Annotated in this window: 47 protein-coding genes, 1 tRNA gene and 1 riboswitch (1 of these 49 running past the window's edge); of the genes, 24 read left to right on the top strand and 24 right to left on the bottom strand. The window is 43.1% G+C overall.

Annotated features, from left to right (window positions below):
• The 14 genes from N3A72_07920 to ispH all read right to left on the bottom strand — a co-directional run.
• A protein-coding gene (locus N3A72_07920; GenBank protein ID MCX7919522.1) for a methyltransferase domain-containing protein crosses the window boundary here: on the bottom strand, window positions 1-1361 show its 5' portion. Its footprint begins 1183 nt before the window's first position; the window shows 1361 of its 2544 coding nt (coding positions 1-1361); the start codon lies at window positions 1359-1361; its stop codon lies beyond the left edge, outside the window.
• An 85-nt stretch (window positions 1362-1446) separates the two neighbouring features.
• Window positions 1447-2523 (bottom strand): glycosyltransferase family 4 protein, encoded by a 1077-nt coding sequence (locus tag N3A72_07915; protein MCX7919521.1) that lies wholly within the window; start codon window positions 2521-2523, stop codon window positions 1447-1449.
• A gap of 107 nt (window positions 2524-2630) precedes the next feature.
• Window positions 2631-4073, bottom strand: coding sequence for a class I SAM-dependent methyltransferase (locus tag N3A72_07910; protein MCX7919520.1), 1443 nt, complete (start codon window positions 4071-4073; stop codon window positions 2631-2633).
• 84 nt (window positions 4074-4157) lie between these two features.
• On the bottom strand, window positions 4158-5477 hold the full coding sequence (locus N3A72_07905; protein MCX7919519.1) for an ABC transporter ATP-binding protein: 1320 nt from the start codon (window positions 5475-5477) through the stop codon (window positions 4158-4160).
• Between the two features lie 93 nt (window positions 5478-5570).
• Entirely contained in the window at window positions 5571-6350 is a 780-nt protein-coding gene (locus N3A72_07900) for an ABC transporter permease (GenBank protein ID MCX7919518.1), read from the bottom strand.
• Between the two features lie 294 nt (window positions 6351-6644).
• Window positions 6645-8129, bottom strand: a complete 1485-nt coding sequence (locus tag N3A72_07895) for a 4Fe-4S binding protein (GenBank protein MCX7919517.1) — start codon at window positions 8127-8129, stop codon at window positions 6645-6647.
• 228 nt (window positions 8130-8357) lie between these two features.
• Window positions 8358-9473 (bottom strand): glycosyltransferase, encoded by a 1116-nt coding sequence (locus tag N3A72_07890; GenBank protein ID MCX7919516.1) that lies wholly within the window; start codon window positions 9471-9473, stop codon window positions 8358-8360.
• 26 nt (window positions 9474-9499) lie between these two features.
• Window positions 9500-10468, bottom strand: a complete 969-nt coding sequence (locus N3A72_07885) for a bifunctional riboflavin kinase/FAD synthetase (GenBank protein MCX7919515.1) — start codon at window positions 10466-10468, stop codon at window positions 9500-9502.
• Window positions 10469-10488: 20 nt separating this feature from the next.
• Complete coding sequence (locus tag N3A72_07880; GenBank protein MCX7919514.1) at window positions 10489-10764, bottom strand: acylphosphatase; 276 nt, start codon at window positions 10762-10764, stop codon at window positions 10489-10491.
• 166 nt (window positions 10765-10930) lie between these two features.
• Window positions 10931-11007, bottom strand: a tRNA-Pro gene (locus N3A72_07875).
• Window positions 11008-11033: 26 nt separating this feature from the next.
• Window positions 11034-11627, bottom strand: coding sequence for a DedA family protein (locus N3A72_07870; protein ID MCX7919513.1), 594 nt, complete (start codon window positions 11625-11627; stop codon window positions 11034-11036).
• 20 nt (window positions 11628-11647) lie between these two features.
• Window positions 11648-12310: a protein-L-isoaspartate(D-aspartate) O-methyltransferase gene (locus tag N3A72_07865; GenBank protein ID MCX7919512.1), complete on the bottom strand. Its 663-nt coding sequence runs from the start codon at window positions 12308-12310 to the stop codon at window positions 11648-11650.
• 42 nt (window positions 12311-12352) lie between these two features.
• Window positions 12353-13108: a 5'/3'-nucleotidase SurE gene (gene surE / locus N3A72_07860; protein ID MCX7919511.1), complete on the bottom strand. Its 756-nt coding sequence runs from the start codon at window positions 13106-13108 to the stop codon at window positions 12353-12355.
• Window positions 13109-13120: 12 nt separating this feature from the next.
• On the bottom strand, window positions 13121-14869 hold the full coding sequence (gene ispH, locus N3A72_07855; GenBank protein ID MCX7919510.1) for a 4-hydroxy-3-methylbut-2-enyl diphosphate reductase: 1749 nt from the start codon (window positions 14867-14869) through the stop codon (window positions 13121-13123).
• A 511-nt stretch (window positions 14870-15380) separates the two neighbouring features.
• Here ispH and accB point away from each other — a divergent pair.
• A complete protein-coding gene (gene accB, locus N3A72_07850; GenBank protein MCX7919509.1) occupies window positions 15381-15854 on the top strand; it encodes an acetyl-CoA carboxylase biotin carboxyl carrier protein in 474 nt (157 codons plus the stop codon).
• 90 nt (window positions 15855-15944) lie between these two features.
• Window positions 15945-17294 carry an acetyl-CoA carboxylase biotin carboxylase subunit gene (gene accC, locus N3A72_07845; GenBank protein MCX7919508.1) on the top strand — a complete coding sequence of 450 codons (1350 nt, stop codon included), beginning with the start codon at window positions 15945-15947 and terminating at the stop codon, window positions 17292-17294.
• Here the strand turns inward: accC and N3A72_07840 are convergent.
• The 3 genes from N3A72_07840 to N3A72_07830 all read right to left on the bottom strand — a co-directional run bounded on the left by N3A72_07840 (window position 17291) and on the right by N3A72_07830 (window position 21068).
• Window positions 17291-18685 carry an undecaprenyl-phosphate glucose phosphotransferase gene (locus tag N3A72_07840; GenBank protein MCX7919507.1) on the bottom strand — a complete coding sequence of 465 codons (1395 nt, stop codon included), beginning with the start codon at window positions 18683-18685 and terminating at the stop codon, window positions 17291-17293. The genes accC and N3A72_07840 overlap by 4 nt on opposite strands.
• Before the next feature lie 76 nt (window positions 18686-18761).
• Window positions 18762-19871: a glycosyltransferase gene (locus N3A72_07835; GenBank protein ID MCX7919506.1), complete on the bottom strand. Its 1110-nt coding sequence runs from the start codon at window positions 19869-19871 to the stop codon at window positions 18762-18764.
• A gap of 90 nt (window positions 19872-19961) precedes the next feature.
• Entirely contained in the window at window positions 19962-21068 is a 1107-nt protein-coding gene (locus tag N3A72_07830; GenBank protein MCX7919505.1) for a glycosyltransferase family 4 protein, read from the bottom strand.
• A 205-nt stretch (window positions 21069-21273) separates the two neighbouring features.
• Window positions 21274-21405, top strand: a riboswitch (FMN riboswitch).
• A 170-nt stretch (window positions 21406-21575) separates the two neighbouring features.
• Between N3A72_07830 and ribD the strand changes: the two genes are divergently transcribed.
• From ribD to pstB, 13 genes are all read left to right on the top strand, one after another.
• Complete coding sequence (gene ribD, locus N3A72_07825; GenBank protein MCX7919504.1) at window positions 21576-22730, top strand: bifunctional diaminohydroxyphosphoribosylaminopyrimidine deaminase/5-amino-6-(5-phosphoribosylamino)uracil reductase RibD; 1155 nt, start codon at window positions 21576-21578, stop codon at window positions 22728-22730.
• A 7-nt stretch (window positions 22731-22737) separates the two neighbouring features.
• Entirely contained in the window at window positions 22738-23382 is a 645-nt protein-coding gene (locus N3A72_07820; GenBank protein MCX7919503.1) for a riboflavin synthase, read from the top strand.
• Window positions 23383-23401: 19 nt separating this feature from the next.
• A complete protein-coding gene (locus tag N3A72_07815) occupies window positions 23402-24598 on the top strand; it encodes a bifunctional 3,4-dihydroxy-2-butanone-4-phosphate synthase/GTP cyclohydrolase II (GenBank protein MCX7919502.1) in 1197 nt (398 codons plus the stop codon).
• Window positions 24599-24673: 75 nt separating this feature from the next.
• The gene (ribE, locus tag N3A72_07810; GenBank protein ID MCX7919501.1) at window positions 24674-25144 is read left to right on the top strand and encodes a 6,7-dimethyl-8-ribityllumazine synthase; all 471 of its coding nucleotides are present in this window, start codon (window positions 24674-24676) and stop codon (window positions 25142-25144) included.
• 181 nt (window positions 25145-25325) lie between these two features.
• Window positions 25326-25745 carry a transcription antitermination factor NusB gene (gene nusB, locus N3A72_07805; GenBank protein ID MCX7919500.1) on the top strand — a complete coding sequence of 140 codons (420 nt, stop codon included), beginning with the start codon at window positions 25326-25328 and terminating at the stop codon, window positions 25743-25745.
• Between the two features lie 2 nt (window positions 25746-25747).
• A complete protein-coding gene (locus N3A72_07800) occupies window positions 25748-26647 on the top strand; it encodes a hypothetical protein (GenBank protein ID MCX7919499.1) in 900 nt (299 codons plus the stop codon).
• A gap of 160 nt (window positions 26648-26807) precedes the next feature.
• Complete coding sequence (locus N3A72_07795; protein ID MCX7919498.1) at window positions 26808-31001, top strand: protein kinase; 4194 nt, start codon at window positions 26808-26810, stop codon at window positions 30999-31001.
• Window positions 30955-31530 (top strand): LPS assembly lipoprotein LptE, encoded by a 576-nt coding sequence (gene lptE, locus N3A72_07790; protein MCX7919497.1) that lies wholly within the window; start codon window positions 30955-30957, stop codon window positions 31528-31530. Before N3A72_07795 ends, lptE begins: the two co-directional genes overlap by 47 nt.
• A gap of 301 nt (window positions 31531-31831) precedes the next feature.
• Window positions 31832-32290 (top strand): Rrf2 family transcriptional regulator, encoded by a 459-nt coding sequence (locus N3A72_07785; protein MCX7919496.1) that lies wholly within the window; start codon window positions 31832-31834, stop codon window positions 32288-32290.
• A 253-nt stretch (window positions 32291-32543) separates the two neighbouring features.
• A complete protein-coding gene (locus N3A72_07780; protein MCX7919495.1) occupies window positions 32544-33494 on the top strand; it encodes a substrate-binding domain-containing protein in 951 nt (316 codons plus the stop codon).
• 89 nt (window positions 33495-33583) lie between these two features.
• The gene (gene pstC, locus N3A72_07775) at window positions 33584-34507 is read left to right on the top strand and encodes a phosphate ABC transporter permease subunit PstC (protein MCX7919494.1); all 924 of its coding nucleotides are present in this window, start codon (window positions 33584-33586) and stop codon (window positions 34505-34507) included.
• Window positions 34508-34599: 92 nt separating this feature from the next.
• A complete protein-coding gene (gene pstA / locus N3A72_07770) occupies window positions 34600-35451 on the top strand; it encodes a phosphate ABC transporter permease PstA (protein ID MCX7919493.1) in 852 nt (283 codons plus the stop codon).
• A gap of 57 nt (window positions 35452-35508) precedes the next feature.
• Window positions 35509-36279, top strand: a complete 771-nt coding sequence (gene pstB, locus N3A72_07765) for a phosphate ABC transporter ATP-binding protein PstB (protein MCX7919492.1) — start codon at window positions 35509-35511, stop codon at window positions 36277-36279.
• 38 nt (window positions 36280-36317) lie between these two features.
• Here pstB and N3A72_07760 read toward each other — a convergent pair whose 3' ends face one another.
• A complete protein-coding gene (locus N3A72_07760; protein ID MCX7919491.1) occupies window positions 36318-37817 on the bottom strand; it encodes a GAF domain-containing protein in 1500 nt (499 codons plus the stop codon).
• A 513-nt stretch (window positions 37818-38330) separates the two neighbouring features.
• On the opposite strand from N3A72_07760, the gene N3A72_07755 reads away from it, so the two are divergent.
• From N3A72_07755 to N3A72_07745, 3 genes are all read left to right on the top strand, one after another.
• The gene (locus N3A72_07755) at window positions 38331-38669 is read left to right on the top strand and encodes a DUF6266 family protein (protein ID MCX7919490.1); all 339 of its coding nucleotides are present in this window, start codon (window positions 38331-38333) and stop codon (window positions 38667-38669) included.
• A 304-nt stretch (window positions 38670-38973) separates the two neighbouring features.
• Window positions 38974-40260 (top strand): acetylxylan esterase, encoded by a 1287-nt coding sequence (locus N3A72_07750; GenBank protein MCX7919489.1) that lies wholly within the window; start codon window positions 38974-38976, stop codon window positions 40258-40260.
• Window positions 40261-40340: 80 nt separating this feature from the next.
• Window positions 40341-42545 (top strand): M1 family metallopeptidase, encoded by a 2205-nt coding sequence (locus tag N3A72_07745; GenBank protein MCX7919488.1) that lies wholly within the window; start codon window positions 40341-40343, stop codon window positions 42543-42545.
• Window positions 42546-43104: 559 nt separating this feature from the next.
• Here N3A72_07745 and N3A72_07740 read toward each other — a convergent pair.
• On the bottom strand, window positions 43105-43992 hold the full coding sequence (locus tag N3A72_07740; protein MCX7919487.1) for a hypothetical protein: 888 nt from the start codon (window positions 43990-43992) through the stop codon (window positions 43105-43107).
• A 36-nt stretch (window positions 43993-44028) separates the two neighbouring features.
• Between N3A72_07740 and N3A72_07735 the strand changes: the two genes are divergently transcribed.
• From N3A72_07735 to N3A72_07715, 5 genes are all read left to right on the top strand, one after another.
• Window positions 44029-44229 carry a hypothetical protein gene (locus N3A72_07735; protein MCX7919486.1) on the top strand — a complete coding sequence of 67 codons (201 nt, stop codon included), beginning with the start codon at window positions 44029-44031 and terminating at the stop codon, window positions 44227-44229.
• Window positions 44230-44353: 124 nt separating this feature from the next.
• The gene (locus N3A72_07730) at window positions 44354-47689 is read left to right on the top strand and encodes a PAS domain S-box protein (protein MCX7919485.1); all 3336 of its coding nucleotides are present in this window, start codon (window positions 44354-44356) and stop codon (window positions 47687-47689) included.
• Between the two features lie 46 nt (window positions 47690-47735).
• Window positions 47736-48179 (top strand): GxxExxY protein, encoded by a 444-nt coding sequence (locus N3A72_07725; protein MCX7919484.1) that lies wholly within the window; start codon window positions 47736-47738, stop codon window positions 48177-48179.
• 73 nt (window positions 48180-48252) lie between these two features.
• Window positions 48253-48690, top strand: coding sequence for a response regulator (locus N3A72_07720; protein MCX7919483.1), 438 nt, complete (start codon window positions 48253-48255; stop codon window positions 48688-48690).
• A 105-nt stretch (window positions 48691-48795) separates the two neighbouring features.
• On the top strand, window positions 48796-50571 hold the full coding sequence (locus tag N3A72_07715; GenBank protein MCX7919482.1) for a PAS domain-containing protein: 1776 nt from the start codon (window positions 48796-48798) through the stop codon (window positions 50569-50571).
• A gap of 297 nt (window positions 50572-50868) precedes the next feature.
• On the opposite strand, the gene N3A72_07710 is transcribed toward N3A72_07715, so the two are convergent.
• The 4 genes from N3A72_07710 to N3A72_07695 form a co-directional block, all read right to left on the bottom strand.
• Window positions 50869-52362 (bottom strand): lectin like domain-containing protein, encoded by a 1494-nt coding sequence (locus tag N3A72_07710; GenBank protein ID MCX7919481.1) that lies wholly within the window; start codon window positions 52360-52362, stop codon window positions 50869-50871.
• Between the two features lie 139 nt (window positions 52363-52501).
• Window positions 52502-53521, bottom strand: a complete 1020-nt coding sequence (locus N3A72_07705; GenBank protein ID MCX7919480.1) for a LacI family transcriptional regulator — start codon at window positions 53519-53521, stop codon at window positions 52502-52504.
• Between the two features lie 281 nt (window positions 53522-53802).
• Window positions 53803-54102, bottom strand: coding sequence for a hypothetical protein (locus tag N3A72_07700; GenBank protein ID MCX7919479.1), 300 nt, complete (start codon window positions 54100-54102; stop codon window positions 53803-53805).
• 281 nt (window positions 54103-54383) lie between these two features.
• Window positions 54384-55901: a fucose isomerase gene (locus N3A72_07695; protein ID MCX7919478.1), complete on the bottom strand. Its 1518-nt coding sequence runs from the start codon at window positions 55899-55901 to the stop codon at window positions 54384-54386.
• Window positions 55902-56147: 246 nt separating this feature from the next.
• Here N3A72_07695 and N3A72_07690 point away from each other — a divergent pair, with 246 nt between their 5' ends.
• Entirely contained in the window at window positions 56148-57266 is a 1119-nt protein-coding gene (locus N3A72_07690; GenBank protein ID MCX7919477.1) for a hypothetical protein, read from the top strand.
• A 45-nt stretch (window positions 57267-57311) separates the two neighbouring features.
• On the opposite strand, the gene N3A72_07685 is transcribed toward N3A72_07690, so the two are convergent.
• Window positions 57312-57671 (bottom strand): hypothetical protein (locus tag N3A72_07685; GenBank protein ID MCX7919476.1); only part of this gene is annotated, 360 nt, incomplete at its 5' end.

Raw genomic sequence — 57671 nt, 5'->3', positions numbered from 1 at the left:
TCTGTGACACCACCTTTTATTTCTTTTTCATAACGATAAGGTATCAAAATTGATGCTTCGTGGAGAATCGAATTCTCCATCGGAGTTAGATCAAGGGTATCGATTTCTTGTTGAATGTTTTCTAATACAAGCGGGAGCATCTCTCGGTTCGTTTTTCCTGATTTCCGTGGTTGATGATGGATAATCTCTTCGATAAAATCAATATATTCTTTTGCGACGATTTCTAAAGTACAGTTTTCCAAAACATACTTCCGTGCATTGCTCCCGATTTCATGCCGTAACGTTTCATCGGTGATAAGCTGCCGTAATAATTGCACCAGATGTTCTTCTTCATTCGGGGCTAAATCTACTTTAAGACAACAGTTGTCCGGATATTCTGCATACTGCCGATAATTCGAAACCAGTGTCGGAATCCCTGCCGCAAAACTCTGATGTAACGTTAATGACGTTTCTCCCGCACTCGGATATCGCAAATTGATACTGATATCCGCAATATTCAGGTAATCATAATAGGTTTGGTCGTCAACAAATTCTGTTACCCGAACATACGGTTCAAGCGATAATTCTTTAATCTCGCGATAGATATCATAGGTTTTATTACTTTCCCCAACGAGAATATAACGGATATTGGGAAACTCGTTGGTTAATCGCGCTATCGCACGTAATGCGATATCAATATGTTTAATCGGACTGATGAACCCAAATGAAGCTATGAGAATTTCATCCGAGGTAAATCCATATTGTTTACGTAATTTCGTTTTAGTGTCCTGGTCGAGAATATCAAATTTTTCCCCGGTACTCATCGGAATCGTTACTACCGGTTTATGCGGATAATGTTCTTGAATATATTGTTGATAATACTCACTATGCACGACAACGCCATAACTCGATTCGATAATCGTTTTATTCATCGGGAACTGGAATTTATCTATTTCACTGAACGTACCAGCAATAAATCGTTCTGCTGCATAACGTCCTTGCAATCCGTGGTTGGTTTCCATATCAATGATAAACTCAGGAAAATTGTAGTTAACATAGGTTATTCCCGCAAGAAGATGAAACAGAATGAAATCATGTAAGACAATTATCCCCGGATGGGTTAGCGTGAAGGGATAGAGATACTGATGATACGCATTATTGCCGAGATGGTATAGTGCCATATCGTATCGAGACGCAAGTTCATAGTACCGGATATAGGGATGAATGGTAAATGCAGCGGTTATCGCCGGATTTGTTGGCTGATAAGCATCAATAAACAAGTCTACTTCCGCATGTTTCGCAAGATACGGGAGTATATCTTCGCTATATTTCGAGATGCCAGATTTTATCGGAGATATTGGACTGAAATAAGCGATTCGCATGCTGCGTATCTAAACCACGGAAGAACTGAACACCGTACCATTTAGTATTGCGTTCTTCCGTTCTTTCGTTCTTTCGTTTCTAGGTTTATGTTATTGTTTTCGTTAGTTCAGGGATAACGGTATCCCAGTTGATAGATTGAACTTTCTGAAATCCAGCGTGTCCTAATTCACGGCATTTCTGTTTATGTTCATATAACGCATCGATTTGTCTCGCGATATCTTCCGGTGTCGGTTCTGCAACTAAACCAGTTACCTCATGTTCCACAAATTCTAGAGTACCGCCAGCGTCGTTTGTAGTTATCACGGGTTTTTTAGCCCGGAACGATTCCACCGTAACATAGCCATAATCTTCGTCGATTGGTGCATAGAAGGTAGCGAAACACGTCGCATAAAGGTTACTTACCGTTGCATCGTCAACAAATCCGACTAATTTAACTCGATCGCCAATTTTATATTGAGCGATTTTCTGGTTGAATTCTTTTGTTAAGAAACCTGACCCGGCAATAATACATTTAGCGTTACTTTTTACATACCGGAATGCTTCAATCAAAAGATGGAATCTTTTCAACGATTCTAATCTACCTAAGGTGAAAATGAAATCTGCATATTCCGTTTTATTTGATAGCGGTAAATCTCGTGGTGGCGGATACAATACCGTGCCACGAATTCCGTTATATTTCTCTAGCCGATCGGCAACCCGCTTGGATATCGTATAGATCGCTTTGCATTCTTTAAATGCTGCATTATCCAGTTTAACTACAATTTCCTGCGCCTGATGGTCAGGTAACGTATACTGAAAATGTGTCTGGACTAACAGGGCATCATGCAGATTGGTATTTGTTCCGTATAAGTCGTACGCTGGTCGATGTTGATGCACCAACCAAACAATTTTGTTCGGATGTTTCACCAGATAGGAAGGGAATTTGGTGCCGATAACCAAATCTATTTTTTCTAAACAAGAATCCGTTATATCAATCAATCGCCACACAAACGCATCTTTAACCAGCTGTTCTTTCGGATACCATTTGAATGGTATCCGAATCTGTTCGACGGCGAAGCCACGTCGCGTTAATTCGCGACCTAATGAATCTGCTAATATTTCCGCACCACCCCAGAGAAACGGAATTTGCGCATTGCAAATACAAATTTTTTTCTTAGCCATAGTAGCAATTGAGTAACGAAAGAACAAAAGAACTAAAAACCGTTAGAACAGAAGCATTCATGATAACGATGGTTGTTTCGTTCTTCTTTCGTTTTCCTGTTGATTGGTTATTTTTTGGCGATAATCGCATACTCTTGCCATCCGTAGAAAAGTTCGTTGAGCCGACTGAATGCTAAATTGATTTTCTGCCAAGCAGTTTCCTCCTCTGGGGTTAACTCTTTAGGAAGTTCAATTCCTTCCAGCATTTCTTCTAACGGAACCGCAGAAGTAAACTTTATCTCAACTTCGCGAAAACCGTGGCAGTCAAATAAAAATTTTAACGCTTGCGGATGTAACGCCCGTTGATGGGTTAAATCGAGGAGATAATTCCGGCTATAACTATAGAATGAAAGCGGATTCAGCGTTTCAACCACCGCAATTCCGTCCGGTTGCAGTTTCTGGTAGATTAACCCAACTATCTGCCGAATATCCGGCAGTTTGAAATGTTCGATAACCTGTGCGGAAAAAATTCCGTCAAACGTAGCATCCGGTGTTTGCGCTAGGAACGTTAATAAATCCGCACATGTTACATTTAACCCGCGCTGTTTCGCTAGTTCGACTAGTTCCGGATTAATATCAATGCCTAATGCCGGCAGATTGTTTTCTTGTAACAATTCCAGAAATTCGCCTCGTCCGCATCCTAAATCAACGATATTTTTGCAATCCCGAAAATAATCGATATAAATCTGTTGCCGTTTTTTCACATGTTCAATCGTATCGCGAAATCGTTCATTGAACAAATGATATTGATGCGCATCAAGTCCTTCCTTTTCTTTATGATACCAATCGATAAGCTCGTTTACCGATTGATTGATATGTTGGAAGTTTGATTCGAGTGATTGAGTGTGCTGGTGTACCGCAGCGAGTTTCGCTTGTTCTTCCCAGAGCGCATTGCGGATAGTAAGCGTCAACTCATCTATCTGGTTGAGTTTGTCTAACGCATGGAGAATTTCGCTTAACGACTGATTGATGTATTGGATGCTCGATTCGAGCGATTGGGTTTGCTGGTGTACCTCAGCGAGTTTCGCTTGCTCTTCCCAGAGCGCATTGCGAATACTTAACGTCATATCGTTGAACTCCTGTTGGTTTTTTTGTGCAGCTTGGAATTTTGCCGCCAGTGTTTCGATTCTTTTATCCAGTTCGGTAAACAGGAAATCCGTTCGGGCAAGGAGATGCTGCAGATTAATTTGGTTAATCGTTTGCGCTAGATACATATTAAAATTGCGCTGGTCTTCAAGGACATTGCATAACGGGAGTTTAATGAGTTGAAAGAGTATCTTTTTATACCAGACAATGAACGGACCGATTATCGGTCGATGTGAAGTAAACGGCCGTTGTCCAACATTCCAGGATTCATTTAATTTAACTTTTAATTCATCTAAATTCATAGCAGATACTCCTTTATCTAGAACGAAGTCAAAAGATTCCGGCTGTTTCTTTCCCTGCCGGTTAATCTGCTGCCGAATTTGTTCCATAATCGGCTCGATTTCGAGTCGTGGCTTCTGGTTCATGGTATTGAACGCTGGAGAGAACGAAAGAACCGCTGAACGAAATCATCACATTGCATTGCGGTTCATTCGGTGTCCGTTTTAGGTTCATCCGTTTTTCCGTTCTCCTGTTTCCAGTAACTCCGCAGGGAACTCCCATTGATGCTTCGGGCGAAATATCCCGACATCTTTTATTTTGCTCCGAATCACAAACGAAAGAATATGGACAATATAATCATACGCATATTCTTCCGGCGAATGCACCGCAACATCGAGATAATAATTCCCTTCTACCAACGGCAACGAATCGAGGTTGCAGCGAATTACACCATCGTTGGTTAATTTTCCTAGCTGATACTGCTCAATATGTGTGTTGGTTCCGTAACAGCGGATACCATCTTCGCGAAATATTCCGATACCGAACACTGGGTGGTCTACCGGCGTATGGACTTTATATGCCAGCTCAATCGTTACGGACTCTCCAGACTCGAATAAATATCGTTCCTTCTGTTCGGAATCAATCAGTTTCGCATATATGATTTCTACTTGTCGGTCACCCCAGCGTTGCGGTGCCGTGGCTGGAGGTACACCAGCTGGTAGCTGGGACTCAGGGGGATGTGGGGGAGTCTGGACTTCTGCAGCGCGAATCTGTTGTTCCGCGAATAACCGAGTTTCATCTGATTTCGCTAAATGGTCTCGATACGCATGAATCACCCGCAACGGACTTCCCTGTTCCATCAATTTCCCGTTATGGAACCAGACCGCAACATCACACCATCGTTCTACCGCTTCGAGACTATGGGTTACCAGAATAATGGTTTTCCCACGCCGTTTAAACTCTTCTAATTTCGCATAACATTTCTGGACAAACGAGGCATCGCCGACCGCAAACACTTCATCAATGAGCAAAATATCCGGATCAACATTCACCGCTACCGCAAATCCTAACCGGGTATACATTCCCGCAGAATAGGTTTTCACCGGATTATTGATAAACTCCTGCAACTCCGAAAATTCTACAATCGATTGATACTGACGGTCAATTTCCTTTTTCGAAAGACCGAGTATCATTCCGTTAATATAGACATTCTCACGACCGGAAAACTCCGGATGGAACCCTGCACCAAGGTCAATCAACGCAGATAATCGCCCCCGCGTTTTAACTGTACCGGTATCCGGTTGTAAAATATGCGCAATTATCCGTAGTAAGGTGCTTTTTCCTGAACCGTTTTTTCCGATGATTCCGACCGTCGCCCCTTGCGGAACGGAAAGACTCACATTTTCCAGCGCCCAGAACCAATGGTAATTCGGTGCTTTTTTCCGCCAGAATATTCGCAGGAATTCATCTTTCAGCGTCGTATACTTGCCCTGTTCGGTAGAAATTTTAAACTTTTTTGAAATGTTATCCAGGATGATAGCTTCGTTCATTTGCAACAATCACTGTTCAATATTCAATGAGCTGTTTAAAATGAAAATTGCTAATTGCTAATGTTGCATTTTGCATCGCAGAGTGTTGGGTTATTAAACTTCTTCGGCGAACCGTTCTTTTCGCAGCGTAAACGTATAGGTTCCGAACAGAATAACGAACATCGTTATCCCAGCGAAAAGAAATAACGATTTCCAATCCGGAAATGTTCCAGCATATAAAATATTCTGATATCCGGTTATCAGCGGCAACATCGGGTTCCAAGCGAGTAGAATTTTAAATTTATCCGGAATTTGCCATATCGGATAGATAATCGGCGTCGCGAAAAACCATAGTAATAACAGGTTCGGAACCAGATGTAATAAATCGCGATATTTCGTGCCTAACGAGGAGACGAATAGCGCTACTCCCCAGGTGAATAGCAGTTGCAATAAGATTAATATCGGCAATGCGATGAGCGCTAGCGTGAACTTGATTTTGTATAAGAACAAGAAGATGAAGAGAATCGGCAAACTTAACAGATAATTAATCAGGTTCGAAAGAACATGGATAGTCGGGAATACCTCCGATGCTAGATATACTTTCCGAATCAACCCAGCGTTATTGATAATTGATGAAGTCGCTTCCGTTAATGCCGTCGAAAACCATATCCACGGGAGTAACCCGCAGAGCAGAAATGCGGTATAATTCGGCATTTCTACCCGCATATAGACATAGAAAACAAACGAATATACCAGCATTAACAGTAGCGGGTTCATAAACGACCAGAGGAATCCGAGAAAGGTTCCCCGATATCGGGATTTAAGTTCACGAATTACCAAACTCTGGATTAACGGGCGATATCGAATGACTGCTTGTATCGGTTCGATAAACATTGAAGTTAATAGGTTTACCAGATAAATTTGAACTTAAAAGTATACCATTCATAACCAAATTCGTGCAAGATAGTATTAAATCTGTACCATAACATATATCGAGCAAAGATGAACGATATCGTTCTCGTTCATCCTTGTTGCGGTAGTGTATCGTTTGTATATAGGGAGTAGGATGGGAATTAAACCGTTCAATTCTCATCTTACTCCTTGTCAGTTCTGGATAGCAAGGTCTTACCTTGAGGGATATTGGGGGTATATTCGATTCAAACGAAGTACGATTGACCTTGTTCCTGGCTAAACAGTTTCAGTTTGCGTTCGAGTGCCGACAACATAAATTGCTGGTGGGATACTTTGCACCGGGCATTTATTTTCGCAAATTCCGCACCCGATACATTTCTCTTTAATCACATACGGCTGGAGTACCTGCGTTGGCGGGTAACCTTGATAGTGTACCGTTGCAAGAATTCCCTTAATTGCTTTTCCTGGTATCGGACACATCTCTTCACAGACCATACAGTTCATCGGTTGGGTCCAGGGGATACATTTATTCTTATCAATCACCGCAGTCCCGATAACCGTTTTCTGTTTTTTTTCCAACAGGATACGTTGAATTGCGCCACTCGGACAAACCTGACTGCATAAGGTACATCCGAACTCGCAATACCCAATACGCGGGACGAGTTGCGGTGACCAAACCCCTTGCCAACCGGATTGGAGTAAACTCGGCTGTAATCCGTTTGTCGGACAGACTTTCATACATTCCCCGCACCGGATGCATTTATCCAGAAATATCGTTTCATGGTTAATCCCCGGCGGACGAATAGGTACCGGCATCGAATTCCAATGTACCGAATTAAGTTTTAGTGCAGGGACAGCAATAATACTACCGGCAGTAGCATAGATGAAACCTCGACGCGAAATCCCAGTCTTAGTTCCAAGTTCGGATTTCGAATTTCGGATAGCAAAGTTCAATCCAAAGTGGACTGCTCTAGTTGGACAGACCGAAACGCACTCCATACATCCGACACATTCTAATGGCAGATAACTTCTGCCATGATCGCGAATCGCATTCGTTCGGCATCGACGAACACAGCCGAGACATTCGATGCATTTTTCCTGATTCACCCGCCGTTTGACCGGCGACCATTTTCCCAACCAGCCGAGCATCGCACCAAGCGGGCATACATATCGGCACCAGAATCGCGGGGTTAATCCCGTAGCACCGAGAACCAAAAGGATGATAAGTGCAAACGTCAGGTGGTTTAGATATACCGGCTGGTTGAACGCTAGAACTCCTTGTTTCAACAATCCATAGACCGGTTCAGAAACTTTAGCAATTATAGGAATGTTATAGAGGGTATCGAACGTTCCACGAAGTATTAAATTTATATAGGGATATACTGCGAGCGACATTGAGCGGGTAATCAGAACCAGCGGGTCGAGAACCCAAATCATCTGAACTCCGAGCACCGCTAGAATAATAAAAATCAAGAATCCGTAAAATTTCACTTTCCGCCAGCCGCTCTCATGGTTAATCGTGACATTTTCCGGTCGTTGCCTTTTTCCTTCATCCTTCTTTCCGCGAGGGATTCTCTTTCGCCATTTCAACCGGTCAACGAAATCGATATGGCTTCCAAGCGGGCATATCCACCCGCAGAACCAGCGGCCGAAAATGAGGGTTAATCCGAAAATTATCATTGCTGGAATAAAGAGTGTGGTAAACGTATGGGTAACGAGAGTGGTTACCAACGCCGCTAACGGGTCAGCGCGCAAAAACATATCCACCGGTATTTTTGACGTCAACGGGTATACAGTGATAATCAGCAGAAACCAAAAGAGAAAAAAGAAGATGGTTTGAAATATAATTCTTGTTACTCTCATATTAAAAAGTTAACCCCGAGCAATCGGGGTAAACCGCTCAGTTTAGCAAAACGCGCAAAAATAATTTATTCTGAGCATTCTTAGCGAATTTATCTTTGTCTCTTTGCGGTTAAAGATTCTCTCATACTATTTTAGCATTATTTGTTGGTAGATAGCATTGATTTGGGCAGCGATTTTCTCAATCGTGAACTCCTGTTCAACTCGACGACGACCAGCTTCCCCGAGTTGTTTCGCCCAATCTGGATTAGTAAGTAAACGGTTGATAGCGTCAGCAAGCGCGTCTGGCGAATTCGGTTCAACTACCAGCCCGGTTTTCTCATGCAGGTTTACAAACGGGACTCCAGTCGCTAAATTGGTGCTAACCACCGGTTTACCGCAAGCGAACGCTTCCAGCTGGACTGCACCGAACGCTTCACTTCGTAGATGCGATGGAAGGCAGAATATTTCGCAGGCGTAAAGATAAGCGACGAGTTCAGAATCATCGACTTCACCGAGAAAGGTTACTTTCCCTTGCAACCCGAGTTGGGCGGTTAGTTCCTGCCATTCGAGTTGTTTCGGACCCGAACCGATGATGAGGAGCTGTGCATGGTGAACCTGTTGCATTGCGTGGATTAAGATATGGACTCCTTTATAATACCGCAGTTTCCCAACGAAAAGGATTATCGGATTCGGATATTGCCGTTTAATTTCAGCGATATTCCGTTCAATTCTCGGCGTTAACTTGAACTGGGTTAAATCTATCCCTAACGGAACAATTGAACATTTTGTTTTATAATTCTGTAAAATCGGTGAACTATCCAGATAGTTTTGTGACGTAACGAGAATGCGGTCAACCTTATTGAGAAATCGGTATAAAAATGGACGGTAAACCGGCATGAAGACCGCTTGCCGAACGATATCACTATGCCAAGTGAGAACCAGTTTTCCTTTCGGTTTAGCGGATAGATACGCAAGTTCAGCAGTCGGATTCGGATGATGGAAATGGTATATATCCGCAGCGAGACGGTTGAACCACCGATGGAACGATGGGGTAATCGGTGCGGAGAGAATCCGACCGAGTTGCGCGATTTTATATACGGTAATCCCGTCAATAGTTTCTAGTTCGGTTCGAGATTTCCGGTTTGCTACCAGAACTTCAACTTGAAAATATTGTTTCTGCTGCTGACAGAGCAGATTGATATGGTTCTCGATTCCGCCACGAATCGGCGGAAAATAATCTTTATACACGTGGACTACCTTCATATAGAAATGGTTCTATAGAGGATAAGTTACATCGGTATCATGTGCCGGTATACTCTATTTACCCTATGCAATCTTGTTTTCGCTCGTAAAATATCTTTGTTGATTTGAGCAATCAGCGCTTCTGGAGTCGGGAATCGCTTTTCATCACGCAATCTAGCGATAAAATAGACTTTTATATGTTTCTGATATAGATTTCCTCGATAATTGAAAAGATAGGCTTCCAAAGTCGGTTTAGATGATTTACCAAATGTCGGCCGGTAACCGATATTCATTATTCCTTGGTATTGTTTCCCAGAAAATTCCGCAATAACTGCATAGACTCCGTTTCCGGGAATAACTTCGTTTGCGGTTACCAGGTTTGCGGTCGGGAACCCGAGCGTTCTCCCGCGCTGCGCGCCTCGAACTACGGTTGCTGTAATATGATGCGGTCGCCCTAGCATTTTTGCAGCATCATCAACTTTTCCAGCACGGAGCAATTCGCGAATGCGGGTGCTACTGATTGGAATGTGGCGATAACATACCGGTGGGACGACAATAACCCGAAATCCGAGCGTTCGTCCGAGTTGCTCTAATAACCGAACATCACCCCGTGCATGTTTTCCGAATCCGTGGTCGTGCCCAACGACGATTTCCGTTAATTGAAACGATTTGGAAAGGACTCGGGTAATAAACTCGGTTGCGGTTAGGTTAGCGAACTGTTTCGTAAAATGCAGATTGACGATAATATCGAGACCAAAGTTAGCGAGATACGCTATTTTCTCTTCGTTTAGTAATAATAATGGCGGGCAGATTGACGGCGATAAGATTTTCAACGGATGTTCTTGAAAGGTTAGAACGACTGATTGTGCGTTTGCATATTTTCGGGTTCGACTAGCGAGCTTCTTGAGAATCTGTTGATGTCCCCGATGGATACCATCAAAAACTCCAACGGTGATAATGGTTTTCTTCTGGGAGCAGCGTTGCGGTAATTTGTTTAATTCCGATACTATAAGCACAGGGTTGTTTTTCAGATGCGTTAGTAATCAATATCGAATGTAGAGTATGTTTCTGTTATCGGTTGCCATTCAACTTTTATATCGGTTACTTTAGCCAATCGCGGTCCTTCACGAAGTTTCGTGAGAAACAATTCTAAGGTCGGTTTATCTCCTTGCGCAAGGACTTCAACCTCGCCGTTCCATAGGTTTTTAACATATCCTTTCACGCCAAGCTGGTTGGCGATTCGTTCTGCGTAAAATCGATATCCAACTCCTTGCACCCGTCCTTGAATGATAGCTTTAAATTGTTCGAGCATAGTACCTAACAAAACGGCAAATGCCAAACTCTACATTCTAAAACAATATTCAATAACAAATATCATACCCACCATGCGTATTCCTTTGTAGAACATACACCCAACACTGTTGCATCTGATGTAATGATATCGTTATGTTATGTTGGTGAACAATTAGTCAATGAGCTGGTCGGGGCGACCAGATTTGAACTGGTGGCCTCATGGTCCCGAACCATGCGCGCTAGCCAGCTGCGCTACGCCCCGATAATTCCGAAATAGATAGCCATATGTTAGATATAATATTTTAGTATAATAAACCCTAAGATAACAAGTAGAACAAAGATTATGGTAAGGAGATTGAAATATTTTTCAATAAAATATCGAATTGGCGGTCCGAATTTCCAGAGTAACGCTGCAACGAGAAAAAATCGCGCTGACCGACTCAAGAGTGAAGCGAAACAGAACATTCCAAAATTTATCTGGAATACGCCTGCCGCTATCGTAAATACTTTATAGGGGATAGGAGTAAATCCGGCAATACTCACTGCCCAGAAATCATATTTTTGATATAACTGTTGAATCAGCTGATATTTTTCCTGCGCCCCGTATCCATACCAGCTCAAAATCGGTTTTCCGAGCAGGTCGAAAAAAGCATATCCTAAAAAATAACCGAATATCCCGCCGATGACTGACCCGACTGAACAGATTGCTGCGTAGCGAAACGCTTTTTTCGGTATCGAAATCGATAACGCTATCAGCAAAACGTCTGGCGGAACAGGAAAAAACGAAGATTCGGCAAACGCTAGCCAGAATAATGCCCAACTCGCATACGGTGTTTCCGCCCAATGTAGAACCCAATCGTATAATCGTCTAATCCACTGCAAGTTCGATTCTCCTTAGCATATCAGTCGTCTAAGTTCTCTGCTTCTAAATGCCACCCTTCTTGCCCGAGTAACGGAACAAAAACACAACCGCAAACCGTTCGCGTTTTATATCCTTTTACTTTCTTTTCAACTACCGTTAACGTTTGTGAAAATCTGTTGCCAACGGGAATAACCAGTTTTCCACCAGGTTGTAGTTGGTCAATCAAGGTCTGCGGTATTTTCGGCGCACCAGCGGTAACTATGATACCCGCATACGGTTGTTCTGCTGGATAGCCTAGCGTGCCATCCGCACAAATCACAGTAATATTGGTATATCCCAGTTCTGCAAGTCGAGCTCGCGCCTGATCCGCTAGTGTTGCAATCCGTTCAATTGAGATAACCGATTGCGCTAGTTCGGCTAATATCGCCGTCTGATATCCGGAACCGGTACCAATTTCAAGGATTTTTTCTGTTCCGTGTAATTCGAGACATTGGGTCATAATCGCTACCATATATGGCTGCGAGATTGTTTGTCCTTCTCCGATAGATAACGGACAATCTTCATACGCTGATTTTTGCAGTTCAATCGGGACAAATTTTTCTCGGGGAACCTTTCCCATTGCTGCCAGCACCCGAGTATCGGTTATCCCCCGACGGATAAGTTGGGTTTGAACCATTATCTGTCGTTGTTGTGCAAAATTCATAAGATTACCATAATCGGTATAATCTGATATTCCAATGGGTAATCATTTTAACTTAATCTCCCATTGTTTCAGGATCGCTATCGCCGCATAATTGGTTAAATCGAGATGGACTGGCGTAATTGAAATTTTATTCTGGGCGATCGCATAGAAATCCGTTCCCGGTTCGTTTTTATAGGTCGGTTCTTCACCGCCAATCCAATAATACATCCGTCCCCGAGGGTCAACCTTTTCGATAATGGAATCCCGATAGATTCGTTTCCCTTGCCGGGTTATTTCAACCCCCTTGATTTTCGTGTACGGTAGGTTCGGGACATTGATATTGAGTAACGTATCAGGGGGAAGTTCTTTGGATAATAATAAGGTAGCAATATATTTTGCGAATCGTGCAGCCGCTGCATATTGCGGTTTAACGAAACTTGCGACGGAAATTGCAAACGATGGTATCCCGTGAAGGATACCTTCAATCGCTGCGGAAACGGTGCCGGAATAGGTAATATCATCGCCGAGATTAGGTCCGCGATTGATTCCAGAAGCGACGAGGTCAGGTTTGCGTTTCAAAAAATGTAACACGCCATACATAACACAATCAGTCGGGGTTCCATCAATCTGGATCGTTCGTTTATTCAATTTTTCTGCCCGAAGTGGATGATGGAATGTCACCGAATGTCCTGCAGCGCTTTTTTCCCGATCCGGAGCGATAATATACACTTCACCGATACTACGGAGTGCCCGGGTTAAAGCAAGTAATCCTGGCGAATGTATTCCATCATCATTGGTAACGAGTATGGTTGGTTTCATAACGCATGATAGTTAGATATACCCAGGTAAACTCAACTGGGCTACATATGCTAAGATGCCAGTTAACAGAAACTGACCGTCAACAATCGTTTCAAATAATAGTTCTTCTCCAATAGTTTTCGTTTTATGTAAATAGCGATAGAAGAAAATATACCCAATCGTTCCTAGGAAAACTAGACTTACAAACGTAGTCCATTTGACCAGATATGATAGCATAAGCAGGAGACATAATAAAATCAGCAAACCGTTAATCATCGCATTTGTCTTCTTTCTTCCAAGGATAATCGGCAGTGTTTCTTTCCCGATAATTCGGTCGCCTTCTAGTTCTTTCAGGTCAAACATAATCGAACGGATAAACACGATACTGAACGCAAATAATGCCGCAATCATATCGTCCATTTCAATACGATATTTCGTTTGCGATAGAAACGGAATAATCACGGTTACCATAACCCACGCAATGGACATAAACACATCTTTCGACCCAGGAATCGCTTTAAAGCTACGGTAGCGGACGGTTTTTTGCAAACTTTTCGGAATCATCTGCAGACTATAAAATAGTCCGCCTAAACTTGCTACCAAAAGGATACTGATGGGAATCCAACCTAAACTTAGCGCAATCCCTAAAGAAACCAATGCGGAACCGCTGGCAAACCATAGTAGCGGTATCCGAAACCGCCGGCGGAATAGAACCCGTTCCGGCTGGTCGTATTCTTTAGCAGTTTTATCCGTAAAACTATTGAAAATATGCATTGAACAGATGTAAAAGAACGCAATAAGTAAATATCGCCATTCAGGAACGAATCCTTGCAGGATACCGCAGGCATAGGTCAATGCTGCTGCACCTAATCCCAGATATAAATGGGTATCTATCAGAAAACGAAACAATGAACTTGTTGCGCGATAAACGACTCCACCGGATTCGCGTTTAATCCGTTTAACCGTTCGAACCACATTCAGAATCACCCAATGCGGAGTTGAAGCGCCAGCTGTTATCCCGATAGTATGATATTTCTGGATTTCAGTCGGATTAAGTTCATCACTGGTTTCAACCAGATACGTTGGGGTACCGGTAGATTGAGCGATTTCTACGAGTCGTTTTGTATTCGCACTATGCCGACCACCAACGACAATCATTGCATCTACCTGTTTAGCCAGTTCTAACGTTTCCGTTTGCCGTTCATCTGTAGAACTACAGACCGTATTATGGATAACCGCATTCGGTATTTTTTCTTTAATTTTTTCAACGAGTCGATGGAACCGGTCACTACTTTGCGTCGTTTGCGCTACGACACAAACCTTATCAAGCATAGGCAAGTTTGCGATATCCGATTCGGTTGAAACTACATACCCGTTTCCTTGAGCATATCCAAGCAGTCCGACAACTTCCGGATGACCGACATCGCCGATAATAATACAGGCATATCCCTGTTTTGCATATTTATCTATGATAAGTTGCGCACTCCGAACAAACGGACACGTTGCATCTACCACTTCGACATTCGGCTGTTCTAACCGTTGTCTAACTTCCGGCGTTACCCCATGGGCGCGAATAAACACTTTCCCTGCAGGAAGATTATCTAAATTTTCGATAATATTCACTTTACGGTTTCTGAGCATTTCTACCGCTTGATGGTTATGTACCAACGGTCCAACGGTATAAATGTCAGTGTTATCTTTATTCACGGCATCGAGTACTAAATTCATTGCTCGCCGGACTCCCATACAAAACCCAGCGGTTTTCGCTAAAATTATCGGCATATTATTCCTCGTTTCTCGTTTATAATAACTATTTTATCTTACAAAGGCACGGATAACAAGCTAAACTATAATGCTGGTGATTTATCTCTAAAAAAAATTATTAGGATTATTTAGTTCAATTCAGCGAATTCATAAAAAATGGGTATTTATAACTAATTTTAAACGAAAATAAACTAAAATTAGCTACTTTTTGACAGATTTTATAGAATTTCGCTTGACAAACAGTTTCGTTACTCGATATATTGTATGCACAATTAATTTAGGTAAAAATCATTCGATTTTATAGTATTTTTGCTTATTTTTTTATAAATTTTCGTATTTTTTAGTTCAACGAGAATAAACCTCTGTTCGAAACAGATTGAGTCTCGGAATGAGTTGATGAAATTGACTTCAGACTGAGCGCGCGGAGTTGTTCCCGACGATTGATACATAGATTCGTTTCATTATAAAGTAAGTTAGGTATGGTTTTGCATACCCTAACCTTATCCATATTGTAAGGAGATGCCAGTTTATGGACTACAAAGAGATTAAACGGGTTATTGCGCTGATGAAAAAAGAGGAACTGCTTGAGTTCGAATATGAAAAGGAAGGAACGAAACTCCGGATTGTTCGTGGTCATCCCGCACAAGTCCAAATGCCATTAATACCACATTTTCCTGGAACGCAACCTGTGCCGAAACAACTTGCACTTGACTCCGGAACAAAACCAGCTGAAGAGAAAGCGGCAGAAGTTAAACCAGATAATCTGGTAACCATAACTTCACCTATGGTAGGAACATTTTATCGGGCACCAGCACCAGACGCAGCGCCGTTCGTCGAGATTGGCGATATCGTCGAAGAGAATAAAACGCTCTGTATCCTAGAAGCGATGAAGTTAATGAATGAGTTGAAATCTGAATTCCGGTGTAAAATCATCGACGTTTTAGTTAAGAATGCGCAACCAGTTGAATTCGGTCAACCGTTATTTAAAGTTGAAAAGCTATAATCAAGATTCATACGGCTCTTAGGTAGATTCAAATGGAGTGAGTCTCCTTTGTCGGCATCGGAGATTGTATCCATTTGAATCGTTTTCTTTATGTTTCAGAAAATTCTTATTGCCAATCGTGGTGAAATCGCATTACGGATAATCCGAGCATGTCGGGAGTTAGGTATTCGGACGGTTGCGGTATATTCCGAAGCTGACCGGGATAGTTTGCACGTTCGGTTTGCGGATGAAAGTGTCTGTATTGGGAAGGCGCCGAGTACCCAGAGTTATTTAAATATTCCTGCGTTAATCAGTACCGCTGAAATAACCGATGCGGAAGCGATTCATCCGGGGTATGGATTTTTAGCGGAAAATGCGCATTTTGCTGAAATTTGTGAGTCATGTAATATTAAGTTTATTGGGCCGCCGCCGGAAGCGATTCGCGCTATGGGAGATAAAGCGCAAGCGCGAAGAACGGTGCAGAATGTCGGGGTTCCAGTTGTTCCGGGGAGCGATGGTCCTGTGAAAACGTTGGAAGAAGCGAAATTAGTTGCGCGAAAAGTTGGATATCCAGTGATTGTGAAAGCAGCTGGTGGCGGTGGTGGTCGGGGAATGCGAATCGCTCACACGGATATCAGTCTCGCTTCAGCATTAGGAACTGCGCAAGCGGAAGCGGAAGCGGCGTTTGGTAACCCAGCCGTTTATATAGAGAAATATATTGAAGAGCCACGCCATATCGAATTCCAAATTTTAGCTGACCATTATGGCAATGTTATCCATCTTGGAGAACGCGATTGTACGGTACAACGACGACATCAGAAGTTAATTGAAGAATCGCCTTCAGTTGTGCTGGATAGTTCATTACGGAAACGGATGGGCGATGCGGCTGTTCTGGCAGCGAAATCCGTTAACTATGCTAATGCTGGAACAATTGAATTTCTCGTTGATAAACATAAGCGGTTCTATTTTATGGAAATGAATACCCGAATTCAGGTAGAACATCCGGTAACCGAAATGGTAACCGGTATCGATATTATCAAAGAAATGCTTCGGATAGCAGCGGGTGAAAAGCTCGGATATAACCAGCGCGAGTTATCGTTACGAGGGCATGCGATTGAATGTCGAATTAATGCGGAAGATCCGGCACGTAACTTTATGCCCTGTCCGGGGAAAATAACCGCATATCATGCTCCGGGGGGACCGGGGGTTCGTGTTGATAGTCATGCGTATCAGGAGTATATAGTTCCGCCACATTATGATTCATTAATCGCTAAACTGATTGTGCACGGCCCGAATCGCGATGTCGCGATTAACCGAATGCTCCGAGCGCTGGATGAATATATTATTGAAGGGATTAAAACAACCATACCATTTCATCGGCAGGTCTTAACGCATCAAGATTTTCGTCGGGGCAGGATTTCAACGCATTTCGTTGAAAAACTATTAAATGAACTCGATTAATAAGCGTTTTTCCGTGCAAATAAGGTTAGAAACAGGATTTTTATATCAAACAAAATACTCCAGTTTTCGATGTAATACAGGTCATATTTTGTCCGCTCTTCAATAGACGAATCACCCCGCCATCCGTTAACTTGCGCCCAGCCGGTCATCCCTGATTTAACTTTATGCCGCAGCATATATCGTGGGATCCGATTTTTAAACTGGTCAACGAAATAAGGCCGTTCCGGACGGGGACCGACTAGACTCATTTCCCCTTTCAATACATTAAATAATTGCGGTAGTTCATCTAGATTATGTTTTCGTAGGAAACTTCCGATTTTCGTGCATCGTGGGTCGTTTCGTTTCGCCCAGACAGGACCAGTTTCCGCTTCAGCGTTCTCGACCATAGTTCGGAATTTATAAATTAAAAACCGTTTGCCATCAGCGCCAATTCGTTCTTGGGTATAAATGACTTTACCTGGTGAATCCCGTTTGATTAAATACGCAATAATCAGCATGAGCCACCCGAGTACTATGAGCCCAAGCAAGGAACCAACAATGTCGAACCCGCGTTTAACCAATACATTCCACCCGGTTAACGGGGTTTCTTTCACCGTGAATAATGGGAATCCATCAAGTTCATCTACCACGACGCGATTGGTGATAATTTCGAGTAGGTCCGGAACAAAACGGAATCGGATATTCTGCTGTTCACATTTTAGCATTAAATCGAGTATCTGGTCGTGGGATAGTTTTGAACTTGCAATGAGCACTTCATTAACCTGATGCTGTGAAGTGAGTTGTTCAAGGGTATCTACTGAACCGAGAATAGGTTCATCCATCGGTATTGTATTACTATTTCCTGAATTAGATTCTTCTACGAAACCAAGAAATTGATATACCGGCGATTGTTTTAATTTTTCAGCTAAGAATCGGGCGGTACTGCCGGTTCCAACAATCAGAATGCGGGTGATTCGCCCAGATTGCTGCTGTAAATATAAGAAATATTTTTTTAATAAGAATCGGGAAATATGTAAGCCAATTAAGTTAAATAACAGACCTAAAAATACCATCCACCGAGATAATTCTAACGTGCGAAATAGGAAGGTCACCGCCATCAATAGAATGCTGCCGGTAAGCACGCTTTGCACCAGCCGACTACTAGTTCGGAAAAAATTCATTTGAACGGTTAATTGGTATAATCCATAGTGATTGAAAATAAATATCCAGATAACTAAGGTAAAGAATAATGCCCGTAAATATATCGGGATATTCGGTGGTCCTTTAGTAACGGGAATAAGCCCGCTATAGAATCGGAGCCAGAAGGCTAAATAAAACGATACGATGATTACGATAATATCAGAAATAACGAGCAGGAGTTGAAGTTGTGGTTCTTGTTCTTTCCGTGGCATAGGGATAAAACCAAATTCGAAATTTGTACCCCGAACGATATCGGGATGAATAGCGAAATCAGACACGACCGCTACGTTAATTGTTCATCTTAGACATGATCGTTTCGATATATCTCTCGATTTGGTCGATAAACCGCTGCTTATCGAATTTCAATGCATGTTGACGGATTTGTTCAGAAGAAAAAGTGGTCTGTTCGAACCGAGTGATCGCATGGTTAATCGCTTCCGGCGTTGGTTCATCAAAAAAGATTCCGGTAACTGTATCAATCACCGATTCTACCACGCCACCTTTCCGATACGCTATCACTGGCCGACCGCAACTCATCGCTTCTAACGGAGTAATCCCAAAATCTTCAACACCGGGAAAAATTAACGCTCGGCATCCGGAATAGAGGGTACGTAACGTTTGGTCATCAACCCAGCCGAGAAACTCGATTTGCGCCGAGGTCGCGATGCGGTGTAATCTTTTCAATTCCGGACCATTTCCCGCGAGTTTTAACCGTTTACCATTCCGATTAAACGCTTGAATTGCTAATTCGATTCGTTTATAGGGAACAAACGCAGATACCACTAAATAATAATCTTCTTCCGGGTTAGATTGGGTTGGCTGATAAAACGACGTATCGACCGGTGGATAGATTACGGTAGCCTCACGTCGATAGTATTTTTTGATTTTATTCGCTACATGCTGGGAATCAGCAATGAAATAATCAACTCGGTCGCTGCTTAATCGATCCCAGAGCCGCAAATAATGAATCACCGGTGGAATGAAGAGATTCCATAACCAGCTATGCTGTTCGCCGGAGAAATAATCATGGTATAAATCCCAGATATATCGCATCGGCGTGAAACAATAGCAGATATGGGTCGATTGCGGTCCTGGAATTATCCCTTTTGCCACACAATGGCTGGTGCTGATAATTAAATCATACTCACGCAAATCGAACTGTTCGATTAGGGTTGGAAATAGCGGAAGATATTGTCGATATTTGGCACGACCGAACGGGAGACGAGGTAATACGCCTGAACTGATAACCCGCATATTTCGAATAGTTTCGCTTACTTTTTCCGGTTCATAGAGTAGCGTATAAATAGTCGCTGTCGGATAAAGTTCGCAGAATATTTCTAGGACTTTTTCTCCACCACGCATTCCGTTTAGCCAGTCATGGATTAATGCAATTTTCATATAAAGATTATCTAGATGTCTAAATCCGATTATACCGACTAAAAACTTATGTTCCCATGTACTCCTTCTCGAGTTCATCGAGTCAGGGAGTTATCCGGTTACTGCCTGCTGATAGAGTTCAATCGTTTTTTGTGCGGTTGTTTCCCAGGAGAATTGTTTTGCCCGGGCAAGTCCTTTTGCTTGCAATTCTTCTCGTAATGGTTTATTGATTATAACATTATAAATAGATTCAGGCCATAAGTCTAGTTTTGTAGGGTCGAGCAAGATACCAGCATCACCGACGACTTCAGGAATCGCTGCGACATTCGATGCGATTACCGGCGTTCCGCACGCCATAGCTTCCAGCGGCGGAAACCCAAACCCTTCATAAGTTGATGGGAAAACTAATACCGCCGCAGAACGATATATTTGTGGTAATTGGGCATGTTCCAGATGCCCAGTGAAAATCACGTCATCTTGAATCTTATATTGGCGAAGCTGGGCGGAAATATGATTTTTCCCCCATCCTTCCCCGCCAATAATCACCAATTTATGCGGCAAGTTCGTCTCTTGTTTAAATCGCGCAAATGCGGTTAACATCAACTCGAGATTTTTCCGCGGTTCCATCGTGCCTACGAAGAGGATATATTCCGCTGGTAACATTATTTCCTGCGCTGCGTTCCGAGAACTCGGATTATGAAAGCATTTCGGTAAACCGTTATAGATGGTAACGGTTTTATCCGCAGCGAAAGGAAACAGTTCGGTTAAATCTCGTTTCGTTTGTTCGGAAACAGCGATAATGTTCGTAGCATGGTTGATTGAGCTCGGAAATAACAACCGATGCCGAACTCGGCGCCACCATGGATGAAATTTCGGAAACAGAAACACTGATAAATCATGAACGGTTACCACTGATGGAATCCGAATAGAAAACGGAAGCGTATAATTCGGTGAATGAAATACGTCAATATTGTTTTTTTGCAGAAGGTTTGGCAGTACCAATTGTTCCCAGAGGGTAGCGCATGTTCTTGGATACTGCGAGCAAGATATCGCTACCCGATATTGCGAGAATTCCGAAACATCAATCGGCTGTGCGGAAAATAAATGATAGGTATTGTTGGTATCGATGGATAACAGGGCATGAATGAGATGGTAAGTATAGAGACCGACGCCGGTTTTCGGTGCTGATAAACACGAAATATCAATTCCAATATTCATACCAGAGTAAATCCGAATACCAACCGATGAAGTCTGAAACCAAACCGAACCGCAGAACTCTGCAGGTTTGGCAGTATAGATATTGTTTTTTTCGATATTCGATATTCGAATTTATTATAAATAATAGGGGATATTCTCCTGTTCGTCAAGTTATTTGACAAAAGAGCGCAATGTTTGCTATAAATTTAGTATAATTGAATATCAGAAAAACCTTCAGGGTTAGGTGAAATTCCTTACCGGTGGTATAGCCCACCTATCTCTTACATACTTTAGGTTAGGGATTGAGCTGGTGAAATTCCAGCGCCGACAGTTATAGTCTGGATGAAAGAGGGTACATTATTTATCCCGATGTAAGTCAATGTGACCTCGGGATGTTGGCTTTATTTCACTGCCCCTTTCAGGACAGACAAAACCCTGAATGGGGCTGTTCTATTTATGGAGCATCTACGAACGAGATAATATCTCGTTCGTAGATACTCCCAAGCCGATTTGGTTTTATACGGTACTATGGCTCGTGATTCAGAGTATATGCGCCTAGCGCTCGAGTTAGCGAAAAAAGGATATGGAACAACTAGCCCGAACCCGATGGTAGGCGCTGTATTAGTTAAAAATGGGAAAATCGTTGGGCAGGGATATCATCACTATGCCGGCGGTGCCCATGCGGAAATCATCGCTCTTGAACAAGCAGGCGCTCAAGCGAAAGGGGCAACTCTCTATGTTACCTTAGAACCGTGTTGTCATTATGGGAAAACGCCGCCATGTACTGATCGGATAATTCAATCGGGAATAACAAAGGTTATCGTTGCGGTTCGAGACCCGAATCCGCTGGTTAACGGGAAAGGTATCAAGCAGTTACGGAACGCTGGAGTTACAGTTGCAGTTGGGATCCATGAGTCGGAAGCGAAAAAACTGAATGAACCATTTTTTAAATATATCCGAACCGGGCTACCGTATGGTATCTTAAAACTCGGAATGAGTTTCGATGGGAAAATCGCTACTCGCACCGGAGAATCGCGTTGGATAACCAGTGCAGTTTCAAGACACGATGTCCATTATCTTCGAGCTGGGGTAGATGCGATTATCGTTGGCGCAAATACCGTGATTCATGATGACCCAGAACTCACCGTTCGTATTCCCCAGTATCATGGCCGACAACCGAAACGGATTGTGGTTGATAGTATCGCCCGAGTTCCAATAACCGCTCGGGTATTTCGTGTAAACCCAGCTGAAACCATTCTGGCAACAACGCGACGCGCGTCCTCGAATCGAATTAACCTATTTACCACCGCTGGGGTTGCCGTCTGGGTTCTGCCACGCAACCGAGATGGGGTTAATCTCCGTGCCTTATTTACTCGGTTGGGAAAAGAACAAGTTCAATCTGTGCTTATAGAAGGAGGCGCAACGCTCGCGTGGAGTTGTTTATCTGCGGGATTGATTGATAAGGTGATATTATATCTAGCGCCTAAACTAATCGGAGGACAAGAAGCATTAAGTGCGATTGGAGGAAAAGGTATTACGAAATTACGTGATGCGTTCCGATTGTATGAGGTTTCGGTAACGAAATTAGGTGAAGATATTAAAATTGAAGCGTATATGAACCGAAAAACGGAAGAACGGAAGAACGAAGGAATGGAAGAACGAAGGAACAGAAGAACAACATGATTTCCCAATGAGTTTATCGAGCTTAAGTTCTATTGTTTTTCCGTGGATTGAGCGCATGTTTACTGGAATTATTGAAGAAGTTGGTAAAATCAGGCGAATGTTGCGATTGAATCAGTCGCTCCATATCCAGATTGAAGCGGCGAAAGTTTTATCCGGTCTCAAGATTGGGGATAGTATTGCGGTGAACGGGGTCTGTTTAACGGTGGTAACCTTCACCGGCTCTGGTTTCGAAGCGGATATTATTCCGGAAACCGTTCAACGGACAACGTTTTCTCACGTTAAAGTAGGCGACCCCGTGAATTTAGAACGCGCAATGCAAATGCACGACCGATTCCATGGTCATTTTGTCCAGGGGCATGTTGATGGAGTCGGCAAGATTAGCAGAATAATTCGGCAATCGGATACATTCGAACTGCAAATTACCGTTCCTTCCGAGCTGGTACACTATATCGTTCCTAAAGGAAGCATTGCAGTTGACGGCGTGAGTTTGACGGTAGTCGATGTGACCAGAGATAGTTTTCGGGTAGCGTTAATTCCGTTTACGCGAGAACAGACTACGTTAGGAAATAAGACGGTTGGGAGTTTCGTTAATATTGAAACGGATATCTTAGCTAAATATATCATCAAACAAATTACCCAAATCTATCGATAAGTTTACCATTAAAATGACTATGAAATTTAATACCATTGAAGAAGCAATTCAAGAGATTAAAAAGGGGAAAATGGTGGTGGTTGTTGACGATGAAGACCGGGAGAATGAAGGCGATTTGGTTATGGCAGCTGAAAAGGTTACGCCAGCAGCGATAAACTTTATGGCAATGCACGGTCGCGGATTAATCTGTTTACCCATCCATGCGAAACGGTTAGAAGAATTGCAGATAACCCCGATGGTCTTGAAAAATACGAGCCATCTTGAGACTGCCTTTACCGTTTCAATCGATGCGAAATATGGGATTACCACCGGTATTTCCGCACAAGACCGTGCGCATACCATTCGGGTAGTGCTCGACCCGAAAACCAAACCGGAAGATTTAGTCAAACCGGGACATATTTTCCCATTGAAAGCGCAGGAAGGAGGAGTTCTAGCTCGAGCGGGACATACTGAAGCGGCGGTAGATTTAGCGAAATTAGCGGGCTTATATCCGGCAGGGGTAATCTGTGAAATTTTAAACGAAGATGGAACAATGGCTCGAGTGCCGCAATTATTAGCTTTCGCAAAACGACATAATTTGGTTATAATCACTATCAAAGATTTAATTGCATATCGGCGGAAAACCGAGAAATTAGTCAGTCGCGCGGTAACCGTTCGGTTCCCGACAAAATTCGGTGAATTTAAACTTATCGGATACGAAACTACCATTGATAACCAATATCATCTGGCGTTGGTTAAAGGAGAAGTTGCCGGAAAACAGAATGTTTTAGTTCGGGTACATTCAGAATGTTTAACCGGTGATGTATTCCATTCGTTACGTTGCGATTGTGGCGAGCAACTTGCGACCGCATTGGAAATGATCGAACGCGAGAAACTCGGTGTGCTGCTCTATATGCGGCAGGAAGGGCGTGGAATTGGGTTGCAGAATAAATTGCGGGCGTATGTCTTGCAGGAAGAAGGGCTCGATACCGTTGAGGCGAACGAACGGCTCGGATTTAAACCGGATTTACGAGATTATGGAATCGGAGCGCAAATTCTCGTTGATTTAGGGTTGACCACGATTCGGTTGATAACCAATAATCCACGGAAAATCATCGGATTAGAAGGGTATGGATTAAAAGTTGTTGAACGGGTTCCATTAGAAGTTGGGAGAACGCCAATCAATCAGAAATATTTAAAAAGTAAAAAGGAAAAATTAGGCCATTTGATAACGTAAGAATAAAGAAACAATGGGACGGAAGACCAGAAAGTTCTAGCGTCCATCCGTTCTATCATAAAGAGGAGGTTGATTATGCCAAAGGTATATCAAGGGAAACTTGATGCGAGCGGGAAAAAATTTGCGATAGTCATCAGTCGGTTCAACGAGTTTATCTCGGGAAAATTGCTAGATGGCGCACTCGATTGTTTAACCCGACACGGGGCAGATGATAAAAATATTGTGGTAGTTTGGGTACCGGGTTCATTTGAGATTCCGGGGATAGCGATGCAAATTGCAAAAGCGAAAAAATACGATGCGGTGATATGTCTCGGTGCGGTGATTCGCGGCGCGACGCCCCATTTCGATTATATCGCTGCGGAAGTTAGTAAAGGGATAGCGCAGGTAAATTTGACGACCGGAGTTCCGACCATATTCGGTGTACTAACTACCGATACCATCGAACAGGCGATTGAACGTGCGGGAACGAAAATCGGCAATAAAGGATGGGATGCGGCATTATCCGCAATCGAGATGGTACAACTCCAATCGGCATTAGGCGAATAGAAATTAAATTAAGTTTAGGAAGAATATATTCTCTCTACGACGGCTTTTTTACCCTACGGTTGATAAACTTCAGTGTTCGACCGAACGTTAGCGTAGGGTTTATATCCTGTAAGGTTAGGTGGTTTTCTCTTTAGGGTAAAGCCTGATATCCCTCGACGCAAGTCAGGTAGAATGATCGATTATGCAAACGCGACGGAAAGCTCGAGAACAAGCGATACAGTTTCTGTATCAATTAGATATTACCGATACACCATTGAATAATGGATTATCGGTATATTGTGAGCAGAATCCTGACTCAAACGACAAGAATCGTTTTATGATAGAATTACTTACCGCAGTTGTTCAGCATCACCCCGAAATCGATGCTATGATTCGCGATACCGTCAAACATTGGAATTTCGACCGGATAGCGGTTGTTGACCGCAACATATTGCGGGTAGCGATTGCAGAGTTGTTGTATTTTGATACTATCCCGGTGAATGTTACCATCAATGAAGCTGTTGAACTCGCGAAAAAGTTTAGTACAAAAGATTCCGGCAAGTTTGTCAATGGGATTTTAGATACGATTGTTAAATCGAGAAAGATACATAAACCGATTTAATTATGCCACCACCATCAAAAGAAAAAGAAAAACCGGTCGAATTCGCTACGGTTCTATCCCAAGTTGAATCGGGTACTATCGCACCGGTCTATCTCCTCTACGGCGAAGATGTAGTCGCATTAAATTTAGCGAAACGGAATTTAATCAACCAGCTTATACCGGCGGAGTTCCGTGATGGGAATTTAACGGAGTTTAATGGGAAAAACTTAGATGTTTTCGAGGTTATCACGTTAAGCGATACCTATCCATTTCTAGCTTCTCGTCGAGTGATTATTATCGAAAATTATCCTTTTCTGGGTGGCACAAAAAAACTCTCGGCAAAAGCAACCGCAGACCTCGAACGATTTGCAGAATATTTCAATGAACAACAAGCGAACTGGACGGTATTCGTTTTCTCGTTTGAAGAGGATAAAGAAAAAGGGAAAACTGTTGCCAAAACCAATCCATTGTTTACCGCTATAAAAAAACGGGGAGTCATCATTGAATTTCCTTTTTCCGGTTCAATGTTTAAATTCCTTGATGCGTTAGGCGAAAGGAACAGTGCATTAGCGCTCGCTTATGTAACCCAATTGTTCCGTTCTGAACTGGATAAGACCGAACCGATTGGTATCCATCGGATGATATCACGTTATGTTCGGTTTTGGTTACAAGCGTTACTGCATGCAACCGAAGCGCCAGATGAATGGTTACCCGAATCAGCAACATTAAATTTGAAACAGCAGAAACCGTTTGTGCAGAGTAAAATTGAGCGACAAGCGCGAAATTTCAGTCGACAGAAACTGATAGATGCGGTTGCAGAATTAGTTGAACTCGAAGATAAACTTAATCCTCGGGCAACCGATATTTTGGGTGAAGACCCAGAACTGCTGTTAGAGTCGTGGATAATCAAATTTTGTGATTAACTATATATAATAAGAATTCATCGCTAACAACGTAACGGTGAAACCGCTGGGAATCTATCATTCCGTTTTTCGTTTGGTAAGTTTAACGTTTTTGGGTCGTCGTCAGGTAAATGGTATTGGATTTATGCTACCTACTTTTCATCTGAGGTATAACAGCGTCATGTATGTAGTGGTTAGTGTTTTGTGCTTGGTACTAGGTACTTCTTGCTTTGCGGATGTGATTCGGTCTGGCTGGTCGGTTCAGTGTGAAGGATATATTAGCGGGAATCCAGCCGTTGGCGAAATTAGTGGCGATGAAACGCTCGATATTGTTTGCGGGGATAACCGAGGCAACATCTATGCGTTTGATGGAAAAACGAAACAACCGCTCTGGAAAACGTCATATCCAACCCGCAGTATCGTTTACAGTTCGCCGGCTATAGCGGATATTGATAATTCTGGTCTCTATGATATTTATGTTACCGTTGCGAATGGCAGATTGTATCGGTTGAATGGACGAACCGGTCAATCGGTTTGGCAATGTTCGTGTAAAGGTGAAATCAGTTCATCTCCGGCAGTAGTGGATATGAATCGCGATACCATCCTTGATATCGTGGTAACTACCGAAAATGGATACCTGCATATTATTAATGGTAAAACGGGAACGAGCCAGCAGACCATTAAATCTACCGGCCCGATTTATTCTACTCCCTGTGTAATAGATTTAACTCAAGACCAGATTCCGGATATTATTATCGGCGCAGCAGATGGGTTTGTGTACGCATATAACGGCGCAACGGGAACCAAATTATGGTCATTTCGTTCGCGAGGTAGAATAACTGGTTCAGCAGCGGTCGCTGATATCAATCAAGATGGAGTAATAGAGGTGGTTATCGGGAGTGAAGATAATCGGGTGTACTGTTTAAATGGGAACACCGGTGAAATGCTTTGGCAATTTTTGACCGGTGGAGTTATCGCTGGTCAACCAGCATTATATCCCCGAAAAAACAATGCGGGATATAACCTTGCGGTGGTGAGTGCGGATAACATGATATATTTTCTTGATGGAGAATCAGGAACAGCGATTTGGAATATGCCTACCTATGGGATAAGTCGGGGAGATCCTGTCCTCGCTGATGTTAATAATGATAAAAGTTTCGAAGTGGTAGTTGGCTGTGAAGATGGGAAACTTCGGGCATATCATCCGCAGTCGGGGGAAATAATCGCTGCGGTAGCGTTAGGTCGAAAACCATTACATACGCCACTTATCGCCGATGTTGATGCCGATGGTGTTCTCGATATTGTGGTTGCTGCTGGAGAAGAAAAAAGAATTTATGTTGCCCATACATCAACGATGTGTCAAACCCGGCAACTGATACTCCCGATGATTGGCGCTAATCTTCGTCGAACAGGGCTGAAAGATGATACCTATGCCACCGAAATGAACGAGAAAATCGCCGCTAATCGCAAAAGGATTGACCGACTTTACAATCAAGCGATATCCGCGATGAACCAAAAAAACTGGTCGCAGGCAAGTACGTTATTTTCTTCTATCCTTGCATTAAACCCGAGATATAAACCTGCCGAAAAAGGATTGCAAAAAATCAGCGCACAACAACATCTTGGAAAAACGATAGTTGTTCTCGCTATCCTTGGTATCATTATCCTTGCTGCAAGTTGGTTCATGTTTATAATGCTGGTGAGAAGCAGAGCGCTCCAGAACATTCGGGAGATGCTTGACCAGAATCTGCTAGATGAAGTTCTCGCTCAATATCCCGGATATATCAATCGGCGTAAAAAATATAAACTCGGTCCAGCGCTGGCAAAAGCGTTCGCTGTCCGGGAACGGTATGATGATTTAGCGGTAGCTGTTTATACCGAAGAGTTCATGAATCCGGATGGAACGATGAAGCCAGACCTTGCATTGATGCTAGCGAAAGCGTATGCGGAACGCGAGAAGTATGATGAACAAGCTATTCCATTGTATCAAGAAGCATTGCGACTTAAACGGAATAATCCATATTTTCTGCGGGCGCTAGGTCGTGCATATCGTGCCTTGAACGATTATCGTCACGTTGTCGAACTATTTGAAAAACTCGCGCAACAGGGTGAACGGGATCCAGAAGTGCTAATGACCTTGGCGCAAGCGTATCTTGAGTTGAACCGAACTGATGATATTGCCATGAACCTGTATGCGGAAGCGTATCCGTTGATTCTGGAAAATCAAGCGCTGGTAGGTAAACTTGCGCAACTCTATTTATTGCAAGGGAAGCGCGACGCCCATGCAGTAGAACTTTATCAGCGAGCGGTTCAGTGGGATCCGAAATGTATTGAATTTTATCTCGCGATTGCGCGATATTATCTTTACGAGCGTAAGTATCAGGAAGCGATAACCAATGCGAAAAAAGTGCTCGAGTTTAGTCCAGCGAACAAAACTGCACTTCGGCTTCTCGGACAAGCCTATTTAGGGATGGCAGATTATCCGACGGCGGTAATGTATCTAGAAAAAGTGTATGAATCCGAACACACCGACCGAGCGTATATTCAGGAGTTAGCGACAGCGTATGCGCATCAAAACGATTTATCACCTCGAGCGATATCGCTCTATCAGCGTGCGGTTGCGGATACACCGCAGGTACCGATATATCATCTCCTGTTAGCAAAAGCGTATGTTGAACAAGGAGAACTCAATTTAGCGTTAGAACAATTGCAAGCGTATGAAAAATTGAATCCAACCGATACCGAATTGATTTCTGCACTATATCAAAATCTCTTAGAGAAATATCCAACGAATCCGTTCATGCATCAACAGATTATTCCGTTATACTTAAAGTTGAACCGAATTCCGGAAGCGCTGCATTCATTGAGTATATTAGCGGAAGTTGACCCCAGTCAACTTGCCTTTGTTATCCAAGGTTATACCGCAATATTAGATAAAGACCCCAATAATCTGATTGCACGTTTAGAGCGTGCGAAACTATATCTGATGGCAGAAAACCTCGATGCAGCAATAGCCGATTTTGAAGTACTCCTTGCACACCAGCCGAAAAATAAAGACGTTATCGTTCAGTTAGATAAACTATATACCGCTAAACTCAATCAGGATGAAACGAATCTAGAACTTCGGTTTCGATACGGTAAGATACTCTTTATGCAAGGAGAAATTGACCGAGCTATTGCTCAGTTCCAGAAAACATTACGCAGCGGATATAACGAGCCTGAATCAACCAAATATCTCGGATTATGTTTCCAGAAAAAAGGGTTGTATGATTTAGCGTATCGGCAATTGAGTAAACTCCAGCTTACCGATGAAGTGAAAGAGAGTCTCTATGAAATCGGGTGTCATTATATGAAACAGCGGCAGTATGCGAAAGCGATAATCGTTTTTGAACAGATTTTTTCCGTTGATGTGCTTTATAAAGATGTTAAGGATTTGATTGATAAACTGCGAACGATGCCGATACCTTCCGCGCCGACTTCAACTGCGACTAGAATAGCAGGGATATCTACCGATGTTGACGCGACGGTTATCGACCCGGCATCGGTGTTAGAAACGAAAACTCGCTATGAGATTATCCAAGAAATCGGGCGTGGAAATATGGGAATTATTTGCCTTGCACGGGATAAAGAGTTAGATGAACTTGTTGCCTTAAAATTTTTACCGGATGAACTGATTTATGACCAGACGGTTATCGAACGGTTCAAACAGGAAGTTCGGTCAGCGCGACGGTTAGCGCATCCGCATATTGTCCATATTTATGATTTGAACGAGGAACTCGGTCGTCGGTTCATTTCGATGGAATATATTAAAGGGGAAAATCTTAAAGATATGTTAGCGAAGAAAAAGAAGTTTTCTCCGAAAGAGGTTATCGACATAGCACTGCAGATCTGTGCTGCGCTTGATTATGCGCATTCAATGAAAATTGTCCATCGGGATATTAAACCTGCAAATATTATGTTGACCGAAACCGGTCAGGTTAAAATAACCGATTTCGGAATAGCAACGATGCTCGAACGTGCTGGATTAACCCAGACCGGCTCGATGATTGGCACCCCGTTGTATATGTCGCCGGAACAGACGGAAGGAGCGCAGGTTGATGGTCGGTCAGATTTATATTCGCTCGGCGTTATGCTCTATGAACTCGTTACCGGTTCGCCGCCATTTTCAACGGGAAATATCAGTTATCAGCATGTCCATGTTAAACCGCAACCGCCGAAAAAAGTGCCGGAATCGTTATCCGCAATTATTATGAAATGTCTGGAAAAAGACCCGAACCAGCGGTATCAGACGGCAAAAGAATTAATGAATGATTTGGAGAAAATCGCCCATGACCCGAATAATTCAACACAAAATAATTCAACACAAAAGGGATAAAAATTTCGTTATCAGCATATTTTTCCGAATCTGCGCTACCGCAAACTTCCTCCTGCTTATTGCTTACTGGATAACCGGTTGTGCGCAGATTCCGCCGAATAATCTACCCGGTTCGGTGAGAACTATATATGTTCAGATGTTTAGCAACGACACGTTCCAATATGGGATGGAAGAGAAGTTAACCAATGCGGTTGTGAAAGAGTTGATTATGGATAAACGGTTGCAGGTAGTGAATAATCCTGCGACCGCCGATGTGGTTTTATCCGGAACGATAACTAATTATACCCAAAATATTCTGGCGACCGACCGTTCAGGTGAAGTAGATTTATATTCGTTATCACTGACCGCATCGTTTACTCTGAAAGATACCCGCACGAACGAAATTATCCGGCAACGGAAAGCAGTTCTCGCTACGACAACCTATGTTCCCAAACGTTCCCGTATCGAGTATGAAAACGAACAGGATGCCCGCACCCGCCTTATCACCGACCTTGCTGACGAAATCGTCGCTCGGATTTTTGAAAAATGACCTTCCGCTCCTACGGATACATCTCAGGACGATTAGCTTCCTGACGAACTCGCCCAACCACAGGAAAGGCTGCGACAGAAAACTTTCGTTATTCAGCTTTATCAAACTCCAAACTCTGGAGTTTGCTCTAATACCTCCAAAGGGAGTCAGAAGTTCACAGTTACCTCCCGTAAGTATTACCACCTGCCGAAAACGACCGAACGAAAAATTATACTTTTTACTCCTGTTACTCTTGACAGAAAACCAGTATATCGTTTAAACTATATTATCTTAATAGGAAATATATTATTTAGCGAGTTTTATGAAACTTTCTACGAAAGGTGAATATGCTTCGCGAGCGATGCTTGAGTTATCGCTCAAATATAACCAAGGGGTAGTCTCAATTCAGGATATTGCAAAACGAATGGATTTACCGGTTAAATATCTTGAACAGATTCTATTAGCGCTCAAGAATGCTGGGTTTGTGCATAGTAAACGTGGTATTGCTGGCGGGTATTATCTAGCGAAACCGCCGGATATGATTACTGTCGGTCAAGTTATTCGCGTTATGGATGGACCGCTAGCTCCGATAAGCTGTGTCAGCCAGATGGCATATGAGAAGTGTAAAGAAGAACCGTATTGTGGACTACGAACGCTATGGCTTGAAGTGCGGAATGCAATTGCGGATATCCTAGATAAGACGACTTTTGCCGACCTTTGCGAGCGACAAAAAGCTTTGGAAAAAGAAGCGTCAACCAGTTCTGAAATGTATCATATCTAATAATTTTTCGAATAATCTCTAGTATTTTTATCGGGATAGTGGTGTTAGGGGATGATTATGGTTATATAACGGGGTAGAATCGGAATTGAATCGTTCAATTCCGATTCTACGCTGGTTATTATTTTGATTAGGTTCGATTGACTGAACCTGAATTATCAATTTAACGTGTAAAATGGGTTTGATTGGTCTAAGCTTATGCTAATGTTTAGCAAAAGCAGGTCAATCAAGTCCAGATTGCGTTTAGGAGGTAAATATGAAAAAGCAGTTTGGGCGGTATATCGTATGTTTAGGAGTAGGATTAGTTATTTCATTAAGCGGTTGCGGGCAGAAATCTCAGGCACCTAAAAAAACAATAAGTATTTCTGGGGCATGGGCAATATATCCGACCGCAGTGAAATGGGCGGAAGAATTTCAGAAACTCCATCCGGAAGTGCGGATTGATGTCTCTGCCGGTGGTGCAGGAAAAGGGGCAACGGATGCGATATCTGGTCTCGTTGATATCGGGATGGTCAGCCGTGAGCCCGACCCAGCGGAAATCCAAAAAGGCGCATTTCCAATTCTAATTTTACACGATGCAGTGTTTCCGACAATAAATAGTAAAAATCCAGCAGTGAATCTATTGAAACGGAATGGAATGACGCAAAAGCAGCTTGCAGACATTTGGATTTATGGGACAATAACCGCTTGGAATCAGGTAGTAAAAACACTTCCTGCGTATAAACAAATCCATATTTTCACCCGGTCGGATGCCTGTGGTGCTGCAGCGACCTGGGCGAAATTTCTCGGGAATAAGAAGCAGGAAGATTTACGAGGTGTAGGCGTTTATGGCGACCCCGGGATGTTAGATGCGGTCAATCGCGATGTTCTAGGTATCGGATATAACAATTTCAGTTTCGTTTATACTCGAGAAGGGAACGTCGTACCCGGGATAACTATTATCCCCATCGATGCGAATAATAATGGTATAGCTGACCCGCAAGAAATTCTTGATACTCGGGTGCAAGCGAAATCTGCTATTGAACAAGGAACCTATCCCGCCGGACGGAAAAATTATTTCTTCACCAAAGGGAAACCGAAAGGGTTAGTGAAAGAGTTTATCCAGTTTGCATTAAGTGAAGAAGGAACCAAATTCGTTGATGAAGTCGGGACGAGTTTGCCGCTACCGAAATCGGAACGAGAGAAGGTTATTAAATCTCTCGAATAGACTCAATGCAACATATTCAATGCTCTATTCTCAATTTAAAAGAATCTTGAGTTGAATATTGAATATTGAAATTGTAATTAGGTAATTCAATGCAGATTAGAAAAATAAAAGATATCATCGCCAGTCGGGTAATGTGGATTTTGACCTGTTCCGCAGCAAGTATAATTTTCATCATTGCGGTCGGGTTATATCTGAAATCAGCGCCGATTCTTAAATTGAAACCGATTTCAGCATTATTGTTCTCATCATCATGGCAGCCGATGCGCGCTGAGTTCGGGTTTTTCCCATTCATTATGGGAACGGTTTGGGTAACCGCTGTAGCGATGCTGATTGCGGTGCCGTTATGTTTACTCACTGCAATCTATCTAGCGGAATATGCGAAACGCCGAACCCGAGAAGTGGTTAAACCGGTGCTCGATGTTCTTGCGGGTATTTCGCCGGTAGTGTATGGTGTCTGGGGAATGATACTCATCGTGCCAACAGTTGAAGTTAACCTGCGCCCGTTTCTCGAATCAGCGGTCGGGTTCATTCCGTTATTCAAGTCATCAAATCCAACGGGATTTAGTATTCTCTCCGGTGGAATCGTTCTATCAATCATGATAATTCCGGTAATCATTTCGGTCAGTGAAGAAGTGATGCGGGCGGTACCGTTTGAAGTTCGGGAAGCGAGTTTTGCGCTCGGTGCAACCAAATGGCAGACCGTGAAACATATCGTGTTTCGAAAAGCGTTCCCGGGAATACTTGCGGCAATTATCCTCGGGTTATCGCGTGCGTTCGGGGAAACGATGGCAGTCCTGATGGTGGTCGGGAATGTAGCACAGGTGCCGAAATCAGTTTTCGATGCAGCGTATCCGCTACCCGCGCTTATTGCCAATAACTATGGGGAAATGATGTCAATCCCGTTATATGATTCCGCATTAATGTTCGGTGCCTTGATTCTATTAGCCGTAACCATACTATTTAACGTGGTTGCGTGGAGCATCTTGTTACGGATTCAGCGAGAACTCGTTTAATGTCGAATACTAAAATCCAAATGGAAATCCAAATGATAAATCAATCTCAAATAGCATGAGAGTTTTACCATTCAGTATAGTTTCATCAAACTATGGATAGACGGAAAATAGAAGAGAATATCTTTAAAACCCTAATGCTAATTTCAACTGGGTTTATCATCGGGATACTTGGCTTGATACTAACGACGATTGTCTGGAAAGGGTTCACCGCAATCAATTGGGCGATGTTGACCCAAACGCCGAAAGGCGGATATTATCTCGGGAAAGAAGGCGGGATATTGAATGCTATCCTCGGGTCGTTCTATCTCGCAGTCGGCGCAACGGTTCTTGCGGCGATACTCGCTATTCCGGTAGTTTTATACCTTAACGTATATCTGAAACAGAATTCGACCTTAGCAACGTTCGTCCGGTTTATATTCGATGTCCTTTTCGGTGTGCCTTCAATCGTCTATGGTGCGTTCGGATTTGCCGTGATGCTTTATTTCGGATGGCGGGCGTCGTTATTTGCCGGAATTATTGTCGTCGCTATTCTCATTCTACCGATTATGGCACGCGCGATGGATGAAGTATTGAAAATGGTACCGTTTGAATTGAAAGAGACTGGATTTGCGCTCGGGTCAACCCGATTTGAAGTCGCTTGGCATATTGTGTTCCGGCAAGCGTTTCCCGGGATATTAACCGGTATCCTGCTCGCATTCGGTCGTGGAATCGGCGATGCCGCTTCGGTTTTATTCACCGCAGGATATACTGATTCTATTCCGACCTCGGTATTCCAGCCGGTAGCAACGTTACCGTTAGCAATCTTTTTCCAGCTGGGAACCCCGTTTCCGGAAGTGCGCGAACGCGGGTATGCAGCTGCGGTGATTCTGACTGCAATCATTTTGGGTATAAGTATAGTATCGCGGTTCTTGACAAAAAAGTTTACGAAAAACATCGTTAAATAAATACGCGAACCGATTTCCGAATATCGAAAGAGAATAGCATCATTCCTATTTAACAGTATGGATTTTCATATCAGGACTCGCAATCTCAACGTATATTATGGCAGCCAGCAGGCACTTAAGAATATCACTGTCGATATTCCAAATAAGAAGATAACCGCGATCATTGGTCCGTCTGGCTGCGGGAAATCTACCTTGCTGAAATCATTTAACCGGTTACTGGATTTGCAAGAAGGCGTAACGGTTTCTGGCGAAATCCTTGTTGATGGCGAGAATATCTATAGTCCGACCGTAGATATGATGCGCTTGCGGAAAAAAATGGGATTGTTATCGCAACGACCGCAGGTACTTCCATTATCTATTTATGATAATATCGCTTACGGTCCGCGGATTCATGGCGTGAGAGATAAAAAAGAACTTGACCGGATAGTAGAAAAATATCTCAAACTCGCTTCGCTCTGGGATGAAGTGAAAGACCGGCTGCATAGTCCAGCATCACGGTTATCGCTCGGACAGCAACAGCGGTTATGTCTCGCGCGCGGGTTAGCGGTTGATCCGGAAGTCATTCTCGGTGATGAACCGACTTCTGCACTCGACCCGATTTCTGCAGAAGGAATCGAACAACAGTTTCTTTCACTGAAACAAACCTATACCATCGTTCTAGTGACCCATATTTTACGGCAAGCGAAACGATTAGCGGATTATGTAGTGTTCCTTTATCTAGGGGAATTAATCGAACACGGACCGGCAGAAGAGTTTTTTAATAACCCGAAAGACCCGAAAACCCTAGCGTATATTAGCGGGAAATTCCTTGCTGAACAACCGAAATGAAATAGGATGGTTCCGCAGGCACAAACTCGGGATACGGTTTAATCCTGCGGTAGAGTCCTAACGAGTTGGATAAACGTTGTCACCACTTCTGGGTCGAATTGGGTTCCGGAGCGCGACCGAATATACGCAATAGCTTTTTCGATATTCTCCGGAACACTTCTGGTTGGTTCTGTCGGATAGACTAACATATGAAACGTATCTATCACTGCGACAATGCGTGACCCGAGCGGAATTTGGTTCCCTTTTCTCCCTTCCGGTACTCCGGTACCATCAAACCATTCGTGTTGATATTTAACAATCGGATTAACCCGTTCGAGAAACCGAATGGAAGCGAGAGCGGTTGCGTCGGTATGAGCGATATTGCGTAACGATTTCCGGACTTCGTTTAAGAAGACATCAGTGCGCATAGCGAGTTTGGTATCAATCCCAACTTTTCCAAGGTTATGAATCAGAACAACATAGCGAACCGCATTGGTATCCATTTCGTCTAACCCTAATCGCGCCGCTAGTTCACTCGCTAACCGCATAGTCTGACTCGAATGGACGACCGCAGTAACATCTTTCGGCTCAATCGAACTAACCAGATTCCCGATGATTTCGATGTATGCAGTATTAATCCGCTGATATAAAGTAGCGTTATCAACTGCGATAGCGGCTTCTGCTGCGAGCATGGTTATCAAATTCAAATGCGATAAATCCCATTCCGGCGAACTTTTCCTATTAGTTAGACTAATGATTCCGATAACTTGGTCTCGTGCGATTAACGGCACACACATAATTGACCGAATATCCACTTGCGCAGGATTATCGAATTCTAGCGTAAACTGTTCAGTTTTTTCTATATTACCGACCAGAATACCTTTTTTCGTTCGCGCTACCACCGCGAGCATTTCTTCTCCGGTCTGAAACGTTACCTGTCGTGGAGTATTATGGATATTTCCACGGGCTGCACGAATCGAATATTCGTTCCGTTCAGGGTCATAGAGATATAAAAATCCTGCATTACCATCGAGCGATTTGATCGCAGTATCTAAAACGTTCGCCATAACCATATTGATATCCAATGTAGCGCTAAGTTGTCGTGCGGTTTCATAGAGTGTAGTTAGTTCTAAGACCCGCTGTTGTAATTTCTGGTTAGCTTTTTCAAGTTCTCCATTGAGTTTTTTCACCGCTTCTTTTCGTCGCCGTTCCGCATCGGATAATATCCCGGCACTTATTCCAATGAAAAAGAATAAAAAGATTTTCACCAGTAACCCGAAAGTAACCGCATCGCGAAATGGCGTATCGCTCTCACGGAAAGGCACAAGCGGTATTAGCACCGCAATCGCGCTCGCTACTGCGGTAATCAATCCCCAGCGCCAACCGAACGCTACCGCAGCAATAGCTACTGGCAGAAAGTAAAGGTCGGTTAAGGTTACAGTTTTAAAGATATCCGATTCATTGAAAAAATAATTGACAATAACAATTAATGCGAAAATAACCAAAACCGATTCTAATAATCGTCGTTGATATAGTTCAGGTGTCTGGAGTAGTTTCATATCGTTCTATTTTTTAGGTATTATTATGCAATATAAAATATAATTAGGATACCTTACAATCAATCGCTCTGCAAGTAGCGTAGCCCAAATTTTGTAATTTGGGTTAATCCTCGAATTGTTTTTGCAGCAATTTTTCTCCAGATACATCTCGGGACGATTAGTTCCATACCGAACTCGTGCAACCATAATATAGGAATTGTTGCTCCTAAAAACAACTTGGGTTATTCAACTTAACCAAACTCCAGACCCTAGAGTTTGCTCTAATACCTCCAAAGGATTCAGGGAGTTTAGAGTTACCTCTTTTAGAAATCGTTTCAGGATTATTCCCCCGAGCTACCGCTTGATATCGTTCCTCGGTTCAATTTCCTGTCTAGGTTTCCGTAAGATTGTTGAGACATAGGCATAAGCGCGTTTGATGCCAGAATGGTTGGTGAACGAACGCAAGATAGTTCGTTTAACCTGTTTCTAGAGCAGGTTCAAAATCTTATCTTGAGAAAGGGGGACAATTGCGGTATGGCAAAAGTTACCAGCCCGTTATTTTCGTTCGATGCCCGTGGTCAAATCGGGAAAGCGTTAGTCTATGCTGTTTGGAAAGGAATCAATTATGTGCGGCGATATGTGGTTCCGCAGAACCCGAATACGGTTGACCAGCAGACAATTCGCAGTTATTTTACTACGGCAGTCAATGCGTATCAAGCGGAAAATGCAACGACAAAATCCGCTTGGGAAACGTACGCAGGGAATTTATCCCGACCGCAGAGCGGGTTTAATGCCTATGTCGGAAAATATATCTTGTATATGATAGACCATGCCGGCGTTGAACCAACCAGCCCGTTTATGCCGCCAGCGTAGGTTAACAGATACTAACAACAAATAAACGGTATCGAGTCAATGGCTAGGACTGCAGCCTAGCCATTTTTTTATGCGGATTGCGATATCGGATTCTCGTTGGATTGAGTTTTACGTTTTTGTTTTCGGAGTCGCATATATACAAACTAACTTGCATACTATCAACGCAGTCGCAGTGCAGAGTACATTGTACAATTAAATTTGCGAACTAATCTAACTTTACGATATACTATCAATATAATATATCCCAATAGCACATTTTCAGCGGAAGATAAGGTTTTGTTAACACTATTGCTTTTTTTTAAATATGGCGAATAATCTTTCAAGCGTTTCCCCAGTAAAACTGGTTTTTGACCCCGCAGTGGAAGGTGGAACCCCCTATCTTATTATCGAGCCGAATCTGCAACCTGTTGATACTTCGCATCAATCAATTCGCTTGACCGCATATGCGTTAGACCCGCCGGAAATCATCGTTCTGGATACGCAGGAAGTACCGGTTACACCCACCACGAAATACATTCTACCCCATCGTAAGAAAAAAGAGATACTCGGAATCCGAGTTGAACTGGGTAACGGTTCTGAACGAACCGTACTGGGAGAATGGCGAGCGCTCTATTTCCCGAAAGGGAAATTAATCAACTATCGTGGGTCGAAATTATTAAAACGACCGCCGGATTTTAAACAGTTCTGGGTTCAAACTCGAGCGGAACTCGATTCCGTCCCAATGGAACCGGAACTAACCCCAATCTCGGACTGGGTTGATTACCATCAGCAGAAACAAACCTCGCAGACCGGTAGATGTTATCGCGTAAAACTGAATTCGTTCGGTGGGATTCCTATCGTTTGCTATTATATGGTTCCGAACGAGGTTAATCCGTTATCCGGTGTCCCATCGAAAAAGAAATATCCGGCAATCCAAATTATGCCCGGTTGGGGTGCAGAAGAACTGCCGAACGACCGAACCGCACAAGGAATAATAACCCTTTCAGTTAATCCACGAACGCATGGACCGAGTAAACAATATTTTACAACACCGATTGACCAGCATCATTTATGGAATATAACTGAACCGAAAGAATATTATTATCGTCAAGCATATATGGATTGTTTACGCGCACTAGATTTTCTGGTTAGCCGCCCGGAAGTGGATAAACATCGCATCGGACTACAGGGCGGAAGTCAAGGGGGAGCGTTTGCGTTAGCGACAGCCGCGTTAAGCCCGTATCCGATTGCAGCAGTGGTTTCGAACGTAACCTATCTAAGCAATTTTCCGGATTTCGTTTATGTATCAACCAACGGATCCGGACCGACGTTCGGTCAATTTTATACCGACCCGAACCTTGGCGATAAGGTTCGACGAACGTTATCCTATATTGATGTAGCGAATTTAGCGCCGTGGATTCAATCACCGACATTGGTCTGTGTTGCGTTACAGGATAGAGTATGTCCGCCGGTGAACGGTATTGTTGCCTTGAATCGGATACCGAAAACCGTTCCGAAACGATTGGTTTTAGTTCCCGGCGCAGACCATGAGATAACCGATTTCATGCGGCAGGAAAACGAAGTTTGGCAGAAAAAATATCTCAAATACTAAACTAATCTCTAATCGTTAGGAATCCAGAAATCATCATTTGAATAATTTTGGTCTTTTGGTTTCCTAGTAAAGATACCATTATGCAATGGATGATTCGGTTTTTCATTTCGACGTTCTGTAGTTTCTTGGTTTTTTCGTTTTTCTGTTTTTCTGGATTCGCATTACCGATTGATTTCGACTGGACGAACCGACCGGTAGCGGTTCGGCTCAATTCCGCAGAATTGCAAGGAGTTAAACCACCGAGTTTCACCAGTGCTGGCCAACCGATTACGTTGACTCGCTCTGCGGAGAAAATCAGTATCAGAACCTACCTCGATAAATCTATGCTCGGATATGATTATGCGCTCCGAATACGAATACAAGGAGAAATACCGCTGCTCCTTGTCAATGATAAACTGATTGAAGCGGAACCGGTCATCGGATCGGACGGCAGTTATTTCTGTATTCAAAAACAGTATTTGCTTCCCGGAGAGAATACAATAGAATTAACCACCGAAAAAGGATTTGCTCCACAAGTTGAATCTCTAGAAATGTTCGCGTTATTGTTTAGTAACGAAGAAGTCCATTTCGATCGGGTGTTCGGTGCAAAAACTGCAATCGTTATGGCGCAACCGGCAACACATCCGGAACAAACTAAATATGATGTTCTCCATTATGAGTTAAACCATATTGTGACGATGACCAGCAGTATTATCACTGCTAATCTAACCATGATTGCGAAATGCACTACGGTAACCTTACGTACTGCAGTGTTTGATTTAGATGATAATAGCGGAAGTTTCTCGGTGCAATCGGTTGACCAAGGTCCAGGAACGAGTACGCTAACGTATACGCATAATAGTTCGCAGAACCGTTTGTATGTTTCGTTGCCTAATGCCCCATTACCATTAAACAGCATTTTTACCGTGCGAGTATTTTATCGGGGTACACCGAATCCCAACGGTACGTTCGGAGCACCGTATCGACGAACGACTCATAGCGGAACGGCAATTGTCTATAGTTTCAGTGAACCGTATGGTGCGCGGCAATGGTGGCCATGCAAAGATGTTCCGGATGATAAAGCGACTTTGGAAACGCGCTGGACGTGCCCGACCGCATATATACCGGTTTCGAACGGTAAACTCGTTTCGGTAACCACTTCTGCTGGTAACCATACCTTTAATTACTATGAATCGTATCCGATAACTACCTATTTAGTTTCAGTCGCGTGCACCAATTATCTTTATGAATATGGAATATATACTTCACAGAATTTACTTTCACGGATGACCGTAGGCGCATATATTTTTCCGGAAAATGCCGGAACGGAAAGTGGCGGGTATCGAGGAACGATAACGATGATAGATTTCTTTGCGAAGAAGTTCGGCGAATATCCGTTTTTAACCGAGAAATACGTTACTGCGGAACATACCATTACTTCAAGTATGGAACATCAGACGGCAACCAGTTTACGCGCTAACGGGTTAGAAAGTGGCGGGTTTACCCGTTCCAATATCCACGAACTAGCGCATCAATGGTTCGGCGATATGATAACCATGCAGCATTTTGACCATCTCTGGTTGAATGAAGGGTTTGCAACCTATTGCGAAGCGTTATGGCAGGAAGGGTTCTATGGCAAGGATTCGTATCATAGTTGGATTAATGCTTGGACTACCAGCGATACGTATCCCATTGTAAGCAGTAGTGCGGATAGTTTTTCCGGAAGCATTGTGTATCGCAAAGGAGCGTGGGTGTTGCATATGTTACGGCATATCGTTGGCGATTCAACGTTTTTCGCTGCATTACGAAATTATGCGGAAAATACTGCGTTACGCTACGGCACAGCGTTAAGTATAGATTTTCAGCGCGATGTCGAACGAACGATGGGCGGGAGTACTTCACTAAGCTGGTTTTTCGATGAATGGCTTTATCAAGCGCCACGACCGAATTATACTTGGAACTGCTGGACAACGAAATCCGGTTCAACGACTGTACTCAATCTTGAAATTACCCAAACGCAAGCGACCTCAACCTACATTATGCCGATTGACTTTAGAGTATATTTTTCACCCAGCGGAAATACTACGATTACAGTTTGGAATACGCAGAAAGCCAAACAAACTTATGCAATTCCTATCGGAATCGGATATACCATCAGTTCAGTTGCTTTTGACCCGGATAATTGGGTGTTAGAATATAAAAATGTAAGTAGTATGGTACCTGTAGAGCTTCCCGTTGAATTAAGTCAGTTTGAAGCGATTATTTCACCCCGTGAGTTTCACGACCAATTCTTTCAAGACAATTAAATGTGGTCAAGATTTATTTCGCAAAGTATTAATCCGCAATTAAAGTTAGGCCGGTAGGTCGAAAATATCTCACCAGCCGTCCTTTTCGGGACTAAACGCAACTTCATAACAATTCCTTCCCAGCATTGCATGCTGGGCTAAATTCAGTCGCCCTTGCAGGGCGAGTAACATGCTTTTTGTTAATCCGCTTTATGCGGATGATTGATGTTAGCCCAGCCATTATATGGCTGGGATAAGATACGGGAACCACACCGTGAAGTCCCGTTCAGGGACGAATGAACCGGTGAACCACGAGATTATTATCAGTCGTCCCGAACGGGACTCGATGAACTATGCATCATTTAAAACCCAGTATTGCATACTGGGCTATGTTCAGTCATCCCTACGGGATTAATTTATCTCTCATCACATTCCACTTTCCCAGCATTCTATGCTGGGCTAAATTCAATCGCCCTTGCAGGGCTACAACCAATCAATCGTTCAACCTACTTCTTTGCATTCCATGCTGGGCTAGATTCAATCGTCGTGTTTGGGGCTGTTTTGCATAGCTGACAACCAATTAAAACGAAAGCTTTTTATAATATTCAGCCAGATTATAGAAATGGTTGAAGTGGTCTTGGTTAGTCATACCGGCGTATCCGCGAATGTGGAATCCTTTTTTATCGCTTGAATAAAGAAGAATCATTCCTAATGTATTCGTTTTATGTTGGTATATTCTTTTCGCATGAACTCGTTCGATAAGATAACCGGCCGTTTTCGTTGTTGTATTATCCCGATATTTTTCTTCCGGCGGAAATAGATGCGTAAACCAGAACGATTTTCTCCCGGATGCGGCATCGAGTGCAAATTTCAAAAACGGTGCCATTTGCTCTTCAACTAAAACAGTGCGAGTAGTATCAGTGAACGCGCAGTATAACGAATCCGCTAAAATTACCGCATCTACCTGTTCATAATATTCCGGCACGTTCAATATTTCACGTACCGCAACGTATCCGCCACTAAACGAAGCGAGTGCAAGTTTGGATAATTTCGGATGCGGTATGATGTTTGCGGTTTGCAAGGTTAAATGAACTTCATCGAGAATCTGTTGGAATCGCGTGGTATCCTGAAATACCGCTTGATACGATGGTACCGTTATCGAAACTAGCACGGCATTCTTTTTCGCCGGATAGAATACCTGCTCAGAACACCATGTTGCACCATGGAAAAAAACGACTAGGTTGAATCGACCATCTTTTTTCGGTTTGAAATAATCTGGGACAAACAGCTGGCCGGTAGATAATGTGAATCGTTCTCCGGGAACAGCGATTCGTTTCGGTGCGATAATCCCGGAACTGCGGGTAACCGTTGTTCGGGATACCGTCGTATCGGTTGTTTGCGCAAAACTAGCACCGGTTTTCTCAAATACGATTGCAAGAATTACGAGCAATATAAATTTATTTATCATTTTAAGTCATCTCCTCTAGACGAAATGCGATAATGTATGATATACCAAAGTATCGAATATGCGATAGTTGTTATGGTTAAAATCCCGACCTTAATGGCTGGGCTAGACTCAATCATCCCTACGGGATTAACCAAAAGCATGTTACTCGCCCTGGTTAGGGCGATTGAATTTAGCCCAGCATGCAATGCTGGGAAAAGATTCATCCGAAGAGCGTTTAGTCCCGTGCGGGACGACTGATAATAATCTCGTGGTTCACCGGTTGATTCGTTCCTTGCACGGGACTAGCGGGTTGGTTTCCGTATCTTATCCCAGCCATAAATGGCTGGGATAGACTCAATGAAAATGTTGCGGGAGGTGTTTTATGAATACTCGCATACACCGTAAATTACTAAATATCCCGTTGAATATCATTATTATATTTACTATTCTCGCTATTGGCATATCACTCATCAGTTATTTTTTCTTTTTATTTACGAAACATAGTATAGAACAAAATATCAGCGATAATCTTTCTTCAGTTGCCGAGTTGAAAGTGCGGCAGATAGTTTCCTGGCGAAATGAACGACTCAGCGATGCGAAAGTAATTCAGGAGAATCCGATAATCACGGCGCATATTTCCCGCTGGTTAACTCAACCGGAGTCAGCGCAACTACGCGAGCCGATTATCCGCTGGATGAATAGTTTACTAACGCATTATAAGTATCAGAGTATTCTGCTTCTGGATACGCAAGGGAACGTGCGATTAGCTTCAAATGAACAAGATGCCCAAATCGGTAAACATGCGTATGCGTTATTCAAACAATGCCTACAGGATAACCAGGTCAGACTCTCTGATTTCCATAAAACAGAAAGGTTAGGTGTCCATCTTGACCTAATAGTTCCCTTGCTTATATCAAAAAATAATCGAACGGAATGTATTGCCGTGATACTACTTCGGATAGACCCGCATAAAAATCTCTATCCGCTGATTCAGAGTTGGCCTACACCCAGTGCAACCGCAGAAACGTTACTGGTTCGTCAGGAAGGGAATGATTTGGTATATTTAAACGAACTTCGGCATAAGAAAAATACTGCATTACAACTTCGCTTTCCGATAACCACGAAAAATCTACCTGCCGCGATGGGAGTTCGAGGTGAGTTTGGTATCCGAGAAGGGATAGATTATCGCGGGAAACCGGTTCTCGCATCAATCCATTCGGTGCCGGGAACTCCGTGGATTATGGTATCGAAAGTTGACCAAGACGAAATTTATACTCCGTTACGGCATCGGGCGTGGATAATCACGATGATAACGATAATGATCATAATTATTGCGGGAGCGATGGTAACGGTCTGGTGGCGGGAACAGCGGGTTCAGTTCTATCGTTCGCAGTATCAGGCTGAACTCGACCGGAAAGCGTTACTATCGCATTTCGAATATCTGGTAAAATATGCGAATGATATTATTCTGCTGATAGATGAAACTGGGAAGATTATTGAAGTAAACGAGCGAGCGGTCTTGACGTATGGCTATTCTCGAGAAGAATTACTGCGGAAAAATATTCGAGACTTACGTGCGCCAGAATTTGTTCAAGGAATTGAAGACCAACTCCGAGAAACGCTGGATAAACACGGGCTGGTTTATGAAGCGGTGCATCAGCGGAATGATGGAACAACGTTTCCAGTAGAAGTGAGTGCGCGCGATATTGAAGTTGAAGGGAAAAAATATCTGCAACATATCATTCGCGATATTACCGACCGTAAGCAGGCGGAAGAAGCGCTGCGCGAAAGCAAACTGCGGTTAGAAACCGCGATTCGTGCATCGAATACCGGTTTATGGGATTGGGACTTGAAAACCAATACAGTTTATTATTCCCCGGAATGGAAACATCAAATCGGGTATGAAGATTGGGAAATTTCAAACGACTTCTCCGAATGGCAGAGTCGGGTTCATCCGGATGATTTAGATCGCGCGTTAGCTACCGTTAATGCCTATCTAAAAAATCCTTGGCCGAACTATGAACTTGAATTCCGGTTCCGTCATAAAGATGGTTCATATCGCTGGATACTTGCCCGGGCATCTTTAATTAAAGATGAACAAGGAAATCCGATACGAATGCTCGGTTCCCATCTGGATATTACCGACCGCAAGATGGCAGAAACCGCATTACGGGAACGTGAACGACAATTAAACGCTATTATTGATGGGTCTCCGATATGTCAATTCGTTATTGATAAAAATCATAAGGTTATTTATTGGAATAAGGCACTAGAATACTATAGTGGAATTAAAGCGAAAGAGATTATTGGAACGGATAATCATTGGAAAGCATTCTATCCTGAGAAAAGACCGTGTATGTCGGACTTGCTAGTAGATGGAAAAATTGATGAGCTCCCTCGATGGTATTCGCAGAAGTATAGTAAATCTGCTCTTATTGACGGTGCATATAGGGTGGTCGATTTTTTTCCAGCTCTCGGTGAAAAAGGGGTATGGTTAGATTTCAGTGCTGTTGTTATTCGCGATGATAATGGCGAAGTTATCGGAGCGGTGGAAACGCTTGAAGATATTACCGACCGCAAGATGGCGGAAACCGCATTGCGGGAGAGTGTAATTCGATACCGAACTTTATTCGATTCTGCGCAAGATGCCATCTTTTTAATGGAAAACGATGTTTTTGTTCAATGTAACCAGAAAACACTCGAAATGTTTGGTTGTACGGATAAACGCCAGATTCTCGGGCATAAACCGACCGATTTTTCGCCCGCAAACCAGCCGGATGGGCAGGATTCGATTCAGAAAGCAAAAGAAAAAATTGATGCAGCGTATTCCGGCATCCCGCAAAAGTTCGAGTGGGTTCATACCCGAATTGACGGCACGCAATTTTTCACCGAAGTTTCGCTTAATTGTATAACCGTTGAAGGCAAGAAAATAATACAGGCAATCGTTCGAGATATTACCGATAGAAAAAAAGCGGAAGAAGAAATCCGGCAACTGAATGCTGAACTGGAACTGCGAGTTGAACAGCGGACAGCAGAATTAGCGGCAGCGAATCAGGAGCTGGAAGCGTTTTCCTATTCTGTTTCGCATGATTTACGCGCGCCGTTACGTGCGATAGCCGGGTTCAGTAAGATTCTGGAAGAAGATTACGCAGCGCAATTCGATGAAGTTGGAAAAGATTATTTACATCGCATTCTAGCGGCAACCATACGGATGGAGCAACTGATTGATGATATGCTCGAATTATCCCACGTAACCCGAAAAGAGATGCGCCGTGAACAAGTGAATTTATCGGAGATTGCAGAATCGGTTATCGCTGAATTACGGAACGCTGAACCGGAACGAACGGTAACCGTTCATATTACGCCGGGGTTAACTGTGAATGGTGACCGTAATCTTTTCCACTTGGTTATCGAAAATCTATTAACTAACGCGTGGAAGTTTACAAAATACCGAGCGTCTGCTACAATAGAAGTCGGAAAAATCGAACCGGGAGAAGGTGAACCGACGATATATTTTGTTCGGGACAATGGAGCAGGATTCGATATGACCTATGTGGATAAATTATTTACTCCATTCCAGCGGTTGCATCCGCTCGATGAGTTTCCGGGAACGGGGGTGGGATTAGCTATTGTTAGACGGATAATCAACCGGCATGGCGGTCGTGTATGGGCTGAAGGGAAACCGAACGCCGGCGCCACATTTTATTTTACGGTATAATCATTTTACCGCAGAGAACGCTGTGTTCGCAGAAAAACAGAAATATATGACTGAAGGAGATGTATTGAACCAAATTACTGATAAAATCATTAATGCGGCGATTAATGTGCATCGAGCGCTAGGTCCGGGATTATTAGAATCAGCATATGAATCCTGTTTATTCTTTGAATTAGTTGATCACGGATTGAAAGTTGAGCAACAAAAACCGTTAATGGTTATATATCGTCAAGTCAAATTGGATTGCGGTTATCGACTCGATTTAGTAGTTAATGATAGTGTAATTGTTGAAGTAAAGTCGGTAGATAAACTTATCCCAATACACGAAGCACAATTGTTATCATATTTAAAATTGTCAGGATGTAAGGTAGGATTATTAATTAACTTTAATGTAAAGGTTTTAAAAGATGGGATACGTCGTATTGTAAATCAATTTCCTGACCGAAAAAGCGTTACCCCAGAACTCACAGAGTGTGCAAAGAAAACCAAATAATGAATTTATGAAATTGGAGAGTTCAGAGGTTCTCTGCGTGTTCTGTGTACTCTGCGGTGGAAAGAAAAGATATATGTCGAATCGGGAAACGAAAACAATTCTTTTGGTAGAAGATAATCCGGATGATATTGAACTAACCAAACAAGCGTTAAAAAAAGGGAAAGTTGTCAATGAACTGGTTATTGCCCGTGATGGTGGAGAAGCGTTGAATTACCTGTTCGGAATACAAAAACCCTCGCCGGTGCTTCCGGAAGTAGTTCTACTCGATTTGAAACTACCGAAACTAGATGGATTAGAAGTATTACGTCGGATTCGCGCTCATCAACGAACGAAACTTATTCCGGTCGTTATCCTGACGTCGTCTAAGGAAGAAAAGGATTTAATTAACGGGTATTCGCTCGGAGCGAATAGTTATATTCGGAAACCGGTTGATTTTGAACAGTTCACCGACGCTGTTCGACAGCTAGGTCTCTACTGGCTGTTACTGAACGAACCACCTCCGAAAGGATAACATTAACCACCAAGACTCCAAGACACCAAGATAAATCTAAATTTTTAATATTGAATGTAAATTGCAATATTTCTTAGTGCCTTAGTGCCTTGGTGGTAAAAGAATATGCCGAAATCACTTCGTGTTCTTATTGTAGAAGATTCGGATGATGATGCCCAGCTAATTTTACGTGAACTGCGGCAAGGCGGGTATGAACCTATCTATCTCCGTGTCCAAACTCCGCAAGATTTGCAGCAAGCGTTAGCGAATCAAACTTGGGATATCGTTTTATCCGACCATTCAATGCCGAGATTCGATGCGTTCGCTGCATTAGAAATTTTACTCGCTCACAAGCTGGATATCCCATTCATTTTAGTTTCCGGAAGTATCGGCGAACAGAAAGCGGTTGAGATAATGCGCGCTGGTGCCCAGGATTTTATTATGAAAGATAACCTCGCTCGGTTAGTTCCGGCGATAGAGCGCGAGTTACGTGAAGCGGAGAATCGGCGGAAACAGCGGGAAACAGATGAAGCGTTACGTGCTGCGGGTATCGAATGGCGTGCAACGTTCGATGCGATATCAGATGCGATCTGTTTACTTGACCGAGCAGGGAGAGTGCTACGCGCAAATCGGTCTTATCGCGATTTAGTTAAGCATTCGTTCAAGCAAATTATTGGCGCAAAATGCTGGGAATTGATTCACGAAACGAACGAACCGCCAGAAATCTGCCCGTTCCAACAGGTGGTTAAAACTGGACATAGTGCGAATGCGGAATTTTCGGTAAACGATAAATGGTTTAATGTAATCGTTGAACCAATCATTGATTCAGCAGGTAATTTTAACCATTGTATTCATATTATTCAGGATATCACCGCACGGAAACAAATAGAGTTAGCGTTGCGGGATAGTGAAGAGAAACTAGCCACCGCAATAGAAATGGCATATCTCGGGTATTGGGAATATGATGTTCTCAACGATACTTTTACGTTCAATGACCAGTTCTATCGCATATTCCATACCACTGCGGAACAGGTTGGCGGATATACCATGCGGTCAGCGGAATATGCTAAACGATTCTGCCATCCAGACGATGCGTATATGGTAGCGGAAGAAGTCCGTAAAGCGATTGAAACCACAGACCCGAATTATTCCAGGCAGATAGAACATCGGATACTCTATGCCGATGGCGGAATAGGATATATCACCGTTAAATTTTTTATTGTTAAGGATAGTCACGGACGAACCATTAAAACCTATGGAGTTAATCAAGATATTACCGCACGTAAACAAGCGGAACTAGCGCTTGAACAGAGTTATGCGCAACTTCGTCGGATATTAGATGAAACGGTGAAGGCGCTCGCATCAGCAGTTGAAACCAGAGATCCATACACCGCTGGGCATGAACGGCGTGATGCGATTATCGCCAGTGCAATTGCGCAAGAAATGGGGTTAACTGAAAGCCAGATTGAAGGGATTCGTATCGGTTCACTTTTGCATGATATCGGGAAAATAGCGATTCCTGCAGAAATATTGACCAAACCAGCTAAATTAACTCCGCTAGAATATACGTTGATAAAAACGCATCCGCAAGTCGGATTCGATATCTTGAAAGATATCGAGTTTCCTTGGCCAATAGCCCAAATTGTATATCAGCATCAGGAACGGCTCGATGGGTCTGGTTATCCCCGTGGCCTTAAAGACGGTGAGATTATTTTAGAAGCGCGAATTCTAATGGTAGCGGATGTGATTGAAGCGATGAGTTCGCATCGGCCATATCGTCCAGCGCTCGGACTCAATGTCGCATTAGCTGAAATTGAAAAGAATCAAGGGATTCTCTACGACCCGCAGGTTGCTACCGTCTGCCTCCGCCTATTCCGTGAAAAAGGATTCAAGTTCGAATAACACCTTACTAACCACCACGTTACCAAACCACCAAACTTGATCGTTAATCTCGCATTTCCGTTTTGTATTGCATAAGGTATCTGTGTGACTTTGTGTTCCGGTGGTAGATAGTTATAGCGGAGTGGAATGGGAATTGAACCGTTCAATTCCCATCCTACTCCCGTGGTATAACAATTTTGTACTCGGAATAAACCGAAGACTCTAATTCAACTCATTGCTGATAATTACTTATCCGAGAACTGACTACTCCAGAGGTTCAAATTGGGAAGAAAAAGCAAGGATAGTGGCTATTCATTTTTACTGATACAACTGCCAGTTATCCGTTCCGGTGATATGAATTGTGGGTTGTGTGAATACTTTAACACAGACATTCGCATCATCTGATGCGCTAATATCTTGCCAAGACCCACCGGATGAACGAATAAAACTTTCTCCTGGATTTGCTGATGCCTGACTGCTATACCCGGTATATGGAATTTCGCACGGTATCGGATAGTTATATGCTGGGGTATAGAACCGAACAACTACCGAGAACCGCTGTCCACTGGTTAGCGAATACGTTGAATCGAGTGAAATAATATGATATCCCGCCATCGTGCAGGTACCAGTTTTAGTGTTGACTAATGTTCCACTCTGTGGCGCACCGGGCGTAACATTATCGTAAATATAGATTTCATATCCGGTATTTGGCATCAGCGCATAGAAACTTACTGCAGCTAATTTATCCGCAGCCGTCGCAGTAAAAATGTTTGCGCCCCAAGCGTAGTTTGTGCCAAATCCATAGTCGGTAACATTGCCGAGCGGGTCGTATTGATATACCTTATTGTAATCCGTAGTCGGATTCGCATAGCGGAACTGTGCGGAATAATCAGTTTTCGCTAGCGCTGAGTCGTAATAGGATATATAGAAATATCCGGATTGTCCCCAGCTTGTTCCCCAGCTATTCTTAACGATAAACGCACCATTTCCTGGTGGCGTCGTATTAAATTTACTTGCAGGGAAATTATCATCCCACCCGACCAACATTATTGCATGGTTCGTGCTACTTCCGCTTGGTGAATAATATGCATAGGTAGTAGAATTATAATATGCGGTACCGGAATAATGATAATACGTTGCATACACTCCGCCATAGTTCATAATAGCATTTTTAATATTATCATTATCGGTAGAACTCGCCCGAGCGGGTATCCAATCAACATCGGTAATATGTTTCTGTATCGGTTTATTAGTCGGCGAAGTTCCTACATTCCAAATATACGGGTCATCAGATTCGAGAATCGGGCCAGTCCAGCGGGAAAGATATGCCGTAACCATATAATGATTTCCGCCGTCAAGATGCGTACGGTCGTATCCATCAGGATACGACGAACTTAATAGATTCTTAACATTCATTTCCGAGAAGTCCCAGGTTTCGCTAGGTAGTAAACATGATTCTAGTGAACCGAGCCCCGCATGCGCCCAGCAACTACCAGCGCCACCTTGATTGCGAACGCCGGTAACTTTACCGGTACTCCGTAAATCATAGAACGATGGCGCTACGAAGTTATCAGATTGGATAACTTTCAATCCTTTCATCGGTGGTGGAAGTTTGGGTGAAGGTATATGTCCAAGCCCGAGTCCATCGGCGGTAACGAACGATACTTTATTTGATTTCACTGCTTCCAGATATTGGATAAACTCCGGATTGACCGGTGCCCGAGTCGGTTTTAGCTGTTCCTGTGCGAAACTGAATACTGCTACTCCAACAATCATTACTGCCACTAAAATCATCAAACTTTTTTTCTGCATAGGTTTATCTCCTTTTTCCCAATAACACATTCTAAATAGTATATCCCAAAAGGAATAAAATAACCACCATGGTACCACGAGAAATCTTTTTATCAACTTAGTATCTTAGTTTAGTGGCTTGGTGGTTTACTCACTTGTTTTAGATTCTTCTCGTAGATTCGCGTATAACCAGATGCGTGGTCAACACGACCCGCTGTCGCACATCTTTTTTCCGCTGGATACGGCTGATGAGCAGTTGTGCGGCGATACGACCCATTTCTTCTTTCGCTACATGGACAGTGGTTAACGGTGGGATAACGTGAATCGCTTCATCGGTATCATCAAACCCGACAATGGAAATATCTTCCGGAACCCGAATCTGATGTGCGCGCAGTACTTTCATCGCTCCCGTAGCCATCGCATCGTTAAATGCAAATAACGCTGTCGGTAACTCTTTCGTTTGCGCGAATAACTTTTCCATCGCTTCCATCCCACCTTCAGTAGTCACATCTCCTTCCGCAATCCATTTCGGATTCGGAGTTAGATTGGCGGATTTCATCGCTTCAAAATATCCCTGGCGCCGTTCGATGATACTGACATGTTTACCGATACCGGTTAACATTCCGATTTTTTTATGCCCGAGTTCAATCAGATGGTTAACCGCTTGTTTAGCGCCGTTAATATTATCTGTTACCACACAATCAATATTCGGTTGGGGTATATGATTATCAACTAATACGAGCGGAATTCCCCATTGATAGATTTCTAAAATAAATTTATCCGCAATTTTCCCAGAGAGAATTAACCCATCAACATTTTTTTCCCGGACGAATTTCGGGACGGTTTCTTTATTATCTAACAGACTATGTGCAGAAATGAGCAGATTGTAGTCCTGCCGGAGTAATTCTTCTTCAATTCCGTCTAATACGCGCGAATGAAATGGATTTGAAAATATCCGCAACGGAGTCCGGTCTATGATAAATCCGATATTACCGGTTTTCTGAAGCACTAACCCACGACCGAACGCGCTCGGATGATATTTCAGTTGTTTCGCGACCTGTTTAACCAGTTCGCGAGTTTTCGGATTAACATGCGCACGGTTGTTCAGCGCTTTGCTGACCGTAGAAATAGATACCCCCGCTTTTTTAGCGACATCCCAGATGGTAGAATTGATTGGCATATAAAAGATTGTCACCAGCCGTCCCGAACGGGACTAAACAAACTTCGTATCAAATCTTACCCAGCATTGTATGCTGGGCTAGATTCAATCGCCCTTGCAGGACTATTAATCCGCCGGAAGCCGATGATTGAGTCTAGCCCAGCCATTTATGGCTGGGATAAGATACGGGAACCACACCATAGTCCCGCTACGGGACGACTGAACCGTTGAAAAACTAGATTCAATCGTCCCGTTCTTCGAGGCTTTTTCATCCCGATCGGTTTATAGGTTTATATGATACTTTAATTCTCTTCGAACAATTCCGAGATATATTCAGATTTTATTTCTAGCATATCTAGCGGATATATATTATTATACAAGGGTGCACTAGTTGCAGTAACTCGAATCGTCGGACTAACCTGGATGTTCCCTAACGTATCGCGCAGCGTTATATAGCATTCACCGAGTCCGGTTGCAGTAAAGATAACAGTTCCACCGGTATATGCGTTCAAATATCCAGGCGCACCACTCGTAGTTGTGATTGACCAACTATATGGCGGATATCCTTCAGCTGCAGTAAGTTGCCGAGTTTGACTGACCATAAGTATGGGCGAACCGATAAGATTCAATAGTAACGGACGTAACGTTACTACAATCGTCGGACTGAACTGTTCCTGAGCATATTTATCACGGAGAAGGTAATAACAACTGGCAGCACTCGCTCTAGTAAAGGTTACTGTAGCTCCTGTATAAGCATTTTCGAATATTTATTTCTCTTTTTTATACATTATTTAACTTTGCGTAATTCAACTCGATCTCAACTCTCAAATCGACTTAATTCTATCGGCATTTGTTCATTTATATTAAAAAAGAATAAGAAATCTTAGGGTTTGAATATTCTTACTTTAAATCCGAGTAGGTGACTTAGTGCGACCATCTCTTCAAAAATATCACCGTAAGCAACAGCGATATGGTTGCTCTGATAATGCGCCATAATTGTTTCCTGCGAAACACCTAAGTCTGCTGCCATGAATGGCCATTCGCGAGTGGTATTCTTCCACCAGGATTCACGGATATTTCCCGGTAACGCGTGAACTTCTCCTTGCCCGATGTCCATCCACAACTGATTTTTAGTTAAATAGGTTCGCGCCCAAGTGATTTTACCCGGTAAACTCTCTCCGGAGAACGTTCCGCCCGGTATCGGAAAATATCCTTTCGGCTGACGATACGAATGTACGTTGCTCAGTGTATCCGGGTCATGGTTGAACGCATACGCGCCACTCGACCCAGAATTAAGCAGAACCCAAACAAACCGCCCTTGATATTCATTGCCCCAGCGGACATCATGGAAGAATACTGCGTGATGTAATTTTTTTGCTTTGAGAATCCGTTTCATCAATTCCATGGGAATAAGGTTTCCTTGGTCAGCTTCAGTTGAATCTACGATCGTATCACCATTCGATTCCGGACGACATACAGAATTAAATAATCCTTCTGCAAAATCTGATGGCGGTCGCAGGTTGATTAGTCCTAGCTGATATTGCCATCCGATACAATCCGCTTTAAATTCATTCACCAAATCGAGAATAGCGAGATAATCCCGCAGTTGTTCTTTCGTCGCTTCTTCCGTGAAATCTTGTGCGCCCGGTTCCCGATAATGAAAGGTTACCCCTTTTTGGTTAACAAATGCAAACGCATCTTTTATCCGTTCCGGTTTAATATTCTTCCCATGGTCGATAATCCATGCTTGGTCAACTTTATGTTCCGCAAACCCAACGTGGTTCAATAGTCGAGCGCCGAAATAACCGTTAATCATACCCATGGAAGTATCACCAAACATCAGCGCTAAAATCCGCCGATGCCGAATGTGCTCTGCTACCTGTTGCGCAATCTGTTTCGCTGACGTAGAGATTTTTTTCGGTGGCGCAGCGATTTCTTTTTTCGGATAGTTGATTCTACCTGTTGAACACCATTCTTCTAACCGTGCCATAAATTTTTGGTCTTGAGTCCAATCCGATGCGCTCGTCCAAATTCGGGAATGGTTTCTATCCAGACTCGTTAAACAAGCGCTAGTATTGAGAAGCCCAACCAGCCCAGGCCAGGTGCCGGAAAAGTTGCTCGCTAATAAGAGTGGATTGCTTTTCCCGACCACACCGTCTGTCGTATGTGGTCCATAACACCAATGAACGAATACACCAATCATCGGGTCATCTATCGGTCCGAGTTTTTCAATCGCTTCATGCGGGCGCGTGATGAATCCTGGAATGCGATATGAAGAATACCCTAATTTCTTTAAAGCTTTCTCGAGCTGGATAGTTGCTGCAGTAACATTCGGTATCGCTAATTCATTCGGTTTCGTTCGATAATCCCCAGGCCAAAATAACGCAATTTTGGGTTTCATATAAGGTTCTCCTTTCTAAAAATGAATGTATACGCTATCTGCGATACAATTTGACTTATTACTCCGTGAGTTCCGCTTATTCCTAATCAATCGCTGGACTATATTTCAGCTTCTATATTATCAAATATATCATACAGTTTACCTCGATTTATATCGGAAACAGTGAAATATCAAAAAAAATTAAATTTTTTGGTATCCAAGCGTCTTTATAGTGTAAAATTATTTTCCTATTTATTATGACGAATTATGACGAAACGAGAAATAAATCTTCGCATATTTGAACACAAACCGATTCCGCAGGTGTTATTCCAGCCGCGGATTGAATCGTGGTATGCCTGGCATAAACAGTTCAATATATTGCCGGAAAAATATCAGAATATCGAGTTACGTGAATTGTTCAATCAACTTGATATTAGCATGCGGTATATCAGTTATTATACCGGCATACCGGAACCGATTGAAGTAACCTATTCAGCGCAGGTGAAAATAATTGAGCATTTTAATTCTAATCTCGGAACCAAAATTATCCAGACACCGTATGGTGAATTAACCGAAAAATATCGGATGACGATTGATAAAACTTGGCGGACAGTCGAGTTTGCGGTTAAATCGCCGGATGATTTGCGGAAACTCCGCTGGCTCTATGAAAATACTTCATTTCATTTCAACCCGGAGAAGTTCGAAGAAGGAAATCGATATATTGGCGAGCTTGGTGTTCCGCAATTTTATATCCCGAAAAGTCCGTATCAAGCGCTCTGCCAGCAATGGATGGCATTAGAAACATTGATTTATGCACTTGCAGATATACCGGAGAAAGTTGAACAGGTAATGAACGTTATTGATACCGCATATGACCCGATGTATGAAGATATCATCGCATGTCCGGCAGTTAAAATTCTCAATTTCGGGGAAAATCTCCATGCGCAATTGATATCACCGGCGTATTTTGAAAAATACCTTATTCCGTTTTATCAGAAACGATGTCGGCAATTAGGCCAAGCAGGAATTTTTACGCATATCCACATAGATGGATTTTTCAAACCAATCCTTAAGTATTTGAAATACCTACCATTTGATGGGTATGAAGCGTTAACTCCTGAACCGCAAGGTGATGTTAGTTTAGAAGAAATCAAAGAATATATCGGAGATAAAATTCTACTTGACGGTATTCCGGCGATATATTTTCTCCCACACTATCAGATGGAGGAATTAGAAGATTGTGTTAAGCGAATCATTCAATTATTCCATCCGCGGTTAGTGCTCGGGATATCGGATGAATTGCCGGAAGGTGCAGATGAATCTGCGCTTGACCGGGTTAAATGGATCGCTAAACTTTGTCGGGAACAAGCGCGCGATGTGATGTGAATGAAATATTCCATCGGGGAGATACTCTCGTGATATACCTCGATACTATTCATCGAACTCTTTCGGATGACGTTTTTTTAGTTCAGGAATAGCCCAGCTGCGACCGGTTTTCTCTAAATGTTTGCAATACTCTTTTAGATATCCTTTTGCATGGTAGGGTCCGCCTTCATTCAACACCGTTTGCATCGGGTCAACGGTATAACCTTCCGGCATCGAGTGCATCATCGCGGTATGCCATTCGGTATATTTATCTCTTGCTTCTTGACATATCCATGGATTTGATTTCGCAATATCGTTTGACGGACGAAGGCACATGTCCGAATTGCGACGCGGGCATTCCCGGGATTTGGCATTCCGATGCAAACACGGTGCGTTTGGGCGACGCCAATACATGGTGGACGCGCC

It is taken from the genome of bacterium, assembly GCA_026416715.1.
Classification (GTDB): Bacteria; UBP4; UBA4092; order JAOAEQ01; family JAOAEQ01; genus JAOAEQ01.
The sequence above is the reverse complement of the archived record's forward strand: the minus strand, read 5'-3'. Positions and strand labels throughout refer to the sequence as shown.

Coding starts and splice junctions, on each gene's coding strand:
- N3A72_07915 (MCX7919521.1), bottom strand. CDS start 2,523: ATGGCTAAGAAAAAAATTTGTATTTGCAATGCGCAAATTCCGTTTCTC.
- N3A72_07910 (MCX7919520.1), bottom strand. CDS start 4,073: ATGAACCAGAAGCCACGACTCGAAATCGAGCCGATTATGGAACAAATT.
- N3A72_07905 (MCX7919519.1), bottom strand. CDS start 5,477: ATGAACGAAGCTATCATCCTGGATAACATTTCAAAAAAGTTTAAAATT.
- N3A72_07900 (MCX7919518.1), bottom strand. CDS start 6,350: ATGTTTATCGAACCGATACAAGCAGTCATTCGATATCGCCCGTTAATC.
- N3A72_07895 (MCX7919517.1), bottom strand. CDS start 8,129: ATGTTTTTGCGCGCTGACCCGTTAGCGGCGTTGGTAACCACTCTCGTT.
- N3A72_07890 (MCX7919516.1), bottom strand. CDS start 9,473: ATGAAGGTAGTCCACGTGTATAAAGATTATTTTCCGCCGATTCGTGGC.
- N3A72_07880 (MCX7919514.1), bottom strand. CDS start 10,764: ATGCTCGAACAATTTAAAGCTATCATTCAAGGACGGGTGCAAGGAGTT.
- N3A72_07865 (MCX7919512.1), bottom strand. CDS start 12,310: ATGAATTTTGCACAACAACGACAGATAATGGTTCAAACCCAACTTATC.
- surE (MCX7919511.1), bottom strand. CDS start 13,108: ATGAAACCAACCATACTCGTTACCAATGATGATGGAATACATTCGCCA.
- ispH (MCX7919510.1), bottom strand. CDS start 14,869: ATGCCGATAATTTTAGCGAAAACCGCTGGGTTTTGTATGGGAGTCCGG.
- accB (MCX7919509.1), top strand. CDS start 15,381: ATGGACTACAAAGAGATTAAACGGGTTATTGCGCTGATGAAAAAAGAG.
- accC (MCX7919508.1), top strand. CDS start 15,945: ATGTTTCAGAAAATTCTTATTGCCAATCGTGGTGAAATCGCATTACGG.
- N3A72_07840 (MCX7919507.1), bottom strand. CDS start 18,685: ATGCCACGGAAAGAACAAGAACCACAACTTCAACTCCTGCTCGTTATT.
- N3A72_07835 (MCX7919506.1), bottom strand. CDS start 19,871: ATGAAAATTGCATTAATCCATGACTGGCTAAACGGAATGCGTGGTGGA.
- N3A72_07830 (MCX7919505.1), bottom strand. CDS start 21,068: ATGAATATTGGAATTGATATTTCGTGTTTATCAGCACCGAAAACCGGC.
- ribD (MCX7919504.1), top strand. CDS start 21,576: ATGGCTCGTGATTCAGAGTATATGCGCCTAGCGCTCGAGTTAGCGAAA.
- N3A72_07820 (MCX7919503.1), top strand. CDS start 22,738: ATGAGTTTATCGAGCTTAAGTTCTATTGTTTTTCCGTGGATTGAGCGC.
- N3A72_07815 (MCX7919502.1), top strand. CDS start 23,402: ATGAAATTTAATACCATTGAAGAAGCAATTCAAGAGATTAAAAAGGGG.
- ribE (MCX7919501.1), top strand. CDS start 24,674: ATGCCAAAGGTATATCAAGGGAAACTTGATGCGAGCGGGAAAAAATTT.
- nusB (MCX7919500.1), top strand. CDS start 25,326: ATGCAAACGCGACGGAAAGCTCGAGAACAAGCGATACAGTTTCTGTAT.
- N3A72_07800 (MCX7919499.1), top strand. CDS start 25,748: ATGCCACCACCATCAAAAGAAAAAGAAAAACCGGTCGAATTCGCTACG.
- N3A72_07795 (MCX7919498.1), top strand. CDS start 26,808: ATGTATGTAGTGGTTAGTGTTTTGTGCTTGGTACTAGGTACTTCTTGC.
- lptE (MCX7919497.1), top strand. CDS start 30,955: ATGACCCGAATAATTCAACACAAAATAATTCAACACAAAAGGGATAAA.
- N3A72_07785 (MCX7919496.1), top strand. CDS start 31,832: ATGAAACTTTCTACGAAAGGTGAATATGCTTCGCGAGCGATGCTTGAG.
- N3A72_07780 (MCX7919495.1), top strand. CDS start 32,544: ATGAAAAAGCAGTTTGGGCGGTATATCGTATGTTTAGGAGTAGGATTA.
- pstC (MCX7919494.1), top strand. CDS start 33,584: ATGCAGATTAGAAAAATAAAAGATATCATCGCCAGTCGGGTAATGTGG.
- pstA (MCX7919493.1), top strand. CDS start 34,600: ATGGATAGACGGAAAATAGAAGAGAATATCTTTAAAACCCTAATGCTA.
- pstB (MCX7919492.1), top strand. CDS start 35,509: ATGGATTTTCATATCAGGACTCGCAATCTCAACGTATATTATGGCAGC.
- N3A72_07760 (MCX7919491.1), bottom strand. CDS start 37,817: ATGAAACTACTCCAGACACCTGAACTATATCAACGACGATTATTAGAA.
- N3A72_07755 (MCX7919490.1), top strand. CDS start 38,331: ATGGCAAAAGTTACCAGCCCGTTATTTTCGTTCGATGCCCGTGGTCAA.
- N3A72_07750 (MCX7919489.1), top strand. CDS start 38,974: ATGGCGAATAATCTTTCAAGCGTTTCCCCAGTAAAACTGGTTTTTGAC.
- N3A72_07745 (MCX7919488.1), top strand. CDS start 40,341: ATGCAATGGATGATTCGGTTTTTCATTTCGACGTTCTGTAGTTTCTTG.
- N3A72_07740 (MCX7919487.1), bottom strand. CDS start 43,992: ATGATAAATAAATTTATATTGCTCGTAATTCTTGCAATCGTATTTGAG.
- N3A72_07735 (MCX7919486.1), top strand. CDS start 44,029: ATGATATACCAAAGTATCGAATATGCGATAGTTGTTATGGTTAAAATC.
- N3A72_07730 (MCX7919485.1), top strand. CDS start 44,354: ATGAATACTCGCATACACCGTAAATTACTAAATATCCCGTTGAATATC.
- N3A72_07725 (MCX7919484.1), top strand. CDS start 47,736: ATGACTGAAGGAGATGTATTGAACCAAATTACTGATAAAATCATTAAT.
- N3A72_07720 (MCX7919483.1), top strand. CDS start 48,253: ATGTCGAATCGGGAAACGAAAACAATTCTTTTGGTAGAAGATAATCCG.
- N3A72_07715 (MCX7919482.1), top strand. CDS start 48,796: ATGCCGAAATCACTTCGTGTTCTTATTGTAGAAGATTCGGATGATGAT.
- N3A72_07710 (MCX7919481.1), bottom strand. CDS start 52,362: ATGCAGAAAAAAAGTTTGATGATTTTAGTGGCAGTAATGATTGTTGGA.
- N3A72_07705 (MCX7919480.1), bottom strand. CDS start 53,521: ATGCCAATCAATTCTACCATCTGGGATGTCGCTAAAAAAGCGGGGGTA.
- N3A72_07700 (MCX7919479.1), bottom strand. CDS start 54,102: ATGGTCAGTCAAACTCGGCAACTTACTGCAGCTGAAGGATATCCGCCA.
- N3A72_07695 (MCX7919478.1), bottom strand. CDS start 55,901: ATGAAACCCAAAATTGCGTTATTTTGGCCTGGGGATTATCGAACGAAA.
- N3A72_07690 (MCX7919477.1), top strand. CDS start 56,148: ATGACGAAACGAGAAATAAATCTTCGCATATTTGAACACAAACCGATT.